Source organism: Pseudomonas sp. GW531-T4, from assembly GCF_017349615.1.
In the GTDB taxonomy this organism is placed as follows: domain Bacteria; phylum Pseudomonadota; class Gammaproteobacteria; order Pseudomonadales; family Pseudomonadaceae; genus Aquipseudomonas; species Aquipseudomonas chlororaphis_I.
In genome coordinates this window covers 1-57,671 of sequence record NZ_JACMZT010000037.1, presented here as the reverse complement: position 1 = coordinate 57,671, position 57,671 = coordinate 1, and the positions used below count along the sequence as shown (strand labels likewise).

45 protein-coding genes (1 of these 45 running past the window's edge) are annotated in these 57,671 nt (G+C 63.2%); 30 read left to right on the top strand and 15 right to left on the bottom strand.

Annotated features, from left to right (window positions below; all coding sequences use genetic code 11):
• The 4 genes from J4D28_RS24045 to J4D28_RS24030 form a co-directional block, all read left to right on the top strand.
• Nucleotides 1-355: the end of a hypothetical protein gene (locus J4D28_RS24045; protein WP_016704791.1), read on the top strand. It extends 692 nt beyond the left edge of the window; only the last 355 of its 1,047 coding nucleotides appear in the window; its start codon lies off the left edge, out of view; the stop codon is at nucleotides 353-355.
• Nucleotides 356-418: 63 nt separating this feature from the next.
• Entirely contained in the window at nucleotides 419-1,099 is a 681-nt protein-coding gene (locus J4D28_RS24040; RefSeq protein WP_009048887.1) for a C39 family peptidase, read from the top strand.
• A gap of 44 nt (nucleotides 1,100-1,143) precedes the next feature.
• On the top strand, nucleotides 1,144-1,890 hold the full coding sequence (locus J4D28_RS24035) for a hypothetical protein (protein WP_028682377.1): 747 nt from the start codon (nucleotides 1,144-1,146) through the stop codon (nucleotides 1,888-1,890).
• A 45-nt stretch (nucleotides 1,891-1,935) separates the two neighbouring features.
• A complete protein-coding gene (locus J4D28_RS24030; RefSeq protein WP_009048885.1) occupies nucleotides 1,936-3,228 on the top strand; it encodes a transporter in 1,293 nt (430 codons plus the stop codon).
• A 61-nt stretch (nucleotides 3,229-3,289) separates the two neighbouring features.
• On the opposite strand, the gene J4D28_RS24025 is transcribed toward J4D28_RS24030, so the two are convergent.
• A complete protein-coding gene (locus J4D28_RS24025) occupies nucleotides 3,290-4,615 on the bottom strand; it encodes a sigma-54 dependent transcriptional regulator (RefSeq protein ID WP_009048884.1) in 1,326 nt (441 codons plus the stop codon).
• Between the two features lie 352 nt (nucleotides 4,616-4,967).
• On the opposite strand from J4D28_RS24025, the gene J4D28_RS24020 reads away from it, so the two are divergent.
• A complete protein-coding gene (locus J4D28_RS24020) occupies nucleotides 4,968-5,234 on the top strand; it encodes a hypothetical protein (protein WP_009048883.1) in 267 nt (88 codons plus the stop codon).
• A 105-nt stretch (nucleotides 5,235-5,339) separates the two neighbouring features.
• On the opposite strand, the gene J4D28_RS24015 is transcribed toward J4D28_RS24020, so the two are convergent.
• The 4 genes from J4D28_RS24015 to paaY form a co-directional block, all read right to left on the bottom strand.
• Nucleotides 5,340-6,047: a 4'-phosphopantetheinyl transferase gene (locus J4D28_RS24015; RefSeq protein ID WP_103331692.1), complete on the bottom strand. Its 708-nt coding sequence runs from the start codon at nucleotides 6,045-6,047 to the stop codon at nucleotides 5,340-5,342.
• Nucleotides 6,048-6,112: 65 nt separating this feature from the next.
• Nucleotides 6,113-16,165 carry a non-ribosomal peptide synthetase gene (locus J4D28_RS24010; protein WP_103331691.1) on the bottom strand — a complete coding sequence of 3,351 codons (10,053 nt, stop codon included), beginning with the start codon at nucleotides 16,163-16,165 and terminating at the stop codon, nucleotides 6,113-6,115.
• Between the two features lie 788 nt (nucleotides 16,166-16,953).
• Complete coding sequence (gene paaX / locus J4D28_RS24005; RefSeq protein WP_009043762.1) at nucleotides 16,954-17,877, bottom strand: phenylacetic acid degradation operon negative regulatory protein PaaX; 924 nt, start codon at nucleotides 17,875-17,877, stop codon at nucleotides 16,954-16,956.
• 87 nt (nucleotides 17,878-17,964) lie between these two features.
• Complete coding sequence (gene paaY, locus J4D28_RS24000; protein ID WP_009048880.1) at nucleotides 17,965-18,561, bottom strand: phenylacetic acid degradation protein PaaY; 597 nt, start codon at nucleotides 18,559-18,561, stop codon at nucleotides 17,965-17,967.
• 358 nt (nucleotides 18,562-18,919) lie between these two features.
• On the opposite strand from paaY, the gene paaF reads away from it, so the two are divergent.
• The 16 genes from paaF (at nucleotide 18,920) to nhaB (ending at nucleotide 36,183) form a co-directional block, all read left to right on the top strand.
• The gene (gene paaF, locus J4D28_RS23995; RefSeq protein WP_023964869.1) at nucleotides 18,920-19,693 is read left to right on the top strand and encodes a 2,3-dehydroadipyl-CoA hydratase PaaF; all 774 of its coding nucleotides are present in this window, start codon (nucleotides 18,920-18,922) and stop codon (nucleotides 19,691-19,693) included.
• Nucleotides 19,694-19,744: 51 nt separating this feature from the next.
• On the top strand, nucleotides 19,745-20,536 hold the full coding sequence (gene paaG / locus J4D28_RS23990; protein WP_103331690.1) for a 2-(1,2-epoxy-1,2-dihydrophenyl)acetyl-CoA isomerase PaaG: 792 nt from the start codon (nucleotides 19,745-19,747) through the stop codon (nucleotides 20,534-20,536).
• Between the two features lie 2 nt (nucleotides 20,537-20,538).
• A complete protein-coding gene (gene paaH, locus J4D28_RS23985) occupies nucleotides 20,539-22,056 on the top strand; it encodes a 3-hydroxyacyl-CoA dehydrogenase PaaH (protein ID WP_028682381.1) in 1,518 nt (505 codons plus the stop codon).
• Nucleotides 22,049-22,498, top strand: coding sequence for a hydroxyphenylacetyl-CoA thioesterase PaaI (gene paaI, locus J4D28_RS23980; RefSeq protein WP_016704785.1), 450 nt, complete (start codon nucleotides 22,049-22,051; stop codon nucleotides 22,496-22,498). The genes paaH and paaI overlap by 8 nt, the downstream gene beginning before the upstream one ends.
• Nucleotides 22,491-23,696 (top strand): 3-oxoadipyl-CoA thiolase, encoded by a 1,206-nt coding sequence (pcaF, locus tag J4D28_RS23975; protein ID WP_103331689.1) that lies wholly within the window; start codon nucleotides 22,491-22,493, stop codon nucleotides 23,694-23,696. The genes paaI and pcaF overlap by 8 nt, the downstream gene beginning before the upstream one ends.
• 102 nt (nucleotides 23,697-23,798) lie before the next feature.
• Nucleotides 23,799-25,121 carry a phenylacetate--CoA ligase PaaK gene (gene paaK / locus J4D28_RS23970; protein WP_016704783.1) on the top strand — a complete coding sequence of 441 codons (1,323 nt, stop codon included), beginning with the start codon at nucleotides 23,799-23,801 and terminating at the stop codon, nucleotides 25,119-25,121.
• Between the two features lie 177 nt (nucleotides 25,122-25,298).
• Nucleotides 25,299-26,288, top strand: coding sequence for a 1,2-phenylacetyl-CoA epoxidase subunit PaaA (paaA, locus tag J4D28_RS23965; RefSeq protein WP_038632237.1), 990 nt, complete (start codon nucleotides 25,299-25,301; stop codon nucleotides 26,286-26,288).
• Between the two features lie 65 nt (nucleotides 26,289-26,353).
• Nucleotides 26,354-26,635: a 1,2-phenylacetyl-CoA epoxidase subunit PaaB gene (paaB, locus tag J4D28_RS23960; protein ID WP_007926505.1), complete on the top strand. Its 282-nt coding sequence runs from the start codon at nucleotides 26,354-26,356 to the stop codon at nucleotides 26,633-26,635.
• Between the two features lie 8 nt (nucleotides 26,636-26,643).
• Nucleotides 26,644-27,405 carry a 1,2-phenylacetyl-CoA epoxidase subunit PaaC gene (gene paaC, locus J4D28_RS23955; RefSeq protein WP_038632235.1) on the top strand — a complete coding sequence of 254 codons (762 nt, stop codon included), beginning with the start codon at nucleotides 26,644-26,646 and terminating at the stop codon, nucleotides 27,403-27,405.
• Nucleotides 27,392-27,925, top strand: a complete 534-nt coding sequence (gene paaD / locus J4D28_RS23950; RefSeq protein WP_103331688.1) for a 1,2-phenylacetyl-CoA epoxidase subunit PaaD — start codon at nucleotides 27,392-27,394, stop codon at nucleotides 27,923-27,925. Before paaC ends, paaD begins: the two co-directional genes overlap by 14 nt.
• Before the next feature lie 24 nt (nucleotides 27,926-27,949).
• Nucleotides 27,950-29,026 carry a 1,2-phenylacetyl-CoA epoxidase subunit PaaE gene (gene paaE, locus J4D28_RS23945; protein WP_103331687.1) on the top strand — a complete coding sequence of 359 codons (1,077 nt, stop codon included), beginning with the start codon at nucleotides 27,950-27,952 and terminating at the stop codon, nucleotides 29,024-29,026.
• A gap of 164 nt (nucleotides 29,027-29,190) precedes the next feature.
• Entirely contained in the window at nucleotides 29,191-29,499 is a 309-nt protein-coding gene (locus J4D28_RS23940; RefSeq protein WP_009048869.1) for a DUF485 domain-containing protein, read from the top strand.
• Nucleotides 29,496-31,142 (top strand): cation acetate symporter, encoded by a 1,647-nt coding sequence (locus J4D28_RS23935; RefSeq protein ID WP_028682388.1) that lies wholly within the window; start codon nucleotides 29,496-29,498, stop codon nucleotides 31,140-31,142. Before J4D28_RS23940 ends, J4D28_RS23935 begins: the two co-directional genes overlap by 4 nt.
• A gap of 33 nt (nucleotides 31,143-31,175) precedes the next feature.
• On the top strand, nucleotides 31,176-32,429 hold the full coding sequence (locus J4D28_RS23930; protein ID WP_103331686.1) for an OprD family porin: 1,254 nt from the start codon (nucleotides 31,176-31,178) through the stop codon (nucleotides 32,427-32,429).
• A 58-nt stretch (nucleotides 32,430-32,487) separates the two neighbouring features.
• Nucleotides 32,488-34,542 carry a phenylacetic acid degradation bifunctional protein PaaZ gene (gene paaZ, locus J4D28_RS23925; protein ID WP_103331685.1) on the top strand — a complete coding sequence of 685 codons (2,055 nt, stop codon included), beginning with the start codon at nucleotides 32,488-32,490 and terminating at the stop codon, nucleotides 34,540-34,542.
• A gap of 138 nt (nucleotides 34,543-34,680) precedes the next feature.
• Nucleotides 34,681-36,183 (top strand): sodium/proton antiporter NhaB, encoded by a 1,503-nt coding sequence (nhaB, locus tag J4D28_RS23920; RefSeq protein WP_038632226.1) that lies wholly within the window; start codon nucleotides 34,681-34,683, stop codon nucleotides 36,181-36,183.
• Between the two features lie 308 nt (nucleotides 36,184-36,491).
• On the opposite strand, the gene J4D28_RS23915 is transcribed toward nhaB, so the two are convergent.
• From J4D28_RS23915 to gnd, 3 genes are read right to left on the bottom strand one after another with little or no spacing between them, the layout of a single operon-like run.
• Nucleotides 36,492-37,313 carry an HAD family hydrolase gene (locus J4D28_RS23915; RefSeq protein WP_096374133.1) on the bottom strand — a complete coding sequence of 274 codons (822 nt, stop codon included), beginning with the start codon at nucleotides 37,311-37,313 and terminating at the stop codon, nucleotides 36,492-36,494.
• Nucleotides 37,310-38,830, bottom strand: coding sequence for a glucose-6-phosphate dehydrogenase (gene zwf, locus J4D28_RS23910; RefSeq protein ID WP_103331872.1), 1,521 nt, complete (start codon nucleotides 38,828-38,830; stop codon nucleotides 37,310-37,312). The genes J4D28_RS23915 and zwf overlap by 4 nt, the downstream gene beginning before the upstream one ends.
• A complete protein-coding gene (gene gnd / locus J4D28_RS23905) occupies nucleotides 38,827-39,840 on the bottom strand; it encodes a phosphogluconate dehydrogenase (NAD(+)-dependent, decarboxylating) (RefSeq protein WP_223815583.1) in 1,014 nt (337 codons plus the stop codon). Before gnd ends, zwf begins: the two co-directional genes overlap by 4 nt.
• 245 nt (nucleotides 39,841-40,085) lie before the next feature.
• On the opposite strand from gnd, the gene J4D28_RS23900 reads away from it, so the two are divergent.
• The 6 genes from J4D28_RS23900 to J4D28_RS23875 all read left to right on the top strand — a co-directional run bounded on the left by J4D28_RS23900 (nucleotide 40,086) and on the right by J4D28_RS23875 (nucleotide 47,827).
• Nucleotides 40,086-40,259: a DUF6026 family protein gene (locus tag J4D28_RS23900; protein WP_007922719.1), complete on the top strand. Its 174-nt coding sequence runs from the start codon at nucleotides 40,086-40,088 to the stop codon at nucleotides 40,257-40,259.
• Between the two features lie 284 nt (nucleotides 40,260-40,543).
• The gene (locus tag J4D28_RS23895) at nucleotides 40,544-42,286 is read left to right on the top strand and encodes a phosphoethanolamine transferase CptA (protein ID WP_009048861.1); all 1,743 of its coding nucleotides are present in this window, start codon (nucleotides 40,544-40,546) and stop codon (nucleotides 42,284-42,286) included.
• Nucleotides 42,287-42,488: 202 nt separating this feature from the next.
• Nucleotides 42,489-44,735: a TonB-dependent siderophore receptor gene (locus J4D28_RS23890; RefSeq protein WP_103331873.1), complete on the top strand. Its 2,247-nt coding sequence runs from the start codon at nucleotides 42,489-42,491 to the stop codon at nucleotides 44,733-44,735.
• A gap of 186 nt (nucleotides 44,736-44,921) precedes the next feature.
• Nucleotides 44,922-45,143, top strand: coding sequence for a hypothetical protein (locus J4D28_RS23885; protein WP_009048859.1), 222 nt, complete (start codon nucleotides 44,922-44,924; stop codon nucleotides 45,141-45,143).
• A 594-nt stretch (nucleotides 45,144-45,737) separates the two neighbouring features.
• Nucleotides 45,738-46,412, top strand: coding sequence for a heavy metal response regulator transcription factor (locus J4D28_RS23880; RefSeq protein ID WP_009048858.1), 675 nt, complete (start codon nucleotides 45,738-45,740; stop codon nucleotides 46,410-46,412).
• The gene (locus tag J4D28_RS23875; RefSeq protein ID WP_009048857.1) at nucleotides 46,409-47,827 is read left to right on the top strand and encodes a heavy metal sensor histidine kinase; all 1,419 of its coding nucleotides are present in this window, start codon (nucleotides 46,409-46,411) and stop codon (nucleotides 47,825-47,827) included. The genes J4D28_RS23880 and J4D28_RS23875 overlap by 4 nt, the downstream gene beginning before the upstream one ends.
• Before the next feature lie 25 nt (nucleotides 47,828-47,852).
• Here J4D28_RS23875 and chrA read toward each other — a convergent pair whose 3' ends face one another.
• The 6 genes from chrA to J4D28_RS23845 all read right to left on the bottom strand — a co-directional run bounded on the left by chrA (nucleotide 47,853) and on the right by J4D28_RS23845 (nucleotide 52,817).
• On the bottom strand, nucleotides 47,853-49,055 hold the full coding sequence (chrA, locus tag J4D28_RS23870; RefSeq protein WP_103331874.1) for a chromate efflux transporter: 1,203 nt from the start codon (nucleotides 49,053-49,055) through the stop codon (nucleotides 47,853-47,855).
• 21 nt (nucleotides 49,056-49,076) lie between these two features.
• A complete protein-coding gene (locus J4D28_RS23865; RefSeq protein WP_009048855.1) occupies nucleotides 49,077-49,568 on the bottom strand; it encodes a GNAT family N-acetyltransferase in 492 nt (163 codons plus the stop codon).
• Between the two features lie 94 nt (nucleotides 49,569-49,662).
• Nucleotides 49,663-50,268, bottom strand: a complete 606-nt coding sequence (locus J4D28_RS23860) for a DinB family protein (RefSeq protein ID WP_103331875.1) — start codon at nucleotides 50,266-50,268, stop codon at nucleotides 49,663-49,665.
• Nucleotides 50,269-50,300: 32 nt separating this feature from the next.
• Nucleotides 50,301-51,413, bottom strand: coding sequence for a cell division protein ZapE (gene zapE, locus J4D28_RS23855; RefSeq protein ID WP_103331876.1), 1,113 nt, complete (start codon nucleotides 51,411-51,413; stop codon nucleotides 50,301-50,303).
• Between the two features lie 291 nt (nucleotides 51,414-51,704).
• Nucleotides 51,705-52,046 (bottom strand): nuclear transport factor 2 family protein, encoded by a 342-nt coding sequence (locus J4D28_RS23850; RefSeq protein ID WP_009043734.1) that lies wholly within the window; start codon nucleotides 52,044-52,046, stop codon nucleotides 51,705-51,707.
• Nucleotides 52,047-52,100: 54 nt separating this feature from the next.
• Nucleotides 52,101-52,817, bottom strand: a complete 717-nt coding sequence (locus J4D28_RS23845; RefSeq protein WP_009048852.1) for a YafY family protein — start codon at nucleotides 52,815-52,817, stop codon at nucleotides 52,101-52,103.
• Between the two features lie 448 nt (nucleotides 52,818-53,265).
• Between J4D28_RS23845 and J4D28_RS23840 the strand changes: the two genes are divergently transcribed.
• Together J4D28_RS23840 and J4D28_RS23835 are read left to right on the top strand one after the other, a co-directional pair.
• Nucleotides 53,266-54,705 (top strand): nucleobase:cation symporter-2 family protein, encoded by a 1,440-nt coding sequence (locus J4D28_RS23840; protein ID WP_009048851.1) that lies wholly within the window; start codon nucleotides 53,266-53,268, stop codon nucleotides 54,703-54,705.
• 219 nt (nucleotides 54,706-54,924) lie between these two features.
• Nucleotides 54,925-55,398, top strand: coding sequence for an LEA type 2 family protein (locus J4D28_RS23835; RefSeq protein WP_009048850.1), 474 nt, complete (start codon nucleotides 54,925-54,927; stop codon nucleotides 55,396-55,398).
• 251 nt (nucleotides 55,399-55,649) lie between these two features.
• Here the strand turns inward: J4D28_RS23835 and glsB are convergent, their stop codons facing one another.
• Entirely contained in the window at nucleotides 55,650-56,558 is a 909-nt protein-coding gene (gene glsB / locus J4D28_RS23830; protein ID WP_103331877.1) for a glutaminase B, read from the bottom strand.
• 235 nt (nucleotides 56,559-56,793) lie between these two features.
• Between glsB and J4D28_RS23825 the strand changes: the two genes are divergently transcribed.
• Nucleotides 56,794-57,671: LysR family transcriptional regulator (locus J4D28_RS23825; RefSeq protein WP_207246464.1), on the top strand; the 878-nt coding region annotated here is incomplete at its 3' end.

Below are 57,671 nucleotides of genomic sequence, written 5' to 3'. Positions count from 1 at the left end.
TACCAGTGAGTTCAATGCCTCCGGCACCTACAAAGGCACCGGCTACGGCAAGATCCAGGGCGACGACGATCACCATGGCGGTGGTCATCATGGCTACGGCGATCGTAGTGGTGGCTACGATAACGACGATCAGAAGTTCACCTTCAAGGAACAAGGCACGATCGAACTTTCCGGCGTCTGGACGAAGCAAGTGCTGACCAAAGACGGCTGGAAAAACCCTGTGATCAACAACGCGTCGATGTCTGGCTCGATGAACGGCTTCTCCGGCAACGGCGGCGCCAACGTCTCGGCGGGTGTCGGCAACCAACAAAGCAACTCGCTGTCCATCGCTGCCGGCTGCAGAGCCTGCCTGTAATCACGAGCGTGACGAAAGCCCCGGAAACGGGGCTTTTCCACAGTCCCACAAGGCGTAGCGATCATGCGAATGGCGACCTTCTCCCTTTTGCTTTGTCTGACGGGCCTGGCTCAGGCCGCACAGATGCCAGTGGCCGTATTGCCGGGCGGAAACCTGGTGTACAAGCAGGTGCAAAGCGTGCGGGAGCGCAAATTCGCCGACCTGGTCGAGCAGAAAACCGACTTCAGTTGCGGCGCCGCCGCGCTGGCGACGGTACTGCGCCAGGCCTACTGGCTCGACGTCGATGAGGAGCAGGTCATCAAGGGCATGCTGGCCACCGCCGACCAGGACCTTGTGCGTACCCAGGGTTTCTCCATGCTGGACATGAAGCGCTACCTGGAAAGCATCGGCATGCGCGCCCGGGGCTACCGGATACCTCCCGACAAACTGCAGGCGGTCTCCATTCCGGTGGTGGTACTGATGGACATTCGTGGCTACAAGCACTTCGTGGTCATGCAGCGGGCATACAAAGACTGGGTCTATATCGGCGACCCCGTCCTCGGCCATAAACGCTACTCCCACGAAGACTTTGTCAAAGGCTGGAACGGTATCGTCTTCGCCATCGTCGGCCCCGGCTACGACAAGGCCAACGCCTTGCTCGACCCGCCCAACCCGCTGACCGCAAAGAACAAGCTGGATACCTTCAACCCGGTCAAAGACGCAGAACTGATGGAATTCGGTTTCATTCAGAGCGACTTCTTCTAGGGTCGCCCTAAGGATAAAGGGGCAGGATGCTCCGGGAGCAGCAGATGAAAAGCGCTTACTGGCTGGCCGCTGCCTGCCTGGTCACAAGTTTTCCTGCGTACGCCAACGCAGGGTTCAAGCCTATAGAAATCAAGGACCAGGAACTCTCCGAGCTCCGCGGTCGCTACGTCATGCCGGGGCGGATCATCAGCTTCGGCATTGTCATGAGCAGCACCTGGCGCAACGCCTCGGGCGATCTGATCGGCGCCACGACCTCGATGCAGATCCAGCAATCGACGATCAAACCGGAATTCTATGTCTCCACGATCAAGGAATCCGGCAACGGCTCGACGCCGACCCAGGGCTCGGGCAACGTGATCGGCGGCGCGGGCCTGGCCACCACCCAGGGTGTGACCCAGAGCGTGCGCGCGGCGGGCGATGGCAACACCGCCTATAACAACCTTTCCATCGACGTCAAGGAAGCCAGCCATGCTCCGGCGCTGGTGCCGGCGCAAGGCCAGCTATTGATGAGCGGGCAAACCATCAGCGGCAGCAACGCCGCGGGCAGCGTGGCCGTGTCCGCCACCGGTGGCGGCATCCAGATGGCCATCCAGGCCAATAACAACCAGGGCTCGGCCGTGCAACAAGTGGCCCAGGGCGGCTTGCTGCAGAACACCCGCCTGCTGGGCGACAGCAACCTGGTCAGCAACATGACCCAACTGAACGTGGTGCTCAACAATAACGGGGCGAGTACTGGCGCGTTGGATTGCAACCTGACCCAGCTCAAGGGCCTTCGCAACCTGGGATATTGAACTACGCTGATTCTCGATCATTAGGCTCAAAGGGACGGCTTACTCATGTATCGATCAGTCTCGCTGCGCGCAGTTGTATGTTTGAGCACGCTCTTCCCGGCTGCACTGCTGCAGGCAGCGCCTGATGCCGACGTAGAGGCCCTGAAACAAGAATTACTGGAGCTTAAGCAACGTTACGAAGTGCAGCAGAAAGCCCTGGCGGTATTGGAACAACGGGTACGCCAGGTCGAGGAGCAACCGGCGGCGCCACCACCGAAACGCCTGGCCAAGTCGCCAGCGGACATGCGTGGCAACCAGCAGGTGGCCGGGACCACGAGCAAAGGCCCGACCCCGGCCGGCGGCAGCTCCTACGGGGAATCGCTCAGGGATGATTCGCAACCGGCACAGAGCGTGTCCAACCTGTACGACGAAGCCAGCGGCTTCTTTGGCGGCGGCAAGTTCAGTGTCGAGACCGGCCTGACCTACTCCCGCTACGACACCCGGCAGCTGATTCTCAACGGCTTCCTGGCGCTGGATTCGATCTTCCTCGGCAACATCAACCTGGACCGGATCAAGGCCGACAACTGGACCCTCGACCTCACGGCCCGCTACAACCTGGACAACCGCTGGCAGTTCGATGTCAACGTGCCGGTGATCTACCGCGAGTCGACCTACCAGTCCGGCGGCGCCCAGAACGGCGCGGCGGGCGTCACCAGCGAAAAAACCGTGTCCAAGGACCCGACCCTCGGCGACGTGAACTTCGGCATCGCCTACAAGTTCCTCGACGAGTCGGTCAATACCCCGGACGCGGTGTTGTCCTTGCGCGTCAAGGCGCCGACCGGCGAAGAGCCGTTCGGCATCAAGCTGCGCCAGGTCCAGGACAACACCAACCTGTTCGTCCCGGATGACCTGCCGACCGGTAACGGCGTCTGGTCGATCACCCCCGGTATCACGCTGGTCAAGACCTTCGACCCGGCGGTGCTGTTCGGTACCCTCTCCTACACCCACAACCTGGAAGAATCCTTCGACGACATCAGCTCCACGGTCAACCTGAAGACCCCGGGCAAGGTCAAGCTCGGCGACAGCTTCCAGATCGGCATGGGCATCGCCTTCGCCCTGAACGAGAAGATGAGTATGTCGTTCTCCTTCTCGGACCTGGTCCAGCGCAAGAGCAAGCTCAAGGAAGACGGCGGCGACTGGCAGTCCGTGGTGTCCAGCGATGCCAATGCCGGTTACTTCAACGTCGGCATGACCGTGGCGGCCACCGACAACCTGACCATAGTGCCCAACCTGTCCATCGGACTGACCGACGATGCGCCGGATTTCACCTTCAGCCTGAAATTCCCCTACTACTTCTAAACACCAGGCAAAAAAAGGCCCGCGGCGATCACCTCGCCGCGGGCCTTTTCGTCGCACCGCCCTAGCGGATCTGATGCTTGTGCAGCAACCGGTAGAAGGTCGGGCGCGATACGCCCAGCACCCTGGCCGCGACACTCAGGTTGTCGCTGTGCCGATTCAACACATCGCACAGGGCCTGGCGCTCGGCCCGGTGCTTGTAGTCCTCCAGCGTGCCCATGGGCGCGATGCTCGCCTGCGGACTGAGCAGCCCCAGGTCCCGGGCCTCGATCTGCCGGCCCTCGGCCAGCACCAGGCCGCGCCGCACCCGGTTGGCCAGCTCGCGGACATTGCCCGGCCAGTCGTGCTTGCCCATGGCCACCAGTGCGTCCTCGCTGAAACTGCGCGGCCGGCGCCCGGTCTCCAGGCTATAGAAGTGGGAAAAATGGCTGGCCAGCATGCCGATATCGCCATGCCGTTCGCGCAATGGTGCGGTAACCACCTGCAACACGTTCAGGCGGTAATACAGGTCTTCGCGAAAGCGCCCCTTGTCGATCGCCGCCTCGAGGTCGACGTGAGTCGCCGCCAGTACCCGTACATCCACCGGAATCGGCTGGCTGCCGCCCACGCGTTCAATGTGTTTTTCCTGCAAAAAGCGCAACAGATTGGCCTGTAGCTCCAGCGGCAGGTCGCCGATTTCGTCGAGAAACAGCGTGCCGCCATGGGCCGCCTCGATACGCCCGACCTTGCGTTGATGGGCGCCGGTGAACGCGCCCTTCTCATGGCCGAACAGTTCGGACTGGATCAGGTGCTCGGGGATCGCCCCACAGTTGATCGCCACGAAGGGCTTGCTGTGGCGCTGCGACTGCCGGTGCAGGGTCCTGGCCACCAGTTCCTTGCCGGTACCGCTTTCGCCGCGAATCAGCACCGGCGACTCGGTGGGCGCCAGTTTGCTCAAGAGTTTGCGCAAGTCGCGGATCGGTCGGCTGTCGCCCAGCAACTCATGCTCGGGCTGAGCGACATGGATGTGCCCCTGGCCACGCAGGCGGGCCATGCCGAAGGCCCGCCCGAGGGTCACCTGGACCCGCGAGACATCGAACGGCAGGGTGTGAAAATCGAAAAACCACTCGCAGACGAAATCGCCGACTTTCTGCAGGCGCAGCACCTCCGGGCTGAGCACCGCGATCCACTCGGTGCCGCTGCGGCTGATCAGGTCCTTGACCGCTTCCGGTCGCTCCAGGTGAAAAGCCTGCAAACGCAGCAAGCCGACGTCACAGCCGCGATCGACGGCCGCTTCCAGGTCACAACTGTCGACATCCCAGCCCGCCGTGCGTAATCCAGGCAGCAGACGATGGCAATCGTCGCACGGGTCAACCACTAAAAGGCGGCGTAAGGCGGTCGCTTCAAGCATGACTGTTCCTTGGCGCCAAAAAGAGGAAAAGTTATTAGAAACAGTAGTTTGGCAAACCTGGCTGTAACATTAGCAATTACTTGACGGGGGTCTTGTATCGATTGTTTATAGCGCCAATCACCATTTGGACTAACTGTTACATGGATCCAAAAGCCTGGTTTAATTCCGTGCGCCAATCTTTCATTCAGCTTTCAAAAGAAGGCTCTGCATCGCGGGTGTGAACAAAAGTTGTAAATTCTGGTCTTTCTATGTGACCTGATCCCTGGTTCGAGACATCAGTACAAGTAACCAGCCGAACGGTAAGCCCAACCGACGGCACATCATTTGATTGGGCACATAGAGAGAAGACCCCATGAACGCCCCGCTCCGTATCAACGAAGCACTTTTGATCGCCGACCGCGCATTCCAGCCATTCCAATGCGTCGCCTGGGCCCCACAAGACGGTAACGGCGAACTGAGCCTGACCGTCATCGACCGCACCAATACCCGTATTGGCCGCAAACAGATTCCAAGCAGCGCCTACTCCGACCCGGCGCAACTGGAAGACCTGCTGAAACAGGCCCGCGCCGAACTGAGCCAGGAAGGTTACAAACTGCAATCCTGGGCCATGCCGGAATAAACGGAAAAGACGGATCACTACCCAGTGATCCGTCTTTCTTATTCATCTGATATATCCTCCGCGCTTTTAGTACATCCCCCCTGCGACATTTTGACTCGCTCAGCATTAACTATCAGGATGAGTCCTGGACTTGGTGATGAGGGTAATTACATGGTTCGACTCGAACAGGTAACTCCCTCGCACCCGCCTACCCTTTCCCCAGGGCGCGCCAAGATCCTTATGAAGCTCGATGGTAAACCCGTCACTATCCATTGCCTGCAGAGACACATCCTTAAAGTCCAGACGGGCATACGTTTGTGGATGGATAAACTTATAAAACGCCTCTTTTGCGGAGAAGATCAGCGTAGCGGTTTCAAGTAAGTTCAAGTGCGATGCCTGCATCTGCAATTTATCCGTCTGGGTGAAGACCAGATGTTCCAGCGACAGGAGCATCTCTGTACCCACGATCTTTTCGATGTCGATACCCAGCCCGCTCCATTCGGACTGCCACGCCACGCAGGCAATAACCCGTTCCTCCGTATGAGACAAACTGCCCAGAACGCCCTCGGGCCAGTCGGGTGCACCATCGGCCTTGCGCCCTACTGCCCATGTAGCGGCTCCCAGCTGGCCAAGCGCTTGGCGGGCACAATAGCGGCCCGCCAGGTACTCGACTCTCCTCGTGTGCACACTATGTTGAATGTCTACAGGCAGTTCAGCGCCATGTTGCAGCAACTGCCCCAGATCAATACGGCTTCTGTCCAGCAGGAGACAGACCATGCCGATGCCGTCCGTAATGAAATGCGTTGCCAGCTCGATGGGGTCAAGTCCAATCATCTTGTCATACCGTGGCTCTTTTCAGGACCGGCAGCGACCCACATGGCCGCTGCCGAGCTTCCTTCTCAGATTATTGATCCGGTAATGACCCTGATGATCTCGTCGCTGGATTCCAGAATGTTGTGATGATGGCAGGCAAGCGGGACGACGCTCAACTGCGAGCAAGCCGCGCCCAACCCGTTATCCGTGACAGCAACAAGCGACTTCATCACAGAGCCCGGCAACTGCGGATTAGCCTGCATCGCCTTGAACAACGTGACCGTCGTCGCCTGCAATTTGACGCTCAACTGCTCTTGCGACAACTGCTCCTCCACTTCGGCGACCCTCCGGGCACGTTCGGCGGCGGCTCCCGTAAGCCCCAGCACTGGCAGCAGTGCGGCAAGCGGAATCTCCGCCGTGCCCTGCTGGTAGAAGCTATCGAGCAGATAGAGCGAAACAGCGGTAGCTCCCCGTTGCTCCAACTTGGCGGCAATTTCCAGGGCAATCAACCCGCCCAGCGACCAGCCAAGGATATGCACCCTGCCGGTATCCACCTGCAGTCCATTGACAATCATTTCATCCAGGTACCGGTCAGCCAGCGCCCCAAGTGAGCTGATCGTCGGCTGGTGATAAAGGTTGTGATTATCGATGCCCTGACAGTTCATCCTGCCCTGGAACTCCTGCGCGAGGGGATAGAAGACTTCGGCCCCAACCAGGGCCGGATGAATCATCCACAACACTGGCGCGCCGCTCTCTGCCGGATTCAACGGTATCACCAGGCCACTTTCAGTGACCGCCAACAGGTTTCTCAACGTACGGCACTGGAAAAGCCTGACGACAGGGATCGAGGTTTTCAGCAACTCCGACATCTTCATGCAGACCGAGATCGCCATGAGCGAAGTGCCTCCCGACCTGAAGAAGTCATCCGCCATACCGACCTGCTCGCGCTTCAGGGTGGCCTGCCACAGCTCGCACAATTGCTGTTCCAGTCCATTGGCGGGTGCGACGTAGTGGTTCTGCTCTCTCTGCCCGGGAGCGGGCAACGCCTTGCGATCCAGCTTGCCGCTGGAGTTGAAAGGCAGCGCCGGCAGGCGTATCAAGACGGTCGGGATCATGTACAGCGGTAACCGCTGACTCATGGACTCCAGCAGCTCGGACTCCACCAGCGGCTCGTCACAGACGTAGTACAACGCCAGACGCTCTTGAACTTCATCCTTGCAGACGATGGCGCAGCAGGATTTTATCGGGTCAAAGGCCAGAGCCTGGCTTTCCACCTCCCCCAACTCGACCCGGTAGCCATTGATTTTCACCTGGAAGTCCATGCGCCCCATGAACTCCAGGTTACCGTCAGGTAGATAACGTCCCGCGTCCCCGGTCCGGTAAAGCCGCTCGTCCAGTTCAGGGTGGTAGATGAATCGCTCCCGGGTTATCGGTTCATTGCGGAAATAGCCTCGGGCAACGCCTGCCCCACCGATGTACTGCTCGCCGGGCAAGCAAGGCGGCAGCAAGCGCATGTGGCTGTCCAGTACATAAAAGCGCTGATGCGCCATGGCTTTGCCATAAGGCACGCTCGGCGCCAGTATCGGAGCATCCGGAATGTCGTAGAGAATCGACCAGATGGAACTTTCCGTCGCGCCGCCGGCACTGACCACCCTGCAACCTCGGTTCCATTGGCGGATACGCGCCGGTAGCGGTTTGGCAATCACCTCCCCTACCAATACCGCCGTACGTAGCATCGGCCAGCCATTTTCATCGGCCTGGACGGATTCGAGGTACTCCACCAGCAATGTCATCACCGAAGGCGCGGAGTTCCAGAACGTCACCCCATGGGTCACCATCAAACGATGCCAGGCATCCGGTTGGTAACGCTCCGCTTCCGATGGCATCACCATGGTGCCACCCACCGACAGCAAGCCAAAAATATCAAACGCCGAAATATCAAAACTCAGAGCACTAAGGGCCAGGCCACGATCCAGGGCATTGAGATTGAGCTGTTGAATGGTGTCGACAATGCTGTTCACCGCCCCCCGATGTTCAATGGCGACGCCCTTGGGGACACCGGTAGAACCTGAAGTAAAGATGACATAGGCGAGTTCAGACGCGTCGGGGAGCATGGGTTCACCCATACTCGCGGCGGGTAACATGGCAACCGCACCGTATGGATCGATCAATAGCAGCCTGGCCTCGGGTTCCTCCTTCCATGGCTTGCTGCTGAACACCACCCGGGTTTGCGCCTGCCTGAGAACATCCCGCCGCCGACCTTCCGGCCAGGAGCTGTCCAGTGGCAGGTAAGCCTTGCCGGACATCACGATCGCCAGCACCGCGATGATCTGGGCCCGACCTTTGTCGACCATGACCGCAATGGTCTCGGCGTCCATGTCCACATGCTGGCGCAGCTGCAACGACAGAGTCAGAGCAGCCTGATACAACTCACCGTAAGTCAGCTCGCCAAGGCCGTCGATAATCGCAATGGCTCGCGGCTGCTGCCGGGCATGCTGGATAAAATCGTGATGGATCGCCCGTTCGAAATCATAGGCTGGCGGGCAGGACTTCCAGGCTTCGCGCTGCCGCCGGACCTCTACAGTGGGTACCAGCTCCAGCTGATTGATCCGCAAATGCCCCTCCCCGACGATCTGTTCAAGAATGCGCAGATAGTACCGAGACAGGCAGCTCATGGTTGGGGCAGTGAAGAGCGCGGTCGCGTAGTTGAATACGGCCTGCACGCGCTCACCTTCTTTCTGTATGTTCAGGGTCAGGTCGAACTTTGCCGCCTGGTACTGCTCCATCAGGCTTTGCGGTTCCAGCCAATCAGGCAAATTCGGGGTCTGCCCGTCATCCTCCAGCACAAATAGCACCTGGAATAGCGGATGCCGCGACAGATCGCGTGGTACCTGCAGAGCATCGATCAACTGCTCCAGCGGCAGGCTCTGATACTTCTGCACCTGAAGCACAGACTTGAAGACTTCGCGCACGTACTCGGACAACGGCATCTCGTCGTTGATCTGCGTGCGCAACGGTAGGGTATTGACGAAGAAACCCACTACCGATCGGGTTTCCGTCGTCGGTCGGTTGGCTACCGGCGTACCGACCAGAACATCCTGCTGGCCGCTGAAACAGCTGAGCAGCAGATTGAATGCCGACAGGAAAAGCGCAAAAGGCGTTACGCCTTCCCGTCGAATGAACTGCTCGGCCCGAGCCATCAGGGCCTCGGGCAATACAATGCCATGGTTGGCCCCGCGGTGGTCAAACTGCGCCGGCCGCACAAAATCGAGCGGCATCTCCAGCGTTTGCCAGCCCTGCAGTTGGTGCTGCCAGAAGGTTTTCAGTTCTGACAACCGAGCCGAATCGAGGTATTCACGCTGCCAGCAAGCGTAATCTCCATATTGCAGGAGCGGGTCCGGCAATGTCGGTTGCTGACCTCGTCGGTACGACTCATAGAGGTTTTGCAACTCCTCCAGGAACAGGTTTTGTGACCAGCCATCGAAGGCCAGGTGATGCACGACAATCAGGCTGTACAAGATCGTACTGCCGTCAGGCTGGCGGACCTCATAGAGACTGGCTCTGAGGGGAATTTCCGAATCGAGAGCAAATGGCCGGTCAATGTCGCCGAGCAACTGTTGTTGCCAGCCAGCGGCATCGAGCCGCAACTGCTGCACCCGCAACTCGTTGTCGGTCAACTTCGACAATGCGGTAAGAGCCGACGGCTGGCAAATGACACTGCGCAGCACGTGATGGCGGGCAACGATGGACTTCAGGCTCTGGCGATAAGCGCTCAGATCGACCTCGGCGCTCAGGCGGAACAGCATCGGTACGTGGTACAGATTGCTGCCACCGTTGAGCTTCTCGATAAACCACAGCTGCATCTGCGAGAACGACAGTGGCCAGGTATCACGCTGCAGCGCCGGAATCAGCAAAGGCCCGGACTCATTGCCGTTAAGCCTGAGGTAACGGCACAAGGCGCGGATCGTCGGATATTGCCCCAGTTCACCCAGGGTGACCTCCCTCCGTAACCTGCGGCTGATCTGGTAACAGGCCTGGATTGCCAGAATGGAGTTGCCGCCCAGGGAGAAGAAGTTGTCTTCCACGCTGACGCGCTCCAACTTCAACAATCCCCCCCAGATCAGGCAGCACTCGCGCTCCAGATCACTCTCGGCGGCGACCAGGGGGCGTTGTTCGCTCTCGGGGAGCGGCAGCGATTTTCGGGCGATCTTGCCGTTCTCGGTCAGAGGCATGCTGTCCAGCTGGATAAACGCCTTTGGCAGCATGTATTGCGGCAACTCACCACGCAGATACTGACTCAGCGCTTGAATGTCCACCGCCTTGGTAGCGACCAAGTAGGCCGCCAGATAAGGTTGCGGATGCTGAATCAATACCACGCAACACATGGTTATATCGGGATAGGACAGCGTGATGTTCTCGATTTCCCCCAGTTCAATGCGGTAACCGTTGATTTTGACTTGCTGGTCTATCCGCCCCATGAACTCGAGGTTGCCGTCGCTGAGGAAACGCCCGGCATCCCCGGTACGGTAGACGCGTTCCTGCAAGTGCTCATGCCAGAAGAAGCTGTCGGCGGTGCGCTGTGCATCCGCGTAATAGCCGCGCGCCAACCCTTCACCGGCGATATACATCTCGCCTTTCACCCCCACAGGCAGCGGTCGCAATTCAGCATCCAGAACATAGAAACGCTCGTGTGGCAACGGCTTGCCATACGGAATGCTGACCGACCGGACTGGTTCCTGCGGGACCTCATAAAGAATCGAGAAGACCGCCGCCTCCGTTGCGCCACCGGCGCTGCAGAAACGGCTGTGCGGGGCCCACTGCCGACAGCGTTCAGGCAATGACGTGGCAATCCAGTCCCCCCCTACCATCACCGCGCGCAACGCGGGTACCGGGCCGGAGAGAAGTCCGGCATTGCCGACATAGTCCAGCAACAGCTCCAGCAGCGCGGGCGCGCTCAGCCACACCGTAACGCGATGGTTGATGATCGATTGATACCAGGCCTGCGGGTTGACCCGATCGTTCTCGGCCGGCATGACGACCGCGCCCCCCACTGAAAGAGGGCTGAAGATGTCAAAAATGGCCAGGTCGAAACTCAGCGCGCTGAGGGCCAGGCTGCGGTCGTACGCGTCGATAGCGAAATAACGACGGGTACCTTCGAGCATATTCACCACACTGCGATGCTCGATCGCCACGCCTTTTGGCGTGCCTGTAGAACCAGAGGTAAAGATGATATAGGCCAGGCTGTCCGCAGCGGCATCGACGGCAGGCAAGAGCCGCGCCGGCGGTGGTAGCGTGAGGGCCTGCCCCGTGGCGCTCAGGCCGACGACATTGATCTGCGACGTCTCCCATGGCTCGCTGCTCAACAGGGTATTGATGCTCGCCTGGGCCATCACGCCCAGGCGGCGCTGCAACGGCCAGCCTTTATCCATCGGCAGGAAGGCTTTGCCACACATCAGCGCCGCCAGTATCGCCACAGGCTGCAGGCGTCCCTTGTCCGCGAGTATCGCAATCGCCTCGCCTGTCATGCCGCCCTGCAAGCGCAACTGGGTAGACAGCGTCAGGGCCGCCAGATACAGCTCGCCATAGGTCATTTCACCCAGCTCATCGATCACCGCCACGGCCTGCGGATGCTGCTGCGCGTAACGGATGAAATCGTGCTGCAGGGTACGCTCGAACGAATACTCGAAACGCCGCTCCTCAGCCATCGCAAGCTGCGTCTGCATGTGCGCGGCGCTCGCCAGGCCAAGGCTTCTCAGCGGCTGCTCGGCCCCCTCGACCATCTGCTGCAAGACCGTGACGTAGTAGCCGGCCAGGCGACTGATCGTGTCCTGGCTGAACAGCGCGGTGGCGAAGTTAAACCGGGCATTGATCCGCCCGGCAACGGGCGTCAACGTGAGGGTCAAGTCGAACTTGGCCGTTTGCTCATACGCACTCAGATCCACCACCGAAAGCCAATCCGGGCAAGCGGCGCCCACCGTGCTTTCCAGAGCGAACATCACCTGAAACAGTGGATGCCGCGAAAAGTCCCGTGGCACTCCCAGGCGATCCACCAGTTGCTCCAGCGGAAAGCTCTGATGTTGTTGCACTTGCGCCGTATTGGCCGCGACCTGGCGGATAAACTCGCACACCGAGAGTTCGTCAGGCACCCGATTGCGCAGCGGCAAGCTATTGACGAAAAAGCCGATTAGGCTTTCCAACTCCGGCTGGCTGCGGTTGGCCAACGGTGTCCCCACCACGATGTCATCCTGGTTGGTATAACGTGCCAGTAACAGGGTGAAGCCGGCCAACAGCACGGCATGCAGCGTAACCCCTTCCTTGCGGGCCAACGACTCGAGTGCTGCCACCAAGGATGCAGTCAGCAGGACCTCGCAGTGACTGCCGCGTGCATCAAAAAACGTGGGGCGAAGGTAATCCGGAGCAATATCCAGCTGCTGGTAGCCATCCAGCGCCTGATCCCAGAATGCCAGGGCCTCGGCACTGGCCCGGTCATCGGACTGCTCACGCTGCCAAACCGCATAGTCGAGATATTGCACATCAAGCGCCGGGGGAGCTTGTTCCGTTTGCCCGAGGAAATATTGATAAAGCGCCGCCAGCTCCCGCAGCAGCACGTCCATTGACCAGCCATCGAAAGCAATGTGATGGAACACCAGAAGACTCACCGTAACCTCTGCCCCGACCTCATTCCGGTAGCGGTAGATCGCTGCCCGCAACGGCAGATCGCGCAGCAGGTCAATCGGCTGCTGCAGCGCCTGTTGCAGGCAGTCAGTGAACTGCACTTGCGTCACCGAATGGATCGGTACCGCCAGCTCCTGCTCGGTGACATGCAGATACGCCTCGCCCGTTTCATCCTGGCGAATCAGGCTCCGCAGCACCTGATGACGAGCCACCACCGCCTGTAAACTTTTGATGTAGGTCGCGCAGTCGGCATCGGCGGACAGCTGCAACAGCACCGGCGACAGGTAATGCGTGGCGCCACCCGACAGATTCTCCATAAACCACAAGCGCGACTGCTGGAAAGACAGCCGCGCCTCGCTGCGCCCGCTCCTTGCGATCGAGGGTTCCGACAGCGTCCGCTCTTGCTGGGCAAGATGCTCACTCAGCAGCGCCACCGTCGGATACCGGTTCAGTGTCAGCGCCGATACTTTTATGCCAAGGGCCTTATAGATTTCATGGCACAACCTGATCGCCAGAATCGAGTTGCCGCCCAAGCGGAAGAAGTGATGGTCAATGCCTGCGTGGCTACCAAGCAGGCGGTTGAACAACGCCAGCAACCGGCTTTCCAACTCATTGCCAGGCGCGCGGAAAGGGACACTCTGATCGATCATCGCCGGCTCGGGCAACGCTCGGTAATCCACTTTTCGACTGACCGTCAGCGGGATCCTCGGGATCGCCATCATCGCCGTTGGCACCATGTGGGCCGGCAATTGGGTACTCAACTGCCGCCACAACCCCTCGACCGTCAGATCGCTGCCGGAAGCGACTACGAACCAGGCCTGAAGCTGCAGCGCAGGCTCCTTGCGCGCCGTGACCAGTGCTTCGGCCACTCCCGGCACGGCACGCATCACACTCTCGATCTCACCCAACTCGATGCGGTAACCGTTAATTTTCACCTGCTGGTCCGCTCGGCCACAGTATTCCAGGCTGCCATCAGCCAGGCGCCGCACACGATCGCCGGTGCGATACAGCCGACGGTAGTCCGGATCCTGGCTGAAGGGGTTTTCGATAAACGCCGAGGCCGTCAGTTCCGGCAAATTGAGATAACCGCGGGCAAGGCCGACTCCCGCCAGGCAAAGCTCGCCTTCAACCCCCAATGGCAGCGGGTGAAAATGCTCATCCACCACGTAGCAGCGCATATTGGCAATGCCCAGGCCAATATTGCGGGCACCATTATTTCGATACAGGTTGATGCTCACACTGACCGAGGCTTCGGTGGGCCCATACAGGTTGGCAACCTGCAAACCCGCCGCCAGATAGTGCTCGAGCACATCCTGCGAAGTCGACTCCCCGCCTACGGCAAGGCAACGCAGAGAGTCCGGCAATAGAGGACGGGGACCCAGCAGTGCGGGCGGCAGAAGGCAGAAGTTGATTTGCCACTCGCGCATCTGCGCGGTGAGCAACTCAAGATCCAGGCGCTGGGGTTCGCTGGCGATACACAGGCGATGCCCGTTGTTAAGAGCGATGAAGACTTCGAACACATGCGCGTCGAAGGCCAGGGTGGCAAATTGCAGACAGTTCAGAACACCCTGCTCACGACTCAGCAGCCGGCGGCCATGACCCAGAATCATGTTCGCGGCACCCCGATGTTCGCACAGCGTGCCTTTGGGCTTCCCTGTTGTCCCGGAGGTATAAATGACATAAGCCAACTGCTCGCCGCTCACCTCGGGAAGCAGTATCGGCTCTTTGCCAGACACTCGGTCTCCCGGCCGATCGATCAGCAGGCAGTAGCTATCGGCCGTACTTTCCTTCAATGAGTTCTCAAGAGCCGTTTCGGTCAAGACAATGGGGCTGCCCACATCGCTCAGGATATACGCCAGCCGTTGCGCGGGGGCGTAAGGGTCCAAAGGCACATAGGCCGCGCCAGCCTTCATGATTGCCAGCATGGCCACGACTGCGTTGGCCCCCCGCTGCACATACAAGGGGATCAAGGTATCGGCCGGCATTTCCTCGCCGCAAATACGCAGATATTCCTCACGCAACCTACGCGCCAGGCCGCTGCTACGCTGCGCGAGCTCCCCATAACTGAATGCCTGCCGGCTGTCGACCAATGCCATCCGCGTGGGGTAAAGACGGGCATTTTCCTCAAAACCGGCGAACAGCGTCGTGACGTGCTCCAGCGGCACTTCACTGTCGTTATTGGATTGATTTTCTAGACGCTGCGCCTGCTCTTCGGATAAATATGGCAGCGTGGAAAGCGGCCGATCCGGCTCGCTTAGTGACGACCACAGCAAATGTTGGTATTGCTCCGCGAGCTCAGCCATTTGTACCGCGTCGAATAGATTCGCGTCATACCTGAGCCTGAACTCAAAGGCGTCTTTCGACTGCTGATACTCCAACAACAATTCAGTGCCTGCCAGGTCGTCATTGAAGCGATGATTGACCTGTGCCCGGCAACCATCAAATGTCAACGGAAAATTCTTCAGAAAACCCTGGGAAAAACTGACGTTCAATTCGGCAACCGGACTCTCGCTGAGCATGTAATGAACCGGCAACTTGGAGTGGCGCAGCCGTCCCGAGACCTTAAGTTTTTTCGTATAGTCGAGGGTCGTTTTATACAAGCTTGAAAAGTTCGAATCAGCAAGTAACGCCAAGGGAAATACCGCGGTATTCACCTGCCCGCCATAATAGACTTTTTCCCCTCCTTCCGCTGCGACAGGATAGGCGATGCAAACTTTTTCCTGCCCCGTCTGACGGGCAATCAAGATCGCCCACAACGTCTTGAATATTAGAAAATGATTGGCATATTTGATCCCGGCCTTCAGATCTCGCCAGTCGGCGAACGAGACATCAAAACGCACTTCGCCCACTGTCTCTTGCCTCTGTCCGGAGGATATGCGGGGCAACTCGGCACGCCGCGGACAACCAGACAACAAGTCGCGCCAGAACCCGGCCGAGTCAAACCGCCCACGCAATTGAGCAACGTCATCTTCATAGCGCGCATATAAATCGAGGAGATCACTAAACGTCTCTGCCGGCGCGAGCCCAAGCGGGCCCTTGTTGTAATATTCAGATAACAAGGCATAAAACTCGTCGCCAGACAGGCCATCCAGTAGCACGTGGTGTACGACGACAAGAAAGTTGTAACGTCGTTCGCCAGTCTTGATCAGATGGAAGCGACAGAGAGGCCCTTGGCGGAGGTCAAAGGGAGTACGTACCAGGGATTGGGCATCGCAGGGTGAATCGAAATACTCGAGGGTTATGGGGTTATCGGCTTTCACCCAGAAAAGCTGTCCATCCTTTTCATCGAGAACATGATTAAACAGAATATAGTCTCGACTTATACCCTCTACGGCCAAACACAGCCTGTTTAAATCCAGATCACCTTCGATGTCCTGATCCAGAACCAGGTTATATTCGCATGACTGCGGCTTGATAATATATTCATCCCAGAAGATCCTGGTGTAAGGCGAGGCAGAAAACATACGATATCCTTAAGGTTTATTAGAGTGAGCCTTCACGTCTAAACTGATCGCCGCATTTTAACGAGAGACTCTCTCGCCACTAAAAACAAGACTACGATTAAAAATCCTTTGCCTTGGGCCAAAGCCGAAAAGCGTGCCTGTTTCTTAATTCAATTATGTTCCTCTTACCCCCAGCCCAACCCTTCATCTGCCTTTCACCAGCACAGACTCCAAGTTAAATAAATATTTATGATCACCAATCGAGAAAGATACGCACTCACGAATTCTCGCGAAATAATATATTTAACGAAAACCCAATATCTATAAGATATTTCCTTTGCACTCATAAGATAAAACTTAATTAAAAAAGAGAATCAAGCAGAATCTCCACGGCAATATCTGAACACAAGGACTGGGTCCTATCCGGGGTTATCGCTCCGATTGACAGCAGTTCGCCGCCGCCCCAACTCTGTATCGGGGCGCAAGTCTTTGATGGAGGGGAGAAACCGGGAACAGTTTTGTCCGGCGAGCACTACTTATCCGGGAAGGTTGACGAGATCGCGACCAGGGCTGCCGACGATCCTGAGGGTCATTTGCAACAGGCAGGGCGTCCGGAGGTGGCTTATATCGGCGATGGCGACCGGTACGTCTGCTGCTCGTCGAATTCAAGTACGAGGGTTCGCACCACAAGTGACAAAGCCGCAGCTGCCGGATCGGCAAGCGGGCTGATGCCATCCTGCACGACCATGGCGACACCCTGCGGCCAAGAACCTGGTCAGTCGGTATCCGGGGGACACTTTGCGAGCGCCTTACTTCAAACCGCCAAACCGCCGATAGAAACTTTCGCCGACGTCGGGCAACGGACCGTCGGCGTTTTCCAGCGCGTCGTTGAGCCATTCCTCGGCCTTGGCGTAGATCAGACGATAGATGTTGCGGCACAGCTGGCGCGCCGCTCGGCCTTCCCAGTCGCCAGGGAGCAGCTCGTCCGGCAGCTGCGGATCGCGCAGCAGCAGTTTGCGGTATTCGTGGATCAGCAGCAGGCGCGCCAGGAAACAATCGGCCGGCTGCAGTTGCTCCTGCTCGCGCAGCGCTTGCCACAGCGGCCGGAACAGCTGGATGAACTCGCTGTAATGAGCCGCCAGCTCGTCGATGTTCCAGCTTTCGCGCACCTGCAGGCGCAGCGCCTTGGAGGCCAGCACGTCCTGGGCGGTGGTCTCGAATACAATGGTGTCTTCCTGGGCGCCGAGGTCCACCAGGGTCGCGTTGATATCCGCCCGATCGCTGCGCGGACAGGCCAGCAGCACCGGTGAAATCGCGCCAAAACCTTGCCACTCCAGCTCTTCGCGCACCTGCTTGCGCTTGTCCTGGCCGAGCTGCGACAGCATCACCAGGCACCAGGAACCGTCCCAGGCCGGCACGCTGGCGTTGTAGACCCGCTTGAAGGCCTTGTCGAAACGCCGGCGGCCGGTACCGGTCAGGCTGTAATAGCTGCGGCGCCCGACTTTCTCGGCGGTCAGCCAGCCTTCCTTGGTCAGGCGGAAGATCGAGGTGCGGATCAGTCGCTCGTTGATGCCGATGGGTTCGAGCAACTGGATCAGGCTGCCCAGCCATACCGTACCGCCGTGGGGTTCGATGGCATCGCCGTACAGGGTAATGATCAGGGAACTGGCGCGAATCGGCGTCTGCTCCTGGAAACGGGTCACAAGGTGATTCAAAGGTGCTAGGGACGACATGGGCGTACCGGACAAAAAGGAAGAAATATACCGGGTTTCACCGGCTTGGAGTGGCCTGGAGCGCACGACCCACTGTGCCCTGGTTGTTCACTGGGCGGTATTTTTCGGGCGCAGGCCGCTGTCGGTGATACGCGGGCGATTGGCTTCGGGCTCCGCGAGCGGCTCACAGACCTGCATCTGCTCCAGGCAGCGCCTGGCCAGCTGTTGGTATTCACGGGTGCCGGCCTGCTTCCAGTGCAGCTCTTCGTCGCTGAGGCGGCGTTTGACACTGGCCGGGGCGCCCATGACCAGCGACTGCTCCGCACACTCGAAGCCGGCCTTGACGAAGGCCGCCGCGGACACGAAGCAGCGTGGCGCGATCCGGGCGTTGTCCATCACCACCGCGTTCATCCCCACCAGCGCATCGGCGCCGATCCGGCAGCCGTGCAGCACCGCGCCGTGGCCGATATGGCCGTTGCGCTCGACCACCGTGTCGCTGTCGGGAAAGCCGTGCATCACACAGGTGTCCTGCAGGTTGGCCCCCTCCTCCAGCACGATCCGCCCGAAATCGCCGCGCAGGCTGGCCAGCGGGCCGATGTAGCAATGGGCACCGACTATCACGTCGCCGATCAACACGGCGGACGGATGCACATAAGCACTGGGATGGACCACCGGGGTCAGGCCGTCGAGGCTGTAGCAGGTCATGAGGTACTCCTTGGCTAGGCGGCAAGTCGACATAGCGCGCAAAGCGATGCCGATCAGGATTTATTTTGTATCACATCAAGCTTAAACGAAAAAGCGGAAAAACAGTATCGCGTCTCTACTCAGCGAAGGCCGCCAGACAAAGGCCAAAAACCCCAATAAAACCTGGAAAATCACGACTTGATCGACCCTCTTCGTCCTGGCGAAACAGATTCAACGCCCCAACATAAAGACACACTAATCATATTTTTACATTGCATTTATGTATCACATTGGCGATATACTCGGCGAAAACCGGCTCCCCAGCCGATCCAATAATGACCCGGCCCTGCGCCGAGCGTGCACCGTGAGGGCATCCGCCATGCCTCAAACCCTTGCTGTCGAAAGCCTCGATGGCGGCGTTCGACTGATTACCCTGCAACGCCCCGCCGCCCTGAATGCCCTGACCACCGAATTGCTCGGCGAACTGGCAGCCGCCCTGGACGCCGCCCAGGCCGACAGCGAGACCCGGGTCGTGGTGCTGACCGGCAGCCGCAAGGCATTCGCCGCCGGCGCCGACATCAATGAAATGGCCGAGCGCGACCTCACCGGCATCCTCAACGACCCGCGCCAGGCTTCCTGGCAGCAGATCACCGGCTTCAGCAAACCGCTGATCGCCGCGGTCAACGGCTTTGCCCTCGGCGGCGGCTGCGAGCTGGCCATGCACGCCGACATCCTGATCGCCGGCGAGGACGCGCGCTTCGGCCAGCCGGAAATCAACCTCGGGATCATGCCCGGCGCCGGCGGCACCCAGCGCCTGCTGCGAGCGGTCGGCAAATCCCTGGCCATGCAGATGGTCCTCGGCGGCGAGTCGATCGATGCCCGCCATGCCTTGCGCGCCGGCCTGGTCAGCGAGGTCACCCAACCGGAACTCACGGTCGAGCGCGCCCTGCAGCTGGCGCGGCTGATCGCCGGCAAGGCACCGCTGGCCCTGCGCCTGGCCAAAGAGGCGCTGCTCAAGGCGCTGGACACCGACCTCGCCAGCGGCCTGCGCTTCGAGCGCCACGCCTTCACCGTGCTGGCCGGCACCCGCGACCGCGAAGAAGGCATCCGCGCCTTCCAGGAAAAACGCCGGCCCAGCTTCACCGGCCACTAGGCCGCCGCAGCGGCCAACGACTCCCACGACCCGTCAGAGAGCGCCAGAACCATGAACTTCGAACACATCCTGTTTTCCGTCGAGGCAGGCGTCGCCCTCCTCAGCCTGAACCGCCCCGAGCAGCTCAACAGCTTCAATGCGCAGATGCATGGCGAGGTCCGCGAAGCGCTCAAGCAGGTGCGCGCCAATCCCGAGGCCCGGGTGCTGCTGTTGACCGGTGAAGGCCGTGGCTTCTGTGCCGGCCAGGACCTGAGCGACCGCAATGTCGCCCCCGGCGCGGAGGTGCCGGACCTGGGCGAGTCCATCGAACGTTTCTACAACCCGCTGATCCGCCAGTTGCGCGACCTGCCGCTGCCGGTGATCTGCGCGGTGAACGGCGTGGCCGCCGGGGCCGGGGCCAACATTCCCCTGGCCTGCGACCTGGTGCTGGCCGGCCGTTCGGCGAGCTTTATCCAGGCGTTCTGCAAGATCGGCCTGATCCCCGACTCCGGCGGAACCTGGACCCTGCCGCGCCTGGTCGGCATGGCGCGGGCCAAGGCCCTGGCCCTGCTGGGCAATCGCCTGACGGCCGAACAGACCGAGCAATGGGGCCTGATCTATCGCTGCGTCGAAGATGCCGAGTTGCGTGACGAAGCCCTCAAGCTTGCGCGCCACCTGGCCACCCAGCCGACCTACGGCCTGGCGCTGATCAAGCGCAGCCTCAACGCCAGCCTGAACAACAGCTTCGACGAACAGCTGGAACTGGAAAAAGACCTGCAACGCCTGGCCGGGCGCAGCGAGGATTACCGCGAAGGCGTGAGTGCCTTCATGGACAAACGCACACCGACCTTCAAGGGGCGTTGAACATGAGCGCACTGACACTCCAGGTCCGTGTCGCGGTGATCGGCGCCGGCGCGATGGGCGCCGGCATCGCCCAGGTCGCAGCCCAGGCCGGCCACCCGGTCTGGCTATTGGACAACCGCCCGGGCGCCGCGGCGCAAGCCATCGCCGGCATCGACCGGCAACTCGCCCGGCGCGTGGCCAACGGCAAGCTCGACGCCCAGGCGCACAGGGCAACCATGGCCCGGTTGCAGGCGGCCGAATCCATCGAGCAACTGGCCGACAGCGAGCTGATCGTCGAAGCCATCGCCGAGAACCTCGAGGCCAAGCGTGAGCTGTTTCGTCAGCTGGAAAGCCTGTGCCGCGACAGCTGCATCCTCGCCAGCAACACCTCTTCGCTGTCGATCACCCGCATCGCCGCCGGCCTGAAGCATCCCGAACGCCTGCTGGGCCTGCACTTTTTCAACCCGGCGCCGGTCATGCCGCTGGTCGAGGTCGTCTCGGGGCTGGCCAGCGACCGGCAACTGGCGCAGTGCCTTTACGACACCGCGACAAACTGGGGCAAGAAGCCGGTGCACACCCGCTCCACCCCGGGCTTTATCGTCAATCGCGTGGCCCGGCCGTTCTACGCCGAAAGCCTGCGCCTGTTGCAGGAAGGCGCCAGCGACTGCGCCACCCTCGATGCCCTGCTGCGCGAAGCCGGTGGTTTTGCCATGGGTGCCTTCGAGCTGACGGACCTGATCGGCCATGACGTCAACTACGCAGTGACCCGCTCGGTCTTCGAGGCCTATTACGGCGACATGCGCTTTCAGCCGTCACTGATCCAGCAGGAACTGGTGGATGCCGGGCATTTCGGCCGCAAGAGCGGCCAGGGCTTCTATTCCTATGCCGAGGGCGCCGAACGCCCAGCCCCTGTCGAGCTGCACAGCGATCAGCCCATCGAACACTGTGTGGTCGAGGGCGACCTGGGGGCTGCCCAAGGTTTGCTGCAACGCCTGCGCGAGTCCGGCGTGCGCCTGGTCGAGCGTGACGGCCCTGGCCTGTTGCGGGTCGGCGACGCGGTACTGGCGGTCAGCGACGGGCGCCTGGCCAGCCAGCGCGCCCGCGACCACGGTTTGAGCAACCTGATCCTGCTGGACCTGGCCCATGACTATGCCAGCGCTGGCCGGTTGGCCATCAGCTGCTGCGCCGGCACCAGCCCACTGGCCCGCGACCAGGCGGTGGCACTGTTGCAACGCGCCGGGTTCAAGGTCAGCCAGCTCAGCGACAGCCCGGGGCTGCTGGTCCTGCGCACCGTGGCGATGCTCGCCAACGAGGCCGCCGACGCCTTGCTGCAAGGCGTGGCCTCGGCGGTGGACATCGACCTGGCGATGCGCGCCGGGGTCAATTACCCCGAAGGCCCCCTGGCCTGGGCCGACCGCCTGGGCCTGCCATGGGTGCTCGAGATCCTGCAAAACCTGCAGGCCGCCTACGGCGAGGAACGTTATCGACCGTCCCTGCTGTTGCGCCGCCGGGTTGCCGAAGGGAGGACACTGCATGCTTGATCACCCTGCCATGAGCCTGGCCAGCGCGTGCGCCCAGAGCCTGTTCAAACGCGACAACGCCAGCCAGGCGCTGGGCATGCGCCTGCTGTCGGTGGCGCCCGGCGCCGCCCGGCTGGGCATGAGCGTGCGCGAAGACATGCTGCAGGGCCACGGCACCTGCCACGGCGGCTTGCTGTTCACCCTGGCGGACTCGGCCTTCGCCCTGGCCTGCAATACCTACGACGAAGCCACGGTGGCCATCGGCTGCAGCATCGACTACATCGCCCCGGCCCGCCTCGGCGACACCCTGACCGCCGATTGTATCGAGCAAAGCCGTAGCGGCCGGACCGGCAACTACGACGTGCGGATCGAAAACCAGCATGGCGTGCTGATCGCCCTGTTCCACGGCAAATCCTACAAAGTGCGCGGCCCGGTGCTGGCGCAGGAGACCCCCAATGAATGACGCCCTGATCATCGATGCAGTCCGCACCCCCATCGGCCGTTACGGCGGCGCCCTGAGCAGCGTGCGCGCCGACGACCTGGGCGCAGTGCCGTTGCGCGCCCTGATGCAGCGTAATCCCGGAGTCGACTGGAGCCGGGTCGACGAAGTGATCTACGGCTGCGCCAACCAGGCCGGCGAAGACAACCGCAACGTGGCACGCATGTCGGCGCTGCTGGCCGGGTTGCCGGTGGAGGTCCCCGGCACCACCCTCAACCGCTTGTGCGGCTCCGGCCTGGACGCCATCGGCACCGCCGCCCGCGCCCTGCGTTGTGGCGAGGCCCGGCTGGTGCTGGCCGGCGGCGTCGAATCGATGTCCCGCGCGCCGCTGGTGATGGGCAAGGCGCAGACCGCGTTTTCCCGCCAGGCCGAGCTGTTCGACACCACCATCGGCTGGCGCTTCGTCAATCCGCTGATGGAACAAGGCTTCGGCATCGACTCGATGCCGGAAACCGCGGAAAACGTCGCCGCGCAGTTCGGCATTTCCCGCGCCGACCAGGACACCTTCGCCCTGCGCAGCCAGCAGCGGGCCGCGGCGGCGCAAGCCAGCGGACGCTTGGCCAGGGAAATAGTCGCGGTGTCCATTCCCCAGCGCAAAGGCCCGCCGACCCTGGTCGAGCAGGACGAACACCCAAGGGGCGACACCACCCTCGAACAGCTGCAGAAGCTCGGCACGCCATTCCGCCAGGGCGGCAGCGTCACCGCGGGCAACGCCTCGGGGGTCAACGACGGCGCCTGCGCCCTGTTGCTGGCCGATGCAGCAACCGCACAATGCTACGGCCTCAAGGCGCGTGGTCGGGTGGTCGCCATGGCCACCGCCGGGGTCGAGCCACGGATCATGGGCATCGGCCCGGTGCCAGCCACGCGCAAGGTGCTGGAGCTGGCCCGGCTGAGCCTGGCGGACATGGACGTGATCGAACTCAACGAAGCGTTCGCCGCCCAGGGCCTGGCGGTGCTGCGCGAGCTGGGCCTGGCGGACGACGACGAGCGGGTCAACCCCAACGGCGGCGCCATCGCCCTGGGCCACCCCCTGGGCATGAGCGGCGCGCGCCTGGTGACCACCGCGCTGCACGAACTGGAACAACGCCAGGGTCGCTACGCCTTGTGCACCATGTGCATCGGTGTGGGCCAGGGCATCGCCCTGATCGTCGGACGAGTTTAAGACCAGATACACCCGCGCCCGGAGCCCCCGAGGGTATCCTGGGCGCAGGCACTCAGGAGTCGCCCGCCGGCGGCTCGACACAACAATAATTCGAGTGAAGCCATGAACATGCCAATTGCCAAAGCCGTGCTTGATCCCCTGCTGGACCCGCTGGAAACCGCCAGCGTCGACCAGTTGCGCCAGCATCAGCTGGAACGCCTGCGCTGGAGCCTGAACCACGCCTACCGGAACGTGCCGCTGTACCGTCAGCGCTTCGACGCGCTGGGCGTGCACCCCGACGATGTGCGCAGCCTGGAGGACCTGGCGAAATTCCCGTTCACCAGCAAGTCCGACCTGCGCGACAACTACCCCTACGGCATGTTCGCCGTGCCGATCCAGGACGTGGTGCGCCTGCACGCCTCCAGCGGCACCACCGGCAAGCCGACGGTGGTCGGCTACACCCAGAACGACATCGACACCTGGGCCAGGGTGGTCGCGCGCTCGATCCGCGCCGCCGGCGGCCGGCGTGGCGACAAGGTCCATGTGTCCTACGGCTACGGCCTGTTCACCGGCGGCCTGGGGGCGCACTACGGCGCCGAGCGCCTGGGCTGTACGGTGATCCCGATGTCCGGTGGCCAGACCGAAAAACAGGTGCAACTGATCAAGGACTTCCAGCCGGACATCATCATGGTCACGCCCTCCTACATGCTCAACATCGCCGACGAGATCGAGCGCCAAGGCATCGATCCGCAAAAGCTCGCCCTGCGCCTGGGGATCTTCGGCGCCGAACCCTGGACCGCCGAACTGCGCAGCGCCATCGAGCAGCGCCTGGGCATCACCGCGCTGGATATCTACGGGCTCTCGGAAATCATGGGCCCCGGCGTGGCCATGGAATGCGCCGAGACCAAGGACGGGCCGACCATCTGGGAGGACCACTTCTACCCCGAGATCATCGACCCGGTGACCGGCCAGGTGTTGCCGGATGGCCAGATGGGCGAGCTGGTGTTCACCTCGCTGAGCAAGGAAGCCCTGCCGATGATCCGCTACCGCACCCGCGACCTGACCCGCCTGCTGCCCGGTACGGCGCGGCCCATGCGGCGTATCGACAAGATCACCGGGCGCAGCGACGACATGCTGATCATTCGCGGGGTCAACGTGTTCCCCACGCAGATCGAGGAGCAGGTGCTCAAGGTCCGGCAACTCTGCGAATGCTACGAGATCCACCTGTACCGCAACGGCAACCTCGACAGCGTCGAGGTGCATGTGGAGCTCAAGAACGAGCACCGACAGCTGGGCGACGAGCAGCAGAAAGCCATCTGCGACGAACTGAGCCGGCACATCAAAACCTACATCGGCATCAGCTCGCGTATCGTTTTGCGCCCGGCCTTTTCCCTCAAGCGCTCCGAGGGCAAGGCCAGCCACGTGGTGGACAATCGGCAGAAATAGGCCTTTCCAAGCTTAAAGCCCCGCTTCGGCGGGGCTTTTTTTGCCCGAGGAAAAACCCTTGTCGGGCAAAGCGATACAAAAACATATACGACACGTTATTTTGTATTTGATATTTATTTTTGTATCACATATAAAGTTCTCCATGCCCAGGCAATCCTTCACGGCAGGAGACGCACCATGTACGCACAGCTGGTAGAGACCGGAGTCAAAAGCATCAAGCCCCGTTCGGAGATGTCCGAACAGGAACGCGCCTTCCAGGAAAAAATCGATTCGGAAATCAAGATCGAAGCCAAGAACTGGATGCCGGATGCCTATCGGCAAACCCTGATCCGGCAGATTTCCCAGCACGCCCATTCGGAAATCGTCGGCATGCTGCCCGAAGGCAACTGGGTAACCCGCGCCCCGACCCTCAAGCGCAAGCTGCAACTGATGGCCAAGATCCAGGACGAAGCCGGCCACGGCCTGTACCTGTACAGCGCGATGGAAACCCTGGGCGCCGACCGCGACGAGGAAATCGCCAAGCTGCACAGCGGCCGCGCCAAGTATTCGAGCATCTTCAACTACCCGACGCTGAACTGGGCCGACATGGGCGCGGTGGGCTGGCTGGTGGACGGCGCGGCGATCGTCAATCAGGTGGTGCTGCAGCGCACCTCCTACGGCCCCTACTCCCGGGCCATGGTGCGCATCTGCAAGGAAGAAAGCTTCCACCAGCGCCAGGGTTACGAAATCCTCCTGACCCTGATGCGCGAGGGCAACCAGGCGCAGAAGGACATGGTCCAGGACGCCATCAACCGCCTGTGGTGGCCGGCCCTGATGATGTTCGGCCCCAGCGACGAACACTCGCCCAACAGCGCGCAGTCCATGGCCTGGAAGATCAAGCGCCAGAGTAACGACGAACTGCGCCAGCGCTTCATCGACCAGACCATCCCGCAGCTGGAACTGCTCGGCTGCACCTGCCCGGACCCGGACTTGAAGTGGAACGCCGAACGCGGCCACTACGACTTCGGCGAGATCCAGTGGGACGAATTCTACGAAGTGCTCAAGGGCAACGGCCCGTGCAACCAGGAACGCGTCGCCACCCGGCGCAAGGCCATCGAGGATGGCGCCTGGGTCCGCGAAGCCGCGGTCGCCCACGCCCGCAAGAAAGCCAATAAAAACGTCGCGTGAACCCTGGCCGCGGCAACCCGCGGCCAGGGCCACAGCGCTTCAGCCCCTGATGTGGAGTCACCCTTATGTCTGAATGGACCCTCTTCGAAGTCTTCGTGCGCAGCAAGCACGGGCTCAACCACAAGCACGTCGGCAGCGTGCACGCCGCCGACAGCGCCATGGCCATCGAGAACGCCCGCGAGCTCTACACCCGCCGCAGCGAAGGCGTGAGCCTGTGGGTGGTGCCCTCGGCGCTGATCGTCGCCTCGTCCCCGGATGAAAAGGACCCGCTGTTCGACCCGGCGGACGACAAGGTCTATCGCCACGCCAGCTTCTACGAGCTGCCGGCCGAAGTCGGGCACATGTGAGGTCGACCATGAACACGCAAAACGAATTGATCCAGTACCTGCTGCGCCTGGGCGACAGCGCCCTGGTCCAGGGCCAGCGCCTGTGCCAGTGGTGCGGCCGCGCGCCGGCCCTGGAAGAAGAACTGGCGCTGATGAACGTCGGCCTCGACCTGGTGGGCCAGGCCCGCAACTGGCTGGACTACGCCGCCGAACTGCTGGACGACGGCCGCGACGCCGACCACCTGGCGTTCCGCCGCGACGAGCGCGCCTATCGCAACCTGCTGCTGGTGGAGCAGCCCAACGGCGATTTCGCCGTGACCCTGCTCAAGCAGTTTCTCTACGACGCCTGGCACCTGGAAGTGCTCAAGGGCCTGGCCCAGTCCAGCGACGAGCGCATCGCCGGGATCGCCGCCAAGGCGGTGAAGGAAGTCACCTATCACCTGCGCCGCTCCAGCGAATGGGTCGAGCGCCTGGGCGACGGCACCGAGCACAGCCACCAGCGCATGCTGGAGGCGATCCCCCTGCTCTGGCGCTTCACCGTCGAGTTGATCAGCGGCGACGACAGCGAAAACCACCTGCACGGCGCCGGCCTCATCGCCGACCCCGCGCAGGTCGCCAGCGCCTGGCAGGCCACGGTGACGCGGATCTTCGCCAGCGCCACCCTGCCCCTGCCAGCGCCCCCCAGCCATTTCTACCTGGACGCCCGCCGCGGCCTGCACAGCGAACACCTGGGCATTCTGCTGGCGGAAATGCAGGCACTGCCACGAGCGTACCCCGATGCGACCTGGTGAGCTGATTTCCAGCGACCGTGGCGCCCGCGCCCTGCAGCCGGGCGACCTGGAGGCGGCCTGGAACATCCTCGGCGCGGTCATGGACCCGGAGGTGCCGGTGGTCAGCGTGGTGGAGCTGGGCATCGTCCGCGACCTCGGCTGGCACGACGGCCACCTGCAGGTGGTGGTCACCCCGACCTATTCCGGCTGCCCGGCCACCGAGGTGATCGAGGGCGATATCCGTGCCGCCCTGGAACTCGCCGGGTTTTCCGCGCCCCGCCTGCAACGCCGGCTGACCCCGGCCTGGAGCACCGACTGGATCACCGCCAGCGGCCGCGAACGGCTGCGGGCCTACGGCATCGCCCCGCCTGTGGCCAGTAGCAGCAAGCGCAGCCTGCTGGGCGAAAGCGCTGCCATCTGCTGTCCGCAATGTGGCAGTAGCCACACCGAACAGCTCAGCGAGTTCGGCTCGACCGCCTGCAAGGCGCTGTATCGCTGCCGGGACTGCCTGGAGCCGTTCGACTATTTCAAGTGCATCTGACGCCGTGTCAGTGGGAGAACAACCATGAGCAAATTCCACAGCCTGACCATCAAGGATGTGCGCAGCGAAACCCGCGACGCGGTGTCCATCGCCTTCGAGATTCCGCAGCACCTGCAGGACAGCTTTCATTTCACCCAGGGCCAGCACCTGGTGATGCGCACCCAGCTGGAGGGCGAGGAAGTGCGCCGTTCCTATTCGATCTGCGCCGGGGTCAACGACGGCGAGCTGCGCATTGCCGTGAAGCGCGTGGCCGGCGGGCGCTTTTCGGCGTTCGCCAATGACCGGCTCAAGCCCGGGCATTGCCTGGATGTGATGCCGCCGGCCGGGCACTTCCATGTCCAGCTCGACCCCGTGCGCCATGGCCAGTACCTGGCGGTGGCGGCCGGCAGCGGCATCACGCCGATCCTGTCGATCATCAAGAGCACCCTGGAAACCGAGCCCCACAGCCGCGTCACCCTGCTGTACGGCAACCGCGCAAGCTCCGCCGCCCTGTTTCGCGAACAGCTGGAAGACCTGAAGAACCGCTACCTGCAACGCCTGAACCTGATCTTCGTGTTCAGCCGCGAACAGCAGGACGTCGACCTCTACAACGGCCGGATCGACGCCGACAAATGTGCCCGGCTGTTCTCCCGCTGGCTCGACGTCAAGGCCCTGGACGCTGCCTTCATCTGTGGCCCGCAGGCGATGACCGAAACCGTGCGCGACAGCCTGAAAGCCCACGGCATGGCCGCCGAGCGCATTCACTTCGAGCTGTTCGCCGCCGCTGGCAGCCCGCACAAGCGCGAGGAGCGCAAGACGGCCCGGCAGCTCGATGCGGCGGTCAGCCAGATCACCGTGATCAGCGACGGTCGCGCCCTGGCCTTCGACCTGCCGCGCAACAGCCAGAGCATCCTCGATGCCGGCAATGCCCAGGGCGCCGAGCTGCCCTATTCGTGCCGCGCCGGGGTGTGCTCCACCTGCAAGTGCAAGGTGATCGAAGGCGAAGTGGAAATGGACAGCAACCACGCCCTCGAGGACTACGAAGTGGCGGCCGGGTACGTACTGTCGTGCCAGTCGTTCCCGGTCAGCGACAAGGTGGTGCTGGACTTCGACCAGCTCTGACCTGTGGCCGCTGCCGCAGGCTGCGATAAGACCGAAGGCCTTCAGCGATCTTAAGACCGTGCGCCCGCTTCGCGGTCGATCGCAGCCTCCGGCAGCGGCTACAGAAGCAAAAGAACCACACCGCGTTTCAACCAAAACAAAAACAACATCAAGAGAGCGCTCCCATGACCCCGCAAGACATCGAACAGATCCGCCAGCACCCCGACTTCGTCCAACTGGTGCGGCGCAAACAGAACCTCTACTGGTCCCTGACCCTGGCCATGCTGGTGATCTACTACGGCTTCGTGCTGCTGGTGGCGTTTTCCCCCAGCACCCTGGGGCGCTCGCTGAGTGGCGGGGTGACCACGGTCGGCATGCTGGTGGGCGTGGCGATCGTGCTGCTGGCCTTCGCCCTCACCGGCTTTTACGTCTATCGCGCCAATAACGTGATCGACCCGCTGAACGAAAAGCTCAAGCAGGAGTGCGCCCAATGAAGCCCTTGCTGGCGTTGTTCGCCCTGCCGTGCGTGTTCGCCACCGACCTGGCACTGGCCGCCGAAGGCAGCGCGCGCCCCTTGAACTGGAACGCCATCGGCATGTTCCTGGTGTTTGTCCTGTTCACCCTCGGCGTCACCCGCTGGGCCGCCCTGCGCACCCGCTCGGCCAGCGACTTCTATACCGCCGGCGGCGGCATGAGCGGCTTGCAGAACGGCCTGGCGATCGCCGGCGACATGATCTCCGCGGCGTCCTTCCTGGGCATCTCGGCGATGATGTTCCTCAACGGCTACGACGGATTGCTGTACGCCCTGGGCGTGCTCGCCGGCTGGCCGATCATCCTGTTCCTGATCGCCGAACGCCTGCGCAACCTGGGCAAGTACACCTTCGCCGACGTGGTGTCCTACCGCCTGGAACAGACCCCGGTGCGCCTGACCTCGGCCTTCGGCACCCTGACCGTGGCCCTGATGTACCTGGTGGCGCAGATGGTCGGCGCCGGCAAGCTGATCGAGTTGCTGTTCGGCATCAGCTACCTCTATGCGGTGATGCTGGTCGGCGTGCTGATGGTGTTCTACGTGACCTTCGGCGGCATGCTCGCCACCACCTGGGTGCAGATCATCAAGGCGGTGATGCTGCTGTTCGGCACCAGCTTCATGGCGTTCATGGTGCTCAGGCATTTTGGCTTCAGCACCGAGGCGATGTTCGCCGGGGCCAGCGCCGTGCATGCCAAGGGCAGCGCGATCATGGCCCCCGGCGGGCTGCTGTCGAACCCCATCGATGCCATCTCCCTGGGCCTGGGCATGATGTTCGGCACCGCCGGCCTGCCGCATATCCTGATGCGCTTCTTTACCGTCAGCGACGCCAAGGAAGCGCGCAAGAGCGTGTTCTACGCCACCGGCTTCATCGGCTACTTCTACCTGCTGCTGATCGTGGTCGGCTTCGGCGCGATCGTCATGGTCGGCACCGACCCGGCGTTCCGCGACGCCAACGGCGCGATCATCGGCGGCGGCAACATGATCGCCGTGCACCTGGCCCAGGCGGTGGGCGGCAACCTGTTCCTCGGCTTCATCTCGGCGGTGGCCTTCGCCACCATCCTCGCGGTGGTCGCCGGCCTGGCGCTGTCCGGCGCCTCGGCGGTGTCCCACGACCTGTATGCCTGCGTGCTGCGCAAGGGCCAGGCCAGCGAGCAGCAGGAAATGCGCGTGTCGCGCATCGCCACCCTGTGCATCGGCGTGCTGGCGATCGTCCTCGGCCTGCTGTTCGAGTCGCAGAACATCGCCTTCCTGTCCGGGCTGGTGCTGGCCATCGCCGCCTCGGTGAATTTCCCGGTGCTGTTCCTTTCGATGTTCTGGAAAGGCCTGACCACCCGCGGCGCCGTGACCGGCAGCCTGGCCGGGCTGGTGTCGGCGATCGTGCTGCTGGTGCTGAGCCCGGCGGTCTGGGTCAACGTGCTGCATCACGAACGGGCGCTGTTCCCCTACTCCAACCCGGCGCTGTTCTCCATGAGCCTGGCGTTCTTCAGCGCCTGGCTGTTCTCGGTGACCGACACCTCGGCGCGGGCCGAACTGGAGCGTGGTCGCTACCTCGCGCAGTTCATCCGCTCGATGACCGGCATCGGCGCCTCCGGCGCCAGCAAACACTGAACCCGTTCCGATCGATGACAGGGAATAACAACAATGAACCCCGTTTCCATCGCCTCACCGAAACACCTGCTGCCGGCCATGGCCTCGCTGGGCCTGGGCCTGTTCACCTGCAGCGTACAAGCCGACTTCATCAGTGACAGCAAGGCACGGATCGAAATGCGCAACCACTACATCAACCGTGACTTCCGCCAGGCCAACGCCGCGCAGTCCAAGGCCGAGGAATGGGCCCAGGGCTTCACCGCGCGGATCGAGTCCGGCTACACCGAGGGCACCCTGGGTTTCGGCCTGGATGCCCTTGGCGAACTCGGGCTCAAGCTCGACTCCAGCCCGGATCGCCGCGGCACCGGCCTGCTGCCGTTCAGCCCCAACAGCCACGAACCGGCGGACGAGTTCAGCGAACTGGGCCTGACCGGCAAGCTGCGCCTGTCGAAAAGCGTATTGAAGATCGGCACCCTGCAACCGCTGCTGCCCGTGGCGACTTACAACGACACCCGCCTGCTCGGCTCGACCTTCCAGGGCGGCCTGCTGACCAGCCAGGAAATCAGCGGCCTGACGGTAAATGCCGGGCGCCTGACCGAAGCCAACCTGCGCGATTCCTCGAGCAACGACGACATCGGTTATGGCGCCGCCCGCAGCGATCATTTCGACTTCGCCGGCGCCAGCTACGCCTTCAGCCCGCAACTGAGCCTCAGCTATTACTACGGCAAGCTCGAACAGATCTATCGCCAGCACTACCTCGGCCTGCTGCATACCCAGCCCCTGGGCGGCGGCTTCAGCCTGCGCAGCGACCTGCGCTACTTCGACAGCCGTGGCGACGGCGCCGAGCGTGCCGGGCGGATCGACAACCGCAACTTCAACAGCATGTTCAGCCTGATCAAGGGCCCGCACAAAATCAGCGCCACCTGGCAGCAACTGTCCGGCGACAGCGCCTTCCCGTTCCTCAACGGTGGCGATCCCTACGTGGTCAACCTGGTGACCTACAACACCTACACCCGCACCGAGGAAGACTCCTGGCAGCTGCGCTACGACTACGACTTCGCGGCCATGGGCCTGCCCGGCCTGACCTTCATGACCCGCTACACCGACGGCCGCCACGTCAAGGCGGGCACTGTCGACAACGGCCGCGAAACCGAGCGCGACACCGACATCACCTACGTGATCCAGAGTGGACCGCTGAAGGACCTGAGCCTCCGCTGGCGCAACGTGACCTTTCGTTCGGGCAACGGCCTGGCCACCGACCTCGACGAGAACCGCCTGATCCTCGGCTACACCCTGGCTCTTTGGTAAACCCCGCCGGCGCGGTCGTTGGCCGCGCCGGCCTCATTCATCATCCGGAGGAATCGTGATGCCTCACGCCCCTACCCTGCAAAGCTTCATCGCCGGCCGCTGGATCGGCCAACACGGCGCCCAGGTGCTGCGCAGCGCCATCGACGGCCACGAACTGGCCCGCACCCACGAGGAGCGCCTGGATTTCGCCGAGGCGCTCGACCATGGCCGGCGCCAGGGCATCGCCTCCCTCATGGCCCTGGACTTCCAGCAGCGCGCCCAGCGGCTCAAGGCGCTGGCGCTGTACCTGAGCGAACGCAAGGAACAGCTGTACGCGATCTCCCACCACAGCGGCGCCACCCGCGCCGACAGCTGGATCGACATCGAGGGCGGCAACAGCACCCTGTTCACCTATGCCAGCCTGGGTTCGCGGGAACTGCCCTCGGGCAATATCGTCCACGAAGGCCCGGCGCTGCAGCTGAGCAAGCTCGGCAGCTTCGCCGGCACCCATATCCTGGTGCCCCGCGGTGGCCTGGCGGTGCATATCAACGCGTTCAACTTCCCGATCTGGGGCATGCTGGAAAAGTTCGCCCCGAGCTTCCTCGCCGGCATGCCGTGCATCGTCAAGCCGGCCACCGCCACCAGCTACCTGACCGAAGCCGTGGTACGCCTGATGGATGAATCGGGGCTGCTGCCCGCCGGCAGCCTGCAACTGGTGATCGGCAGCACCGGCGACCTGCTGGACCGCCTGCAGGGCCAGGACGTGCTGACCTTCACCGGCTCGGCCGACACCGCGGCCAAGCTGCGGGCCAATCCGCAGCTGATTCGCAACTCGGTGCCGTTCAATGCCGAGGCCGACTCGCTGAACTGCGCGATCCTCGCCCCGGACGTGAGCCCGGACGATGAAGAGTTCGAGCTGTTCATCAAGGAAGTGGCCCGGGAAATGACCACCAAGGCCGGGCAGAAATGCACCGCCATTCGCCGCGCCATCGTGCCGGCCAGGCACATCGACGCGGTCGCCAGCCGCCTGCGCGACAGGCTGGCCAAGGTGGTGGTCGGCGATCCGGCGGTGGAAGGCGTGCGCATGGGCGCGCTGGCCTCCCACGACCAGCAACGGGACGTGGCCGAACGCCTGGAAAGCCTGCTACAGAGCAGCGACCTGTTGTTCGGCGCCCGCGACGGCTTCGAGCCGCGCGGTACAAACACCAGCCAGGGCGCGTTCTTCGCCCCGACCCTGTTGCAGGCCCGCGACCCGCATGCCGAAGGCGGCGCCCACGATATCGAGGCCTTCGGCCCGGTCAGCACGCTGATGGCCTATGACGACCTCGACGAAGCCCTGGCCCTGGCCGCGCGAGGCAAAGGCAGCCTGGTGGCCAGCCTGGTGACCCGCGACCCACAGATCGCCGCCAAGGCCATCCCGGCGGCCGCGGCCTGGCACGGGCGCTTGCTGGTGCTGGACCGCGAATCCGCCGCCGAATCCACCGGCCATGGCTCGCCGCTGCCGCAACTCAAGCACGGCGGCCCGGGTCGCGCCGGCGGCGGTGAAGAACTCGGTGGCCTGCGCGCGGTGAAGCACTACCTGCAACGGGCGGCGGTGCAAGGCTCGCCGAGCATGCTGGCGGCGGTCACCGGTGAATATGTGCGGGGCGCCAAGGTCATCGAGACCGAGGTGCATCCGTTCCGCCGGTTCTTCCAGGACCTGCAGATCGGCGAGTCGCTGCTGACCCACAGGCGCACGGTGACCGAGGCCGACCTGGTGAACTTCGGCTGCCTGTCCGGCGACCACTTCTATATGCACTTCGACGAGATCGCGGCTAAGGAGTCGCAGTTCGGCAAGCGCATCGCCCACGGTTATTTCGTGCTGTCGGCGGCAGCCGGGCTGTTCGTGTCCCCGGCGCCGGGCCCGGTGCTGGCCAACTACGGCCTGGATACCCTGCGCTTCATCAACCCGGTGGGCATCGGCGACACCATCCAGGCGCGCCTGACCTGCAAGCGCAAGATCGACCAGGGCAAGAAGAGCCCGCAAGGCATCCCCCAGGGCGTGGTGGCCTGGGACGTGGAGATCACTAACCAGCTGGGTGAACTGGTGGCCAGCTACGACATCCTGACCCTGGTGGTCAAACGCGAAGACTGACCGACGCGGCCCGCAGGAGCTGGTTTATCGGCTCCTGCACGGGCCTCGGTGGCATTTGTGGCAAAAGATTTCAGAGTTTCTTGATCTTCACCGGTGCTTGCGGCAAGTTGCGCGCTTCGTCAATACAAGGAGCAGCCAATGTCCGGTTCACTGGCCCAGGCTTTCACCCACAACTTTCTCGGCCATTCACCGCGCTGGTACAAAGCCAGCATCCTCGCCTTCCTGCTGCTCAACCCCTTGCTGCTGTTCACGGTCGGCCCGGTGGCGGCCGGCTGGATGCTGGTGGCCGAGTTCATCTTCGCCCTGGCCATGGCCCTCAAGTGCTACCCGCTGATGCCCGGCGGCCTGCTGGTGCTGGAAGCCGTGGCGCTGGGCATGACCACGCCCCAGGCGCTGTACGACGAACTGGTGCACAACTTCCCGGTGATCCTGCTGCTGATGTTCATGGTGGCCGGCATCTATTTCATGAAGGAACTGCTGCTGTTCCTGTTCTCCCGGCTGTTGCTGGGGGTGCGCTCCAAGGCGCTGCTGGGCCTGCTGTTCTGCTTTCTCTCGGCCTTCCTCTCGGCGTTTCTCGACGCGCTGACGGTCACCGCGGTGATCATCAGCGCCGCGGTGGGTTTCTATTCGGTGTATCACCGGGTGGCCTCCGGCAACGACCCGCGCCAGGACAGCGAATTCAACGACGACCAGCACCTGCCTCAGTTGCATCACCAGGACCTGGAACAGTTCCGCGCCTTCCTGCGCAGCCTGCTGATGCATGGCGCGGTGGGCACCGCCCTGGGTGGCGTCTGCACCCTGGTGGGCGAGCCGCAGAACCTGCTGATCGGCCATGAAATGGGTTGGCACTTCGCCGACTTCTTCCTCAAGGTCGCCCCGGTGTCCCTGCCAGTGCTGGTGGCCGGTCTGGTGACCTGCGTGCTGCTGGAGAAACTGCGCTGGTTCGGCTACGGCACCCTGCTGCCGGACAACGTGCGCGCGGTGCTGGCCAACTACGCCGCCGAAGACAACGCCGAACGCACCGACCGGCAACGCGCGGCGCTGCTGGTACAGGGCGTGGCTGCGCTGATCCTGATTGCCGCGCTGGCCCTGCATATCGCCGAGGTCGGCCTGATCGGCCTGATGGTGATCGTGCTGATTACCGCCTTCACCGGCATCACCGACGAGCATCGCCTGGGCAACGCCTTCAAGGATGCGATGCCGTTCACCGCCCTGCTGGTGGTGTTTTTCGCGGTGGTGGCGGTGATTCACGACCAGCAGCTGTTCACCCCGCTGATCCAGTGGGTGCTGGCACTGCCGGCGGGCCAGCAGCCGGGCATGCTGTTTATCGCCAACGGGCTGTTGTCGGCCATCAGCGATAACGTGTTCGTCGCCACCATCTACATCACCGAAGTGAAGCAGGCCTTCGTTTCCGGGCAGATGAGCCGCGAACACTTCGAGACCCTGGCGGTGGCGATCAACACCGGCACCAACCTGCCCAGCGTGGCCACGCCCAACGGCCAGGCGGCGTTCCTGTTCCTGCTGACCTCGGCGATCGCGCCGCTGGTGCGCCTGTCGTATGGACGCATGGTGTGGATGGCGTTGCCTTACACCCTGGTGATGGGTGTGCTGGGCTGGTATGCGGTGAGTTACTGGCTGTAAAGGACTGTAGCCGCTGCCGAGCCCGCGAGGCTGCGATCGGCAACGCAGTTGCCGCAAAACCTGCCTCCGCGATCTGCATGAATGAAGGCGTTCGCCGGGTTGCGACGGCTACGCCGCCGATCGCAGCCTGCGGCAGCGGCTACAGGGATCGCGGTGTCGGGGTAGCCGCTGCCGAGCCCGCGAGGCTGCGATCGGCAACGCAGTTGCCGCAAAACCTGCCTCCGCGATCTGCATGAATGAAGGCGTTCGCCGGGTTGCGACGGCTGCGCCGCCGATCGCAGCCTGCGGCAGCGGCTACAGGTTTTGCATTAGCGCGGCAGGATAAATCGTTCGATCGCTTCGGCGGCGCCATCGGCGACATTGCTGCCCGTCACCAGGTCGGCCTGGCGCTGCACCGCCGCTTCGGCCTGGCCCATGGCAATCGACAACCCGGCCTGCTGGAACATCGCCGGGTCGTTGCCACCATCCCCCAGCGCCGCGGTGCGCTCCAGCGGCACTCCGAGGAACTCCGCCAGGGTGATCAGCGCCTGCCCCTTGTTGGCCTGCAGCGCCGTCACATCCAGGTACACCGGCTGCGAACGGGAAATTTGCGCCTGCCCGCCGACCTGCTCCAGCAAACGCGCCTCCAGTTCCACCAACAGCTCGGTGTCGGCACTGGCGGCGACTATCTTGTCGATGCGCGGCAGATAGTCATCGAAACACTCCACCACCACGGGCGGATAACCCAGGCCATGCTGCTCACGCGGCACCATCGGCCCGTGGGGATTGCGCAGCAGCCATTCACCGTCGGCAAAGACCCAGACCTCCACTTCCGGCTGCGGCGACAACAGCGCCAGGACCGTATTGGCGACCGCTACCGGCACAGGGTGGCGCACCAGGAAACTGCCATCGGGATTGACGATGGTGCCGCCATTGAACGCTGCGGTCGGCAGGTCGACGCCCAGGGCTTCGATCTGCTGCAACATGGCCCGCGGCGGCCGCCCGGTGGCCAGGCTGAAGAACACCCCGGCTTCGCGCAACGCACGCACCGCGGCGATGGTGCGCTGGCTCAGGCTGTGATCGGGCAGCAGCAAGGTGCCGTCCATGTCGCTGAGCAGGAACTGGATGGGATGTTGCCCCTCGCCCCTCATCCGAGGCTGTGCCATTCACGGCCGTCGCGGGTCAGCAACTCGTCGCCGGCCGCCGGTCCGTCTTCGCCAGCCCGATAGATATGGACCTTGGCCTTTTCCTTCCAGGCATCGAGGAATGGCTGCACCGCACGCCAGCCGTTTTCGATGTTGTCGGCACGCTGGAACAGGGTCTGGTCGCCAGTCAGGCAATCGTAGATCAGCGTCTCGTAGCCGGTGGAAGGCTGCATCTCGAAGAAGTTCTTGTAGGCGAACCCCAGCTCGATATTGGCCATCTCCAGGGTCGGCCCGGGCTTTTTCGCCAGCAGGTCGAACCACATGCCTTCATTGGGCTGGATCTGGATGCGCAGGTAGGTCGGCTGCAAGTGGTCGACCTCGGTATCGCGGAACTGCGCGTACGGCGCAGGCTTGAAGCAGATGGCGATCTCGGTGTCGCGCACGCTCATGCGCTTGCCGGTGCGCAGGTAGAACGGCACGCCGACCCAGCGCCAGTTGTCGATCATCACCTTGAGGGCGACGTAGGTTTCGGTGTTGCTGTCCGCGGCGACGTTAGCCTCTTCGCGGTAGCCGGCCACCGGCTTGCCGCCCGCCTTGCCCGCCACGTACTGGCCGCGCACCGAGTTGGCCAGGGCCTCTTCGGTGCTCCAGGGACGAATCGCCCCCACCACCTTGGCCTTTTCGCCGCGCACCGCATCGGCGCCGAAGGCGGCCGGCGGTTCCATGGCGACCATCGCCAGCAGCTGGAACAGGTGGTTGGGCACCATGTCGCGCAGGGCGCCGGTGTTTTCATAAAAGCTGCCACGGGTTTCCACCCCGACGGTTTCCGCCGCGGTGATCTGCACGTGGTCGATGTAATGGTTGTTCCAGAAAGCCTCGAACAGGCTGTTGGAGAAACGGCTGACCAGAATGTTCTGCACCGTCTCCTTGCCCAGGTAATGGTCGATCCGATAGATCTGCTTCTCGCTCATCACCTTGAGCAGGCATTCGTTCAGCGCTTGCGCCGTTTGCAGGTCGGAGCCGAACGGCTTTTCGACCACCACCCGGCGAAACGCATTGTCGCCTTCGACCAGCAACCCCGACGCGCCCAGGCGCTGCACCACTTCACTGAAGAAGCGCGGTGCGGTGGCCAGGTAGAACACCGCATTGCCGGTGCCGCTGGCAGCGATTTTCGCCGCCAGCGCGTCGTAGGTGCTGTCGTCCAGGAAGTCGCCCTGGACATAACTGATGCCATTGGCCAGCTTGGCCCAGAGCGCCGGGTCCAGCGCTTGCGCGCCGTTGCCGACCTTGCCGGCGGCCTCGGTGCGAATGAAGTCCTCGAGCTTCTTGGCGAAGTCCACATCGCTGATCGCGTTGTGATCGACGCCGACAATCTTCAACCCCTCATCCAGCAAGCCGTCACGGTTGAGGTTGTACAGCGCCGGCATCAGCAGGCGCTTGACCAGGTCGCCATGGGCGCCGAACAGAAACAGTGTGGTGGGTGGAGCGGGTTGAGCCTTGGACTTCTTTCGCGAGGAGGTCATTTTTTCGGAGTCTCCACGTGGCCGCCGAAGCCGAAGCGCATGGCCGACAGCATCTTGTCGCCATAGGTGCTCTGCTGGCGGGAACGGAAACGGGCGAACAGCGAGCTCGACAGCACAGGAACCGGCACTGCCTGCTCGATGGCGGCTTCGATGGTCCAGCGACCTTCACCGCTGTCGGCCACTTCGCCGGAGAAACCGTCGAGTTGCGGATCGCTGGCCAGGGCGTCGGCGGTCAGGTCCAGCAACCAGGACGAGACCACGCTGCCGCGGCGCCAGACTTCGGCGATATCGGCGACGTTGAGGTCGAAGCGCTGGTCTTCCGGCAGGCTTGGCGAGGCTTTGGTCTTGAGGATGTCGAAGCCCTCGGCGAAGGCCTGCATCATGCCGTACTCGATGCCGTTGTGGATCATCTTGACGAAGTGCCCGGCACCGGCAGGGCCGGCGTGGATGTAACCGCGCTCGGCGCGATCGTCTTCAGCCACCCGGTCCTTGGTCCGCGGGATGTCGCCCATGCCCGGTGCCAGCGCATCGAACAGTGGGTCCAGGCGGCGCACCACCTCGGCGTCGCCGCCGATCATCATGCAGTAGCCGCGCTCCAGGCCCCAGACGCCGCCGGAGGTGCCGACGTCGATGTAGTTCAGGCCCTTCTCCGCCAGCGCCTGGGCGCGACGAATGTCGTCCTTATAGTAGGTGTTGCCGCCATCGATGATCACGTCGCCCGGTTCGAGCAACTGGCTGAGGGTTTCGATGGTGTCTTCGGTGGGCGCGCCAGCCGGCAGCATGACCCAGACCGCGCGTGGCTTTTCCAGGCCGGCGACCAGGGCCGGCAGGTCGGCGACGCCCTTGGCACCTTCGCCACTCAGGGTGCTGACAAAAGCGCTGTTGCGGTCATAGACCACGGTTTCATGCCCATTGAGCATCAGGCGCCGCGCAATGTTCCCGCCCATGCGGCCCAGTCCGATAATCCCCAGTTGCATGTGCTGATGCTCCTTACTACTAAATTGTGTCAAAAGGTTATAGCCCAACGAGGCCAGTGAGGGTTAGTCCAGAGCGGCTGGACTAAGTTTCCTAAAGCAGTGTTTCCCAAGCAGTGAGTGGATAACGACGCGAATCGCCGCGAAGGCACAACGACCGCTGAAAATAAAAAAGTTCCCTTTGCCGGCAAAAGAAATCAAAATTGCCGCCGATAGTGTTTCAGGCCCCGAAATTCGAGCGGCCGGACCACAGTTGATGCACGCCATTTGCGAGGTGAGCAATGGGCACAGTACTACCGGCACGACCTGCACAAACCCTCTACGTCACTATCCGTCGTGACGAGTTGCGCGAACTGAAGAACGAGCGCGACCAGTTGAAGCAAGAGCTGGCGCAACTGCGCCTGGCATTGCAGAACCAGGGTCAGGTGGCTGCCGTCACCCAGCTCCACGCCTGAGGATCCGAGGAACCCGCCCGCCGTGGCCGGTCCTTGCAACAGGTTGTTAATGAAGCCGGCCGAGTCCTCGATGGATCGCCGGCTTCTTTTTGCCCGTCGCCTTTTACCCTACCCGCCTCCTGGCGACGGCATTATCTGACACGCAGGTACCAACTCACAAAGTTTTCACACCTTCTTATGGATACTCCGGCGCAATATTGCCGCCCCCACGGGCGCGGCGCGCGTTCGCCGAGGTAGTCGAAGCTTTCCGGCGAATGTCCTGTTCAATGAAGCTGGAGCGCTCGATGGCTGTGTTTAAACGCGACAAGACGTCCGCGAAAGGGTTTGACTGGGCGGGCCTGGGCTGGCTCTTCCTGTTCTTCTGGTACTTCTCCGGCATCACCCAGTTACTGATCCAGTTGACCGACACTTCCGGCTTCGCCGGTTTCCGCCAGGCGTTCATCATGAGCGCGATCTGGCTGGCGCCGATGCTGCTGTTCCCGGCCCGCACCCGCGCGATGGCCGCCGTCATAGGCGTGGTGCTCTGGGCCTGTTCCATGGCCAGCCTGGGTTACTTCTTCATCTACCAGCAGGAGTTCTCCCAGAGCGTCATCTTCATCATGTTCGAGTCGAACCCCTCCGAAGCCGGCGAGTACCTGACCCAGTACTTCGCCTGGTGGATGGTGCTGGCGTTCCTCGCCCATACCGCTTTCGCCATCTTCCTCTGGACCCGCCTGCGCCCGGTCTACCTGCCACGCGGCCGCGCGCTGGTGGCGGCCATGGCAATCCTGATCGCCGTCATCGGCTACCCGCTGATCAAGCAGACCGCACGCACCGGCAGCTTCGCCGGCGGCCTGGAGAAATTCGAGACGCGCATCGAGCCCGCGGTGCCATGGCAGATGGTGGTGGCCTACCGGCGCTACCGCGAGCAGTTGGAAAACATGCAGGGCATGCTCGACAACGTGAGCAAGATCCCGCCGCTGCACAACCTCAAGGACAGCATGGCCAACCAGCCGTCGACCCTGGTCCTGGTGATCGGTGAGTCGACCAACCGCCAGCGCATGAGCCTCTACGGCTACCCGCGCCAGACCACGCCGGAGCTGGACAAGCTCAAGGACCAGCTGGCGATCTTCGACAACGTCATCACCCCGCGCCCCTACACCATCGAAGCCTTGCAGCAGGTGCTGACCTTCGCCGACGAAGAAAACCCCGACCTGTACCTCAAGACCCCGTCCCTGGTCAGCGTGATGAAGCAGGCCGGCTACAAGACCTACTGGATCACCAACCAGCAGACCATGACCAAGCGCAACACCATGCTCACCACCTTCTCCGAGCAGGCGGACGAGCAGGTGTACCTGAACAACAACCGCAACCAGAACGCCCGCCAGTACGACGGCGACGTGCTGGAGCCGTTCTCCAAGGCGCTGGCCGACGGCGCGCCGCGCAAGTTCATCGTGGTCCACCTGCTGGGCACCCACATGAGCTACCAGTACCGCTACCCGCCGAGCTACGACAAGTTCACCGACCGCAACGGCGTGCCGGCCGGCGTGCGTGACGACCAGGTACCGACCTACAACAGCTACGACAACGCGGTGCTGTACAACGACTTCGTGGTCTCGAGCCTGATCAAGGACTACGCCAAGACCGACCCCAATGGCTTCCTGCTGTACCTGTCGGACCATGGCGAAGACGTGTTTGACTCCGCCGGCCACAACACCCTGGGCCGCAACGAAGGCAAGCCGACCGCGCCGATGTACACCATTCCCTTCATCGCCTGGGCCTCGCCGAAGTGGAAGCAGGACCACGACTGGAACTTCGCCGGCGACCTCGGCCGCCCTTACAGCAGTTCGCACCTGATCCATACCTGGGCCGACATGGCCGGCCTGAGCTCCGACGAGCTGGATCGCAGCAAGAGCCTGGTCAGCGACAGCTTCAAGCCGCGCCCGCTGCTGATCGGCAATCCTTATGAGCGCAACGAGAAAGCCCTGATCGACTTCAGCCTGATGAAGCCCAAGGCGCCGCCACCCACCGCGGTGGTACAAAAATAAATCTCACAGAAATAAGCGATGCCAGAATAAGCCTTTTCCTACGGGGCTCACGCAGCCCCGTACTACCGGCCTTCAATGCCCCTTCATGGGGCATTGCTGCATCTGAAAGATAATAATTATTCTCGTTTAGCCTAAATACCCTTCCTCCTTTTCGTCTCAGTGCAAACGGATTTTTTCCCTCGACGACAAGGAGACGGCAGCGATGTTCGCGCCATTCACCCGTTCCATGACTTTGACATTCGGCCTGTGCGGCGCGGTTCTGAGCCCCGGGCTGCTGGCTGAAAACGAACCCGCGCAGAGTGCCGAGCCTGGAACCCAGGCCCTGGAGCTCGATGCCACCAGCGTCACCGCCCAGGGCCTGGGCGCGACCACAGAGAACAGCGGTTCCTACACCACCGGCAGCATGAACACCGCCACGCGCCTGAACCTGTCGATCAAGGAAACCCCACAATCGGTGTCGGTGGTGACCCGCCAGCAGATGGACGATTTCAAACTCGATACCTTGTCCGAAGTGCTGGGGCAAACCACCGGGGTGGTGGTCCAGCACCTGGACTCCGACCGGGTGATCTATTCCTCCCGCGGCTACTCCATCAACAACTTCCAGATCGATGGCATGCTCAACACCTTCAACCGCATGAAGTCCGATTCGGACACCATCATCTACGACCGCATCGAGGTGGTCCGCGGCGCCACCGGCCTGACCACCGGCGCCGGCGACCCTTCGGCCACGGTCAACATGGTGCGCAAGCGGCCGACCCACGAATGGGCAGCCAAGGCCGGCGTCAGTGGCGGCAGCTACGACAACTACTACAGCTACGTCGATGTCGGCGGCCCCCTGGGGTTCGACGGTCGCCTGCGCGGGCGCACGGTGCTGGCCTATCGTGACAGCCAGTCGTTTCGCGACCACTACCAGCTGCAGCGGGAAGTCGGCTACGGCATTCTCGAGGCCGACCTGACCGACAGCACCACCCTGGCCGTGGGCTACGACTACCAGGACAAGCAGGTCCAGGGCACCTCCTGGGGCACCGTGCCCTACTGGAACGCCTCGGGCGGCAAGGCCAACCTGCCGCGCGCCACCAACATGGCGGCGCACTGGAGTTCCTGGCCGCTCAAGGACAAGACCGCCTTCGCCACCCTCGACCAGCGCCTGGGCCACGACTGGCACCTGAAAGCCGCCTACACCCACCGCGACAGCGACAGCGACGGCAAGGTCTATTACGGCGGCGCCGGTTTCCCGGAAGCCGACCGCTCGGGCATGACCGCCTGGGCCAGCCATATGATCGGCACGCAGAAAATGCGCGTGTACGACTTCAACCTGGCCGGCCCCTACAGCCTGCTGGGCCGCGAGCATGAGTTGATGCTGGGCTACGGCGAGGCCGAGCGCCGCGAGTCGTCGCCCTACACCGTCGACGGCCCGACACCGCCGGGCTACGCCAGCATTACCGACTGGAAATACATGGGCGGCATCGCCAAGTTTCCCGACACCGTGACCAACCTGCCCGGCTCCGGCGACAGCACCCGGCAAAAGGCCGGCTACCTGGCCACCCGCCTGAGCCTGAGCGACGACCTGCATGCGGTGCTCGGCAGCCGTTACGGCAGCTGGAGCGCCCATAGCCGCTCTCGCAGCTACGACGCCAACAACCAGCTGACCCGCCTCGAGGACACCCGCCAGCAGCACAACGACATGTGGACGCCCTACGCCGGCCTGCTGTACGACCTCACCCCCGAATACACGGTGTATGTCAGCTACACCGACATCTTCAAGCCCCAGACCGAGCGCGACGCCAGCCGCAAATACCTCGAACCGATAGTCGGCAGCAACTACGAGCTGGGGCTCAAGGGCAGCCTGCTGGAGGAACGCCTGAACCTGGCCACCGCGGTGTTCTGGAGCAAGCAGGACAACGTCGCCGAACTGGACAGTTCGGTGCCGCCGGACCCGGTCACCGGCGAGGAGTTCTACAAGTCGGGCGGCAAAGGCGGCAAGGTTCAAGGGTTCGAGGCCGAGGTCTCGGGGGAAATCCTCCCGGGCTGGAACCTCGCCGCCGGCTACACCTACACCCACGCCCTGGACGGCGAAAAGCAGCGCGCCAACGGCGGCGAGCCGATGAACATGCTGCGCCTGTCCACGGCCTATCGCCTGCCGGGCCAGTGGCGGGCGCTGACCGTCGGCGGCAGCCTGAACTGGCAAAGCGAAATCTACGGCAGCAGCCGGCGGCCGGTGGGGCGCGACGGCGACGGGCGTATCGTCACCGAAAACACCCGCATCCATCAGCAGGCCTACAGCGTGGCCGGGCTGATGTCGCGCTACGAGTTCGACCCGCACCTGTCGGCCTCGCTCAACGTCACCAACCTGTTCGACAAGAAGTACTACGAACGGGTCGGCTTCTATAACGGCGTCTACTGGGGCGAACCGCGCACCATGACCCTGAGCCTGGACTGGAAGCTGTAACCCGCCCTTCTTCCTACACGGCCCATATCAGTGGGCCGTCAGTGCCTCTCATCCGGGATGACAGAATTGTCATCCCGCCTTCAGCGCCCTGTTAACCCCGCGTTAATAAGATCGCGCCATACTTCTATGACTGCTTCGTCACAGGGACGCGACGGAATTCCGATAACCGTCAATGGGACACCGCACATGAAAGCCTCCACACTCCTGCTCGCCGGTCTGATGATTGCCAGCTCGGGTGCAGCGTTCGCCGAAGGCGGCGCTGAACGCATGAAGCACTACTGGGACAACTTCCCCATCAGCCAGCAGATACCCCGCACCGATAGCGAACAGACATCCTCCGAGAGCGGGAAAAAACCCCAGGCCCCCGTCGAGGATCCGAGCCGCACCCCTGCGCAACCGGACGCCTGAAACGCCCCGAGCTCTACTCCTCTCTGGCGATAATGCTCCTTTGGCAGAGAGGATCTTCCGGCGCCCTTTCACGGGCGCCTTTTTTATCGCCGTCGATATCAGCGACATGACCATGGGCTATCAACTTTCTGACGTCAAAATGACAATTACGCCATATAGGCAACCGTCACTGCCCGCTGTATTAATATAAGTTCCCGCTGAACTTAGACATATATTGAAACAGTAAATAACACATGATCAGTTTGCAGGAGCGAGCGGGCGGCGATCCGACTTGCCCGCGATGAACTTGAGAGCACCACGCGTCTCCACTCGATACGCAGTAGCGTTAACGACCATCGCGAGCAAGCTTCACTCCTACAATGGATCACCTTACTTGGGGCAGTCAGTGACCGGCTGTCTAAAACAGGCACAAGCCATTGATATCAGGCACTTTAAATCTTGACCCTAAAGCCACTTCAGGCTTGAGCATTCCCTCACCCGAACGGCTGAGGCTATTTATCAGCTGCAACTTCGCGGGGTTTTATGGCTGGTCCAACAACAACTTCATATCCGGCGCCATTGAATTCTTTTTAATGATCAAGAGGTCACTTTTCCATGCGCATTCTGGTTGTCGAAGACGAGCGTAAAACTGCCGATTACTTGCATCAGGGGCTGACCGAAAGCGGTTATGTGGTCGACCGTGCCGCCACCGGTGTCGACGGGCTTTACCTGATCGAACAGCAAAACTACGAACTGGTGATTCTGGACGTCAATCTGCCGGAAAAGGACGGCTGGCAGGTGCTGGAAGACATGCGCAAGGACAGCAGCACCCGGGTGATGATGCTCTCGGCGCGCGGGCGCCTGGCCGACAAGGTCAAGGGACTGGACCTGGGGGCCGACGATTACCTGGTCAAGCCATTCGAGTTCCCCGAACTGCTGGCGCGGGTGCGCACCCTGCTGCGGCGCAGCGAGAACCTGCCGGCGACCGACACCCTGCGGGTCGCCGACCTCGAGCTCGACCCGCGCCGGCACCGGGCCTATCGCGGTTCGCGGCGCATCGACCTGACCACCAAGGAATTCACCCTATTGCAGGTGCTGATGCGCCAGTCGGGCGAGGTGCTGACCCGGACCCAGATCATTTCCCTGGTCTGGGACATGAACTTCGACTGCGACACCAACGTGGTGGAGGTCTCCATCAGCCGCCTGCGGGCGAAGATCGACGATGCCAGCGATATCAAGCTGATCCACACCATCCGTGGTGTCGGCTATGTCCTGGAAGTGCGCCAATGAAAGCCGCGCAACGCACCGCCAGCAGCCTGTCCATGCGCCTGGGGCTGACCGTCAGCCTGATGGGCGCCGGCCTGGTTTTACTGCTCGCGACCCTGGCCTACCTGGCCCTCAGCCATGAACTGGGCAGCCTGGCGCGGGAAAGCCTGGACAGCAAGCTCGAACAGATCCGCCACACCCTGACCAGCGACCTGAAGACCGGCGATATCGCCGCCCGCCCGCATTCGCTGCTGGACCTGGTAATGGGCCACGACAACCTGCACCTGAGCATTTTCGGCGCCGAACCCCAGGCCGAAGCGCTGCTGAACATCGGCAATCGCAACCTGGGTCCGCTGCCCGAAGCCCTGACCCAGCCGGAAAGCCCGGCGTTCCTCGACTGGCTCGACAGCGCCGGCAACCGGTTGCTCAGCGCCTCCAGCCTGATAACCCTGCGCAATGGCGAACAGGTGCGGGTGGTGCTGTCCCTGGACCGGGCCAACGACCAGGCGCTGCTCAGTGCCTACCTGCGTTCCACGGTGATCGCCCTGCCCCTGCTGCTGATGCTGATCGGCATCGGCGCCTGGTGGGTGGTGCAGCGTGGCCTGGCGCCGTTGCAGCAGTTCAGCCGGGTCGCCGCCAAGGTCACCACCCAGGACCTGACCCATCGCCTGTCGCCGGATAACCTGCCGCGGGAGCTGGCCGAGCTGGCCCACAGCATCAATTTCATGCTGCACCGGCTCGACGGCGGGGTGCAGCAGCTCTCGCAATTCTCCGACGACCTGGCCCACGAGCTGCGCTCGCCCATCACCAACCTGATGGGCAAGGCCCAGGTCACCCTGTCCCGGGAGCGCCCGCCCCACGAGTACAAGGCGGTGCTGGAGTCGAGCACCGAAGAGCTGGAGCGCCTGACCCGGATCGTCAGCGACATGCTGTTCCTCGCCCAGGTCAGCCATCCGGCGTCCCAGGTGGCGTTCGAAGAAATCTCCCTGGGCGATGAAGCGCGGCGGGTCATGGAACTGTTCGCCCTGAGCGCCGAGGAAAAGCACCTGGGCATCAGCCTGTCCGGCGATGGCCTGGTGTACGGCGACCGCCTGATGATCCAGCGGGCGATCTCCAACCTGCTGTCCAACGCCATCCGTCACAGCCCCCGGGCGTCGAGCATTTCGATCCTGGTGGAGGAACACGATTCGAGCGTGTCGCTGTCGGTGGGCAACCCCGGCGCCGGTATCCCGGAGCAGCACCTGGAGCACCTGTTCGAGCGCTTCTACCGGGTCGACAGCAGCCGCTCGCGCGCCGAAGGCGGTACGGGACTGGGCTTGGCGATCGTGCGCTCGATCATGAACCTGCATCAGGGGCGGACCGAGGTCAGCAGCGTACCGGGCAGCTTTACCTTGTTCCGCCTGGTGTTTGCCCGGCTCAATCATCCGCCGCGGGCGTAATGCTCCCGATTGCAGGAGTGTGGCGTCAGGCCCCCAGCAGCAGGCCGACGGCGCCACCGGCGAGCACCACCAGCCAGGGTGGCAGCTTCCAGCGCATCAGCGCGGCCAGGGCCAGCAGCGCCAGCCCCAGGTCCAGCGGCTTGAGGATGGTGCTGGCCCACAGCGGGTCGTACAGCGCCGCCGCCAGCAGGCCGACCACCGCCGCGTTGACTCCGGCCAGCGCGGCCTGGACCCGGCCCAGGTGGCGCAGGTTCTGCCAGAACGGCAGGACACCGACGATCAGCAGCATGGCCGGCAGGAAAATCATGACCAGGCACAGCAGCGCGCCGCTCCAGCCGTCGATGGCCGCGCCGAGAAAGGCCGAGAAAGAAAACAAGGGCCCCGGCACCGCCTGGGCGGCGGCATAACCGGCGAGGAACAGATCGTTGCTCAGCAGGCCCGGGGCGACCACCTCGCTCTGCAGCAACGGCAGCACCACATGACCGCCACCGAACACCAGCGCGCCGGCGCGATAGAAACCGTCGGCCAGCACCAGCGGCAGGCTGGGCCAGAACCCAGCCAGCAACGGCAAGCCGGCCAGCAACAGGGCAAACAACGCCAGGGCCAGGTAGCCCGTGCGCTTGCCGACTGCGATTGCCAGGCCGTCTTCGCGGTCGTTGAAGGTCGGCTGGAGCAGACCCGCGCCGACCATGCCCGCCAGCAACATGACGCAGACCTGGCCGAGGGTGCTCGGCCAGAGCAGCACACTGGCCGCCGAGGCCAGCGTGATCAGCATCCGCAGCGGCCCGCGGCACAAGGCACGGGCCATGCCCCACAACGCCTGGGCCACCACCGCCACTGCGACTATCTTCAGGCCATGCACCAGCCCACCGGGCAGCCCCGTGCCGCTGCCGGTCAGGCCCATGGCCAGGGCAATCAGGATCAGCGCCGACGGCAAGGTGAAACCCAGCCAGGCGCTCAGTGCACCGGCCAGCCCCGCCCGCGACCAACCGAGGGCAAAGCCCACCTGGCTGCTGGCCGGCCCTGGGAGGAACTGGCACAGGGCGATCAGTTCGGCATAGGCCGCCTCGCTCAGCCAGGCGCGGCGCTGGACGAACTCGGTACGAAAATACCCCAGGTGCGCCACTGGCCCGCCGAAGGAACCCAGCCCCAGCCGCAGGAACACCAGGAACACCGCCCAGGCGCTGTCACGGCGGGTCACGGTGGCATCCTGGGGGCGTGAATTCATCGGCCGGCGGGCTCCAGGGGCTTACAGGGTCTTGTTCCAGAACAGCATCCGGCCATGGCTCGGGTCGAGCATCGCATCGTCGAAGCCGAACTTGCGGTAGGACGCCTGGGCCACCGCGTTGCCCTCCAGCACTTCCAGGGTGATCTTGCAGCAGCCGCGCTGGCGGGCGATCTCCTCGACCTTCTGCAGCATCTTCTGGCTCAGGCCCAGGCCGCGGAATTTATCGATCACCGACACGTCGTGCACATTGACCAGCGGCCGGCCGGCAAAGGTGGAAAAGCCCTCGAAGCAATTCACCAGCCCGGCCGGTTCGCCTCCGACAAAGGCCAGCACGCTGAAAGCATGGGGGCGCTTGGCCAGTTCGCCGGGCAATTGCCGCAACAGATCGGCGTCCAGCGGCTGGCCGCCGCCCATCGGGTCCTGGGCATAGTGATTGAGCACCAGGGCGATTGCCTCGGCGTGTACCGGATTGGTGTAGCTGGCCTGGAGTACCAATACGTCTGCAACGTCCATGTCTGTCCTCAACAGTGATTGATCCGGGCGGGTCCCCGGGAGAGCGATTGTAAACACCGGCACATGACCAAACGAGCGGCTAGCGCGTCAAGCGCTACCGTTCTTTGTCCTCGACCGCCTCCGCGCCCCAGATCTGCGCTTCGCTCCAGCCCAGCTCGGCAAAATCCTCGGCGCGCAGGGCCGCCTCGCCCGCACAGAAAAACTCGTCCAGCTGCGGCGGCGCCACCCGGGTGCCGCTGAGCATGGCATGCACCTGGCCACGGTGATGCAACTGGTGCTCGAACAGGTGCGAAAGCATGCGCAGCCGGGTATCGCGCTGCGGCTTTTCCCGGGCGATGGTGACGATCCGCGCAAGGTCCACATCCCGTTGCTGCTCGCAATAGGCGATCAGCCGGCGGTCCACCAGCGCCTGTTCGCGCCGCAGGTCGGCGGCCTGGTCGAAAGGCTCCTCAATCTCGAAAAACACATAGCAGTCGGCCCGTGGCACCTCGCCGCGCAGCTCCCGCTCCAGCGCGTCGACGTAGAACCAGTCGCAGGTGAGGATGTGGTTGAGGGTGGCTTTCAGGCTGGGAAAGAAGCTCACCCGCGGCGCCGCCAGCTCGCTCGGGGTGAGTATTTCCCAGGCCTTGCCCAGGCGGTGATTGGCCCAGGCGTTCTGGTAAGCCATGGTCAGCAGATGATGGGACAGGGGCTGGTTCACGGTCAGGTCTCCCGTGTGATGATCAGGCGTGTTCAGCCGAAACGCTGCAGCTGCATCTCCTTCAGACGACTGAGGGTACGGCGGAATGGAAACTCCAGGTAGCCCTCGGTGTACAAGGCCTCCATCGGCACCCGCGCTTCGAGGTACAGCGGCACCTTGCGGTCGTAGCACTCGTCCACCAGGGCAATGAACCGCCGCACGCTGTCATCGTGCACCGACAACTGCGGCAGCTCGCGATCGCCGGCCACCACTCGCTCGGCGCCGTCCTCGGTGCCCCGGGCAATCCGTCCCGGGCGCTGTTGCGCGCTGAGTTCGGGCACTTCGCTGAGCAGGATCGCGCTGAAACGGTCGCACAGGGCCATGAAGTCCATGGCGGCGAACGGCTGCTCGCACAGGTCGGCGAAACGGCACCAGAGCACCCGCTCGCTGGCCTTGATCACCTGGACCTCGCGGTAGCCCACCGGCAACACAGCACTGGACGCCGCCTGCCCCGCCGCCAGCTGTTCGAACACCGGGCCCAGGGCACTCGGTTGGCCGGCCGGGGTCAGCCAATAACGCTGGGTCAGCGCCCCCGGGTGCAGGCGATGGTCCTGGGCGCCGTCCACCGCCACCACCTGCATATGCGCCTCGATCGCGGCAATCGCCGGCAAAAAACGCTCGCGGTTGAAACCGTCGGCATACAGCTGTTGCGGCGGCTGGTTGGAGGTGCAGACCATCACCACGCCCTGTTCGAACATCACCTGGAACAGGCGCCCGAGGATGATCGCGTCGCCGATGTCGTTGACGAACAGTTCGTCGAAACACAGCACCCGCACCTCTTCGCTCAGCTCGCGGGCCAGGGCCTGCAGCGGGTCGGCGGTGCCGGTCAGCTGGAATGAGCGCTGGTGGACCCAGCCCATGAAATGGTGGAAGTGCTGGCGCCGCGCCGGCACCTCGAGGCTTTGATAGAACTGGTCCATCAGCCAGGTCTTGCCCCGGCCCACGGGGCCCCACAGATAGACCCCGGTGATCGATTTGCGCCCTTCATGCAGGGCGACATGGCACTGCTGCAGGGCCAGCATCGCCCGCTCCTGGGCTTCGTCGGCGACAAAACCGCGCTCCTGGAGGGCGTACTGATAGGCGCTGAGGGGAGAATCGAAAGGCATGGGGTCCACGCATCCGCAAATGGGCCGCGCAGTATGCCATGCCTCACCTGGCGACCGCTGCGTCGGGATGCCGCCCAGGTCGATCGCAGCCTCGCTGTCGCTCCGCAGCGGCTACAAGGAACACGGCGCCTATGTAGCCGCTGCCGAGCAGCGCGAGGCTGCGATCGGCAACGCAGTGGCCGCAATCCGGGCCGCGCGTTCTACCTGATACACCGCGTGCCCAGGTTTTGCGGCAACTGCTTTGCCGATCGCAGGCTTCGCCAGCGGCTACAGCGAGCGCGGGCGCGACGGCTACAGCGAGATATCCAGCCGGGCGATCTTGCCCTGCTCGTCGAGGCGGAACACGTAGCGCAATTCCAGCGGGCTGCCGGGGAAGCTGCCGGAAATCAGGTTGTCCACCAGCACCTTGCCGGTGCGCTGCTGGACCTTGAGCACCTCGAGCCGTGGCTGGTAACGGCGGGCGGTGTCCTCCATCCATTGGGCGATGGCGCGGGTGCCGGCCTGATGCTGGCCCTCATCGAACACCTGGGCGTCTTCGGCGAAGAAACTGGCGACCGCCGAACTGTCACGACCATTGGTGGCTGCGAGGTAGGCGGCGATGGCCGGTGCGAGAGAAGTGGCTGTGCTGGACATGGTACTGCGGCTCCTTGTTTATCGTTGCTGGAGCCATGCTAAAACGCCGTCGCGTCAGTTCTTGTCAGGAGTGAAACGCCCGGCATCGTCCAGTTGCATGCGCTGGCGCCAGGTGCGCAACAGGTCGCTGCGACGCCCCGGATATCGCTGGCCCTGCTCGCTCGCGGCGGCGATCCGATCGGTGCGAAAGGTGCGGAAATCGTCGCGCAGCTCACACCAGGCGACTATCACCCGCGCCTCGTTCATAAAGCCCAGGGCCAGCGGCCAGATCAGGCGCTGGCTGGGGGTCTTGTTCACATCGGCGTAATCGATGTGCAGCTTGGCCTGCTCGCGGATCGCCTGGCGAAACACGTTCAGCGGCACCACGTTTTCCGGGTAGCAATAAGCCGGCGGGCCGGGCAGCACCGTCGGGTTGTGCAAGGCTTCCTGGGCCGCCGGGGCTAGCACCGCGGCGATCTTCGCCAGGGCATCGGCGGCGGCCTTGCCCAGCACCTCGTCGCCACGCTGGTCGACATAACGCAGGCCGAGGACGATGGCTTCGGTCTCGTCGGCGTTGAGCATCAGCGGCGGCAGGAACAGGCCGCTGCGCAGCACATAGCCGATCCCCGCCTCGCCATGGATCGGCGCGCCCAGGGCCGTCAGCTCGGCGATGTCGCGGTACAGGGTGCGCTCGGACACCTCCAGCTCGGCCGCCAGCGCCGCGGCGGTCACCGGGCAGCGCTTGCCGCGCAGCACTTGCAACAGGGTCAACAAACGAGTGGTGCGCGACACGTCATCAAGCTCGGCAGGGAAAGATCGGCGCAGCTTAACAGAGCCCCCTGTCAGGATCTGTCAGTAGCGAACTCTGACCTCGCTGGAGAAACGCGGTGTCTGGTTTGGCGAGCGTTTTGTCGGAATGCCGCCCAGCTCGATCGCAGCCTCGCTGACGCTCGGCAGCGGCTACGGGCGCGGTGCCTTTGTAGCCGCTGCCGAGCCCGCAAGGCTGCGATCGGCAACGCAGTTGCCGCAAAAGTGGATCATGAGAAACGCGCGGCCTGTAGTGCGTTGTGGCGCGGCGTTAAATCAACCCTTCTGGCCCCGACGCCTTTCTGGCATCCTGCGCCTCCATTTTTCTGACCGGGTCCGCAGATTTTGCCTTACGTCCTCCGACAGCCCGCGTCGCGCCCCTTTTCTCCACGTGTTTCATGCCCTATCGACACGTCATTGGCAGGCTTTTCCCATGACCGCACCTGATCGCTCCACGCCGCGCTACAAGTCCGACCTGATCTATGGCCTGGAGGACCGCCCGCATTTCAGCGCGGCGATCTTCGCCGCGCTGCAACATGTGCTGGCGAGCTTTGTCGGTATCATCTCGCCGACCCTGATCTTCGGCGGCGTGCTGGGCCTGCAGAACGAAACGCCCTACCTGATCAGCATGGCGCTGTTCGTCTCGGGCCTGGGCACCTTCGTCCAGGCCCGGCGCCTGGGGCCGATCGGCTCCGGGCTGCTGTGCGTGCAGGGCACCAGCTTTTCCTTTATCAGCGTGCTGCTCAGCGCCGGCCTGATGGTCAAGGGCCGTGGCGGCAGCAACGAGGAAATCCTCTCGACCATCTTCGGCATCTGCTTCTGCGCGGCCTTTATCGAGATGTTCCTCAGCCAGTTCATCGGCAAGCTGCGCAAGCTGATCACCCCGGTGGTCACCGGCACCATCATCACCCTGATGGGCCTGTCGCTGATCAAGGTGGCGGTCACCGACATGGCCGGCGGCTTCGGCGCGCCGGACCTGGGCGCCGCCAGCAACCTCGGCCTGGCCGCCCTGGTACTGCTGACCATCGTGGTACTCAACCGCTTCAGTCATCCGATGCTGCGCCTGGGCTCGATCGTCATCGGCCTGACCCTGGGCTTCGTGGTCGCCTGGCTGCTGGGCCGGGTCGACCTGGCGACGATGCCGGAAGTGCCGATGGTCAGCGTGCCGGTGCCGTTCAAGTACGGTTTCTCCTTCGACCTGATCGCTTTCATTCCGCTGGCGGTGATTTTTCTGATCTCGCCCCTGGAAGCGGCCGGCGACCTGACCGCCAACTCGATGATTTCCCAACAGCCGGTCAAGGGCCCGCTGTACATCAAGCGCATCAAGTCCGGGCTGCTGGCCGACGGTTTCAACTCGATGGTGGCGGCGGTATTCAACAGCCTGCCGATGGTCACCTTCGCCCAGAACAACGGGGTGATCCAGCTGACCGGCGTGGCCAGTCGCTACGTGGCGTACTTCATTGCCGGCCTGCTGGTGCTGCTGGGGCTGTTCCCGGTGATCGGCGCGGTGCTGCAACTGATGCCCAAGCCGGTGCTGGGCGGCGCGACCCTGATCATGTTCGGCACCGTGGCCGTGGCCGGGATCAAGATCCTCGCCGAAGCCGGGCTGCATCGACGCAACGTGCTGATCGTGGCGATTTCCCTGGGCATGGGCCTGGGCGTGGCGGCGGTGCCGGAAGTCCTGCGCGAACTGCCCAAGGCGCTGCACAACATCTTCGAATCGCCGATCACCGTGGGCGCGATGTGCGCGATCCTGCTGAACATCTTCCTGCCGGAAGAGTTCATCGAGCTGGAAGAAGACGAGTTCGACCCGGAAGCGGCGACCCTCAAGGTCATGCAGGACCCGGATGTGAGTGCCAAGGCCAACGCGTAAGCGCAATGTGTTTCTGTAGGAGCGAAGCTTGCTCGCGATGGCGTCGGTGGCGACACCACCAGACGGCAGGCCTCAAGCTCACTACCAGCCCTGCCGGCCTCATCGCCGGCAAGCCTGGCTCCTACAGAAGATGGCGCCCCTCAAGCAACCTTCGGTTTGTGGTGCAGACCCGGGCGCGATAGATTCAACACTGCCTTCTTTCTTTGCAGAGAGCTTCCAATGCGCAGATTCCTCGGCCTCACCCTTTCCTTGCTGTTGCTCAGCCTGAGCGCCTGCGCCCTGTTTCCCCAGCACGATCCGCTGAATATCAATGTGGTCGGCATCGAACCCCTGCCCAGCCAGGACCTGGAAGTGCGCTTCGCCGTCAAGCTGCGCCTGCAGAACCCCAACGAAACCGCGATCAACTACAACGGCGTGGCCCTGGACCTGGAGGTCAACGGCCGGCCGCTGGCCTCCGGGGTCAGCGACCAGAGCGGCAGCATCGGGCGCTTCTCCGAGGGTGTGCTGGTGGTGCCGGTCAGCGTCTCGGCCTTCGCCGTGCTGCGCCAGACCCTGGGCCTGAGCCAGACGCAAAGCCTCGACGACCTGCCCTACGTGCTGCGCGGCAAGCTCGCCGGCGGCCCGTTCGGCACTATGCGTTTCGTCGAGAAAGGCCAGCTGAGCCTGCCGAAAACCGCCAACTTCACCTGGTAATCGCACGCTTCCCTGTAGCCGCTGGCGCAGCCTGCGATCGGCGGCGCAGCCGTCGCCAAGCCTGCCAACGGGTTTATCCAGACAGACCGCGGACTCAGGCTTTGCGGTTGCTGCGTCGGAATGCCGCCCAAACCGAGCGCAGCCTCGCAGGCTCGGCAGCGGCTACACAAGCACCGCATTCCTGTAGCCGCTGGCGCAGCCTGCGACCGGGTGCGCAGCACCCGCAACCGGCCGCAATGCTCTCGCCACCCTTAGAACACCGACCAGCCGATGCGCTGGCTCAGCAATTCCAGCGCCGCCATGCCCACCAGGGAATTGCCCGCCGCGTTCAATTCCGGCGACCACACGCACACCGTGAACTGCCCCGGCACCACCGCGACGATGCCGCCACCCACGCCGCTCTTGCCCGGCAGGCCGACGCGGTAGGCGAAATTGCCGGCTTCGTCATACAGGCCGCTGGTGGCCATGATCGAGTTGACCTGCTGGGTCTGGCGCGCCGTGAGGATCTGCTCGCCGCTGTGCTTGCAGAAACCGTCGTTGGCCAGGAAGCAGAAGGCCCGCGCCAGGTCGACGCAGCTCATGCGCAGCGCGCAGTGGCTGAAGTAGCTGCGCAGCACCGACTCGACATCGTTGTGGAAGTTGCCGAAGGACTGCATCAGGTAGGCCATCGCCGCATTGCGCGCGCGGTGCTGGTATTCCGAATCGGCGACGCGGCCGTCCACCAGCACCTGCATGTTGCCGGACAGACGCCGCACAAAATCGCGCATGGACAGCGCCGGCGCGGCGAAACGCGACTGGTTGATATCGCAGATCACCAGCGCCCCGGCGTTGATGAACGGGTTGCGCGGACGGCCACGCTCGAACTCCAGCTGCACCAGCGAGTTGAAAGGCTGTCCGGAAGGCTCATGCCCCAGGCGCTGCCAGATCGCCTCGCCGGAATGGCCGATGACCTGCACCAGGCTGAACACCTTGGAAATGCTCTGCACCGAGAACGGCGTATCGGCGTCGCCGGCGCTGAACACCTGGCCATCGTTGCCATACACGGCAATCCCCAGCTGGTTGGCCGGCACGTCGGCCAGCGCCGGAATGTAGCTGGCCACTTTGCCCTGGCCAATCAGGGGACGGACCTCGTCGAGGATCTCGTTCAACAACGCTTGCATGTTCAGACTCGCACTTCGTGCCTCGCACCGCCGCGAAGCTACCGCTGCTAGACGCACGCCGCCGGGTCGAGAACACAGTTGTCGTGGTTATCCCTCATACGGCCCTCACACGGCCCTCGTACAGCTCCCCGCGCGGGCGAAAAACCGGCGATAAAAATCGCCCGCGGACCGCGCATTTTTGATCGGGCAGAGCCGCAGCTGATAGGCTTTCCCCTACATTCGACAGGGAGCGCTCATGGATCTCAACGCCGCCAGGATGTTTGTCAGCGTGGTCCAATGCGGCAGCATTTCGTCCGCCGCCAACCTGCTGCAACTACCGCTGGCCACCATCCGCCGGGGCATCCGTGAACTGGAACGCAGCCTCAACGTGCAACTGCTGGAACGCTCCGCCCGCGGCACCCGGCTGACCGCCGCCGGCAGCCAGCTCTACGAACACGCCAGCCGCGGTATCGAGGCCCTGGCCGAGGGCGAACAGGCTGTCAGAAATGATCGAATTCACTTGCAGGGCCGCCTGAGCGTGTCGGTGCCGGCGGCGTTCGAGAGCTGGTGGAAACTGCTGGCCGAGTTCCAGCGGCGCCATCCCGAGGTCCAGGTCGCGGTCTACACCAGTGAGCGGGAAAGCGACCTGGCGCAGGATGGGGTCGACGTCGCCCTGCGCGCCGGGCCGCTGTTCGACGAGGATCGCCCGGCGCGCCTGCTCGGCAGCTACCGGCATATGCTGGTCGCCAGCCCGCTGCTACTGGAGCGCCTCGGCACCCCGCAAACCCCTGCCGACCTTCGCGGTTTTCCCTGCGCCGTCTGGTCGCGCCATGCCGATGCCCGGGAACAGTGGCAACTGGGCGACCAGTCCTACAGCCCCAACCCGCTGTTCGCCGCCAACGATTACCTGCACCTGCGCCAGCTGGCGCTGACCGCCAAGGTGGTCACCGAGCTGCCGGCTTTTCTCGCCGCCGAAGCGCTGCGCGACGGTCGCCTGCACGCCCTGCTGCCCCGCCTGCCGATGCCCGAACAACAGCTGCACCTGCTTTACCCGAACCAGCGCCCGCCCTCGAACATCGTCCGCGCCTACCTGGATTTCGCCCAGGACTGGCTGGTGGAGAACCCCTTGCCCGA

Bases quoted from the DNA above. Each gene is read 5' to 3' on its own strand.
- J4D28_RS24040 (WP_009048887.1), top strand. From the start codon at position 419: ATGCGAATGGCGACCTTCTCCCTTTTGCTTTGTCTGACGGGCCTGGCT.
- J4D28_RS24035 (WP_028682377.1), top strand. From the start codon at position 1,144: ATGAAAAGCGCTTACTGGCTGGCCGCTGCCTGCCTGGTCACAAGTTTT.
- J4D28_RS24030 (WP_009048885.1), top strand. From the start codon at position 1,936: ATGTATCGATCAGTCTCGCTGCGCGCAGTTGTATGTTTGAGCACGCTC.
- J4D28_RS24025 (WP_009048884.1), bottom strand. From the start codon at position 4,615: ATGCTTGAAGCGACCGCCTTACGCCGCCTTTTAGTGGTTGACCCGTGC.
- J4D28_RS24020 (WP_009048883.1), top strand. From the start codon at position 4,968: ATGAACGCCCCGCTCCGTATCAACGAAGCACTTTTGATCGCCGACCGC.
- J4D28_RS24015 (WP_103331692.1), bottom strand. From the start codon at position 6,047: ATGATTGGACTTGACCCCATCGAGCTGGCAACGCATTTCATTACGGAC.
- J4D28_RS24010 (WP_103331691.1), bottom strand. From the start codon at position 16,165: ATGTTTTCTGCCTCGCCTTACACCAGGATCTTCTGGGATGAATATATT.
- paaX (WP_009043762.1), bottom strand. From the start codon at position 17,877: ATGTCGTCCCTAGCACCTTTGAATCACCTTGTGACCCGTTTCCAGGAG.
- paaY (WP_009048880.1), bottom strand. From the start codon at position 18,561: ATGACCTGCTACAGCCTCGACGGCCTGACCCCGGTGGTCCATCCCAGT.
- paaF (WP_023964869.1), top strand. From the start codon at position 18,920: ATGCCTCAAACCCTTGCTGTCGAAAGCCTCGATGGCGGCGTTCGACTG.
- paaG (WP_103331690.1), top strand. From the start codon at position 19,745: ATGAACTTCGAACACATCCTGTTTTCCGTCGAGGCAGGCGTCGCCCTC.
- paaH (WP_028682381.1), top strand. From the start codon at position 20,539: ATGAGCGCACTGACACTCCAGGTCCGTGTCGCGGTGATCGGCGCCGGC.
- paaI (WP_016704785.1), top strand. From the start codon at position 22,049: ATGCTTGATCACCCTGCCATGAGCCTGGCCAGCGCGTGCGCCCAGAGC.
- pcaF (WP_103331689.1), top strand. From the start codon at position 22,491: ATGAATGACGCCCTGATCATCGATGCAGTCCGCACCCCCATCGGCCGT.
- paaK (WP_016704783.1), top strand. From the start codon at position 23,799: ATGAACATGCCAATTGCCAAAGCCGTGCTTGATCCCCTGCTGGACCCG.
- paaA (WP_038632237.1), top strand. From the start codon at position 25,299: ATGTACGCACAGCTGGTAGAGACCGGAGTCAAAAGCATCAAGCCCCGT.
- paaB (WP_007926505.1), top strand. From the start codon at position 26,354: ATGTCTGAATGGACCCTCTTCGAAGTCTTCGTGCGCAGCAAGCACGGG.
- paaC (WP_038632235.1), top strand. From the start codon at position 26,644: ATGAACACGCAAAACGAATTGATCCAGTACCTGCTGCGCCTGGGCGAC.
- paaD (WP_103331688.1), top strand. From the start codon at position 27,392: ATGCGACCTGGTGAGCTGATTTCCAGCGACCGTGGCGCCCGCGCCCTG.
- paaE (WP_103331687.1), top strand. From the start codon at position 27,950: ATGAGCAAATTCCACAGCCTGACCATCAAGGATGTGCGCAGCGAAACC.
- J4D28_RS23940 (WP_009048869.1), top strand. From the start codon at position 29,191: ATGACCCCGCAAGACATCGAACAGATCCGCCAGCACCCCGACTTCGTC.
- J4D28_RS23935 (WP_028682388.1), top strand. From the start codon at position 29,496: ATGAAGCCCTTGCTGGCGTTGTTCGCCCTGCCGTGCGTGTTCGCCACC.
- J4D28_RS23930 (WP_103331686.1), top strand. From the start codon at position 31,176: ATGAACCCCGTTTCCATCGCCTCACCGAAACACCTGCTGCCGGCCATG.
- paaZ (WP_103331685.1), top strand. From the start codon at position 32,488: ATGCCTCACGCCCCTACCCTGCAAAGCTTCATCGCCGGCCGCTGGATC.
- nhaB (WP_038632226.1), top strand. From the start codon at position 34,681: ATGTCCGGTTCACTGGCCCAGGCTTTCACCCACAACTTTCTCGGCCAT.
- J4D28_RS23915 (WP_096374133.1), bottom strand. From the start codon at position 37,313: ATGAGGGGCGAGGGGCAACATCCCATCCAGTTCCTGCTCAGCGACATG.
- zwf (WP_103331872.1), bottom strand. From the start codon at position 38,830: ATGACCTCCTCGCGAAAGAAGTCCAAGGCTCAACCCGCTCCACCCACC.
- J4D28_RS23900 (WP_007922719.1), top strand. From the start codon at position 40,086: ATGGGCACAGTACTACCGGCACGACCTGCACAAACCCTCTACGTCACT.
- J4D28_RS23895 (WP_009048861.1), top strand. From the start codon at position 40,544: ATGGCTGTGTTTAAACGCGACAAGACGTCCGCGAAAGGGTTTGACTGG.
- J4D28_RS23890 (WP_103331873.1), top strand. From the start codon at position 42,489: ATGTTCGCGCCATTCACCCGTTCCATGACTTTGACATTCGGCCTGTGC.
- J4D28_RS23885 (WP_009048859.1), top strand. From the start codon at position 44,922: ATGAAAGCCTCCACACTCCTGCTCGCCGGTCTGATGATTGCCAGCTCG.
- J4D28_RS23880 (WP_009048858.1), top strand. From the start codon at position 45,738: ATGCGCATTCTGGTTGTCGAAGACGAGCGTAAAACTGCCGATTACTTG.
- J4D28_RS23875 (WP_009048857.1), top strand. From the start codon at position 46,409: ATGAAAGCCGCGCAACGCACCGCCAGCAGCCTGTCCATGCGCCTGGGG.
- chrA (WP_103331874.1), bottom strand. From the start codon at position 49,055: ATGAATTCACGCCCCCAGGATGCCACCGTGACCCGCCGTGACAGCGCC.
- J4D28_RS23865 (WP_009048855.1), bottom strand. From the start codon at position 49,568: ATGGACGTTGCAGACGTATTGGTACTCCAGGCCAGCTACACCAATCCG.
- zapE (WP_103331876.1), bottom strand. From the start codon at position 51,413: ATGCCTTTCGATTCTCCCCTCAGCGCCTATCAGTACGCCCTCCAGGAG.
- J4D28_RS23850 (WP_009043734.1), bottom strand. From the start codon at position 52,046: ATGTCCAGCACAGCCACTTCTCTCGCACCGGCCATCGCCGCCTACCTC.
- J4D28_RS23840 (WP_009048851.1), top strand. From the start codon at position 53,266: ATGACCGCACCTGATCGCTCCACGCCGCGCTACAAGTCCGACCTGATC.
- J4D28_RS23835 (WP_009048850.1), top strand. From the start codon at position 54,925: ATGCGCAGATTCCTCGGCCTCACCCTTTCCTTGCTGTTGCTCAGCCTG.
- glsB (WP_103331877.1), bottom strand. From the start codon at position 56,558: ATGCAAGCGTTGTTGAACGAGATCCTCGACGAGGTCCGTCCCCTGATT.